This is a genomic window from Bacillus sp. ISL-46 (genome assembly GCF_018613205.1).
Window position 1 is genome coordinate 57,672 of sequence record NZ_JAGGQR010000041.1, and the last position, 57,671, is coordinate 115,342.

At 38.0% G+C, this 57,671-nt stretch carries 53 protein-coding genes and 1 riboswitch (1 of these 54 only partly in view); of the genes, 23 read left to right on the forward strand and 30 right to left on the reverse strand.

The window, feature by feature from the left end:
• Positions 1–792: 792 nt before the first annotated feature.
• Together J7E67_RS19625 and J7E67_RS19630 are read left to right on the forward strand one after the other, a co-directional pair.
• Positions 793–1,521, forward strand: a complete 729-nt coding sequence (locus tag J7E67_RS19625) for a cytochrome P460 family protein (RefSeq protein WP_214714892.1) — start codon at positions 793–795, stop codon at positions 1,519–1,521.
• Positions 1,522–1,579: 58 nt separating this feature from the next.
• Positions 1,580–2,269, forward strand: coding sequence for a DUF4405 domain-containing protein (locus J7E67_RS19630; RefSeq protein WP_214732703.1), 690 nt, complete (start codon positions 1,580–1,582; stop codon positions 2,267–2,269).
• A gap of 121 nt (positions 2,270–2,390) precedes the next feature.
• Here the strand turns inward: J7E67_RS19630 and J7E67_RS19635 are convergent, their stop codons facing one another.
• The gene (locus tag J7E67_RS19635) at positions 2,391–3,293 is read right to left on the reverse strand and encodes an AraC family transcriptional regulator (protein ID WP_214714894.1); all 903 of its coding nucleotides are present in this window, start codon (positions 3,291–3,293) and stop codon (positions 2,391–2,393) included.
• Between the two features lie 391 nt (positions 3,294–3,684).
• On the opposite strand from J7E67_RS19635, the gene J7E67_RS19640 reads away from it, so the two are divergent.
• The 6 genes from J7E67_RS19640 (at position 3,685) to xerS (ending at position 11,103) form a co-directional block, all read left to right on the forward strand.
• On the forward strand, positions 3,685–4,734 hold the full coding sequence (locus J7E67_RS19640) for an AraC family transcriptional regulator (protein ID WP_214732704.1): 1,050 nt from the start codon (positions 3,685–3,687) through the stop codon (positions 4,732–4,734).
• Positions 4,735–4,847: 113 nt separating this feature from the next.
• Positions 4,848–5,699 (forward strand): aldo/keto reductase, encoded by an 852-nt coding sequence (locus J7E67_RS19645; RefSeq protein ID WP_214732705.1) that lies wholly within the window; start codon positions 4,848–4,850, stop codon positions 5,697–5,699.
• 301 nt (positions 5,700–6,000) lie between these two features.
• Complete coding sequence (locus J7E67_RS19650) at positions 6,001–6,366, forward strand: nuclear transport factor 2 family protein (RefSeq protein ID WP_214732706.1); 366 nt, start codon at positions 6,001–6,003, stop codon at positions 6,364–6,366.
• A 57-nt stretch (positions 6,367–6,423) separates the two neighbouring features.
• Positions 6,424–7,794, forward strand: coding sequence for an aldo/keto reductase (locus J7E67_RS19660; protein ID WP_285291935.1), 1,371 nt, complete (start codon positions 6,424–6,426; stop codon positions 7,792–7,794).
• Positions 7,795–8,072: 278 nt separating this feature from the next.
• On the forward strand, positions 8,073–9,290 hold the full coding sequence (locus J7E67_RS19665) for a sugar efflux transporter (RefSeq protein ID WP_214732707.1): 1,218 nt from the start codon (positions 8,073–8,075) through the stop codon (positions 9,288–9,290).
• Between the two features lie 724 nt (positions 9,291–10,014).
• Positions 10,015–11,103: a tyrosine recombinase XerS gene (xerS, locus tag J7E67_RS19670; RefSeq protein ID WP_214714897.1), complete on the forward strand. Its 1,089-nt coding sequence runs from the start codon at positions 10,015–10,017 to the stop codon at positions 11,101–11,103.
• Positions 11,104–11,302: 199 nt separating this feature from the next.
• Here xerS and J7E67_RS19675 read toward each other — a convergent pair whose 3' ends face one another.
• The 7 genes from J7E67_RS19675 to J7E67_RS19705 all read right to left on the reverse strand — a co-directional run bounded on the left by J7E67_RS19675 (position 11,303) and on the right by J7E67_RS19705 (position 21,491).
• Positions 11,303–13,201, reverse strand: coding sequence for an ABC transporter ATP-binding protein (locus J7E67_RS19675; RefSeq protein ID WP_214732708.1), 1,899 nt, complete (start codon positions 13,199–13,201; stop codon positions 11,303–11,305).
• Positions 13,198–14,925: an ABC transporter ATP-binding protein gene (locus J7E67_RS19680; RefSeq protein WP_214714942.1), complete on the reverse strand. Its 1,728-nt coding sequence runs from the start codon at positions 14,923–14,925 to the stop codon at positions 13,198–13,200. The genes J7E67_RS19675 and J7E67_RS19680 overlap by 4 nt, the downstream gene beginning before the upstream one ends.
• A 196-nt stretch (positions 14,926–15,121) precedes the next feature.
• The gene (locus J7E67_RS19685; protein WP_214714899.1) at positions 15,122–15,880 is read right to left on the reverse strand and encodes a hypothetical protein; all 759 of its coding nucleotides are present in this window, start codon (positions 15,878–15,880) and stop codon (positions 15,122–15,124) included.
• A 96-nt stretch (positions 15,881–15,976) separates the two neighbouring features.
• Positions 15,977–18,415 carry a DNA topoisomerase IV subunit A gene (gene parC, locus J7E67_RS19690; RefSeq protein ID WP_214714900.1) on the reverse strand — a complete coding sequence of 813 codons (2,439 nt, stop codon included), beginning with the start codon at positions 18,413–18,415 and terminating at the stop codon, positions 15,977–15,979.
• Complete coding sequence (gene parE, locus J7E67_RS19695) at positions 18,412–20,391, reverse strand: DNA topoisomerase IV subunit B (protein WP_214714901.1); 1,980 nt, start codon at positions 20,389–20,391, stop codon at positions 18,412–18,414. Before parE ends, parC begins: the two co-directional genes overlap by 4 nt.
• Before the next feature lie 288 nt (positions 20,392–20,679).
• Positions 20,680–21,096, reverse strand: coding sequence for a CoA-binding protein (locus J7E67_RS19700; RefSeq protein WP_214714902.1), 417 nt, complete (start codon positions 21,094–21,096; stop codon positions 20,680–20,682).
• A gap of 107 nt (positions 21,097–21,203) precedes the next feature.
• Positions 21,204–21,491, reverse strand: coding sequence for an ATP-binding protein (locus tag J7E67_RS19705; RefSeq protein WP_214714943.1), 288 nt, complete (start codon positions 21,489–21,491; stop codon positions 21,204–21,206).
• Between the two features lie 366 nt (positions 21,492–21,857).
• Between J7E67_RS19705 and plsY the strand changes: the two genes are divergently transcribed.
• The 4 genes from plsY to J7E67_RS19725 all read left to right on the forward strand — a co-directional run bounded on the left by plsY (position 21,858) and on the right by J7E67_RS19725 (position 24,260).
• Positions 21,858–22,457, forward strand: coding sequence for a glycerol-3-phosphate 1-O-acyltransferase PlsY (gene plsY, locus J7E67_RS19710; protein ID WP_214714903.1), 600 nt, complete (start codon positions 21,858–21,860; stop codon positions 22,455–22,457).
• 132 nt (positions 22,458–22,589) lie between these two features.
• A complete protein-coding gene (locus J7E67_RS19715; protein ID WP_214714904.1) occupies positions 22,590–23,741 on the forward strand; it encodes a CapA family protein in 1,152 nt (383 codons plus the stop codon).
• A gap of 47 nt (positions 23,742–23,788) precedes the next feature.
• Complete coding sequence (locus tag J7E67_RS19720; RefSeq protein WP_214714905.1) at positions 23,789–24,028, forward strand: hypothetical protein; 240 nt, start codon at positions 23,789–23,791, stop codon at positions 24,026–24,028.
• A complete protein-coding gene (locus J7E67_RS19725) occupies positions 24,003–24,260 on the forward strand; it encodes a CPBP family glutamic-type intramembrane protease (protein WP_214714906.1) in 258 nt (85 codons plus the stop codon). The genes J7E67_RS19720 and J7E67_RS19725 overlap by 26 nt, the downstream gene beginning before the upstream one ends.
• A 48-nt stretch (positions 24,261–24,308) precedes the next feature.
• Here J7E67_RS19725 and J7E67_RS19730 read toward each other — a convergent pair whose 3' ends face one another.
• The 8 genes from J7E67_RS19730 to mtnA form a co-directional block, all read right to left on the reverse strand.
• A complete protein-coding gene (locus tag J7E67_RS19730; protein ID WP_214714907.1) occupies positions 24,309–24,626 on the reverse strand; it encodes a hypothetical protein in 318 nt (105 codons plus the stop codon).
• Between the two features lie 48 nt (positions 24,627–24,674).
• Positions 24,675–25,106: an acyl-CoA thioesterase gene (locus J7E67_RS19735; RefSeq protein ID WP_214714909.1), complete on the reverse strand. Its 432-nt coding sequence runs from the start codon at positions 25,104–25,106 to the stop codon at positions 24,675–24,677.
• A gap of 27 nt (positions 25,107–25,133) precedes the next feature.
• Positions 25,134–27,455, reverse strand: a complete 2,322-nt coding sequence (locus J7E67_RS19740) for an AAA family ATPase (protein WP_251026873.1) — start codon at positions 27,453–27,455, stop codon at positions 25,134–25,136.
• Positions 27,456–27,557: 102 nt separating this feature from the next.
• Positions 27,558–27,791, reverse strand: a complete 234-nt coding sequence (gene tlp / locus J7E67_RS19745) for a small acid-soluble spore protein Tlp (RefSeq protein WP_373408494.1) — start codon at positions 27,789–27,791, stop codon at positions 27,558–27,560.
• A gap of 126 nt (positions 27,792–27,917) precedes the next feature.
• Positions 27,918–28,061, reverse strand: coding sequence for an acid-soluble spore protein N (locus J7E67_RS19750; RefSeq protein WP_098260605.1), 144 nt, complete (start codon positions 28,059–28,061; stop codon positions 27,918–27,920).
• Positions 28,062–28,128: 67 nt separating this feature from the next.
• Positions 28,129–28,260, reverse strand: a complete 132-nt coding sequence (locus J7E67_RS19755) for an FbpB family small basic protein (protein ID WP_088087694.1) — start codon at positions 28,258–28,260, stop codon at positions 28,129–28,131.
• 145 nt (positions 28,261–28,405) lie between these two features.
• Positions 28,406–28,942 (reverse strand): redoxin domain-containing protein, encoded by a 537-nt coding sequence (locus tag J7E67_RS19760; protein WP_214714914.1) that lies wholly within the window; start codon positions 28,940–28,942, stop codon positions 28,406–28,408.
• A 189-nt stretch (positions 28,943–29,131) separates the two neighbouring features.
• Entirely contained in the window at positions 29,132–30,181 is a 1,050-nt protein-coding gene (gene mtnA, locus J7E67_RS19765; protein ID WP_214714916.1) for an S-methyl-5-thioribose-1-phosphate isomerase, read from the reverse strand.
• A gap of 182 nt (positions 30,182–30,363) precedes the next feature.
• On the opposite strand from mtnA, the gene J7E67_RS19770 reads away from it, so the two are divergent.
• Positions 30,364–31,401, forward strand: coding sequence for an NAD-dependent epimerase/dehydratase family protein (locus J7E67_RS19770; RefSeq protein ID WP_214714918.1), 1,038 nt, complete (start codon positions 30,364–30,366; stop codon positions 31,399–31,401).
• A 167-nt stretch (positions 31,402–31,568) separates the two neighbouring features.
• On the opposite strand, the gene abc-f is transcribed toward J7E67_RS19770, so the two are convergent.
• Together abc-f and acnA are read right to left on the reverse strand one after the other, a co-directional pair.
• Positions 31,569–33,299 carry a ribosomal protection-like ABC-F family protein gene (gene abc-f / locus J7E67_RS19775; protein WP_214714919.1) on the reverse strand — a complete coding sequence of 577 codons (1,731 nt, stop codon included), beginning with the start codon at positions 33,297–33,299 and terminating at the stop codon, positions 31,569–31,571.
• Positions 33,300–33,622: 323 nt separating this feature from the next.
• Positions 33,623–36,328, reverse strand: coding sequence for an aconitate hydratase AcnA (acnA, locus tag J7E67_RS19780; RefSeq protein ID WP_214714920.1), 2,706 nt, complete (start codon positions 36,326–36,328; stop codon positions 33,623–33,625).
• A 330-nt stretch (positions 36,329–36,658) separates the two neighbouring features.
• Between acnA and sspO the strand changes: the two genes are divergently transcribed.
• Complete coding sequence (gene sspO, locus J7E67_RS19785; protein WP_026567316.1) at positions 36,659–36,811, forward strand: small acid-soluble spore protein O; 153 nt, start codon at positions 36,659–36,661, stop codon at positions 36,809–36,811.
• A gap of 36 nt (positions 36,812–36,847) precedes the next feature.
• Here the strand turns inward: sspO and J7E67_RS19790 are convergent, their stop codons facing one another.
• Positions 36,848–37,117, reverse strand: a complete 270-nt coding sequence (locus tag J7E67_RS19790; protein WP_088087700.1) for a hypothetical protein — start codon at positions 37,115–37,117, stop codon at positions 36,848–36,850.
• A gap of 113 nt (positions 37,118–37,230) precedes the next feature.
• Here J7E67_RS19790 and J7E67_RS19795 point away from each other — a divergent pair, with 113 nt between their 5' ends.
• Positions 37,231–37,368, forward strand: a complete 138-nt coding sequence (locus J7E67_RS19795) for a small acid-soluble spore protein P (RefSeq protein ID WP_088087701.1) — start codon at positions 37,231–37,233, stop codon at positions 37,366–37,368.
• 81 nt (positions 37,369–37,449) lie between these two features.
• Here the strand turns inward: J7E67_RS19795 and selA are convergent, their stop codons facing one another.
• A complete protein-coding gene (selA, locus tag J7E67_RS19800; RefSeq protein ID WP_214714921.1) occupies positions 37,450–38,856 on the reverse strand; it encodes an L-seryl-tRNA(Sec) selenium transferase in 1,407 nt (468 codons plus the stop codon).
• Positions 38,857–39,025: 169 nt separating this feature from the next.
• Here selA and J7E67_RS19805 point away from each other — a divergent pair, with 169 nt between their 5' ends.
• Complete coding sequence (locus J7E67_RS19805; protein ID WP_214714922.1) at positions 39,026–39,427, forward strand: Hsp20/alpha crystallin family protein; 402 nt, start codon at positions 39,026–39,028, stop codon at positions 39,425–39,427.
• A gap of 93 nt (positions 39,428–39,520) precedes the next feature.
• On the opposite strand, the gene J7E67_RS32335 is transcribed toward J7E67_RS19805, so the two are convergent.
• Positions 39,521–39,760: an Rdx family protein gene (locus J7E67_RS32335; RefSeq protein WP_374102969.1), complete on the reverse strand. Its 240-nt coding sequence runs from the start codon at positions 39,758–39,760 to the stop codon at positions 39,521–39,523.
• 138 nt (positions 39,761–39,898) lie between these two features.
• Between J7E67_RS32335 and selD the strand changes: the two genes are divergently transcribed.
• Positions 39,899–40,954 (forward strand): selenide, water dikinase SelD, encoded by a 1,056-nt coding sequence (selD, locus tag J7E67_RS19815; protein ID WP_373408496.1) that lies wholly within the window; start codon positions 39,899–39,901, stop codon positions 40,952–40,954.
• Between the two features lie 80 nt (positions 40,955–41,034).
• Here the strand turns inward: selD and J7E67_RS19820 are convergent, their stop codons facing one another.
• Both J7E67_RS19820 and J7E67_RS19825 read right to left on the reverse strand, forming a co-directional pair.
• Entirely contained in the window at positions 41,035–41,979 is a 945-nt protein-coding gene (locus J7E67_RS19820) for an L-threonine 3-dehydrogenase (RefSeq protein ID WP_214714923.1), read from the reverse strand.
• 82 nt (positions 41,980–42,061) lie between these two features.
• Positions 42,062–43,252 carry a glycine C-acetyltransferase gene (locus J7E67_RS19825; RefSeq protein WP_214714924.1) on the reverse strand — a complete coding sequence of 397 codons (1,191 nt, stop codon included), beginning with the start codon at positions 43,250–43,252 and terminating at the stop codon, positions 42,062–42,064.
• 333 nt (positions 43,253–43,585) lie between these two features.
• On the opposite strand from J7E67_RS19825, the gene J7E67_RS19830 reads away from it, so the two are divergent.
• Positions 43,586–43,873, forward strand: a complete 288-nt coding sequence (locus tag J7E67_RS19830) for a hypothetical protein (RefSeq protein ID WP_214714926.1) — start codon at positions 43,586–43,588, stop codon at positions 43,871–43,873.
• 139 nt (positions 43,874–44,012) lie between these two features.
• Here the strand turns inward: J7E67_RS19830 and J7E67_RS19835 are convergent, their stop codons facing one another.
• Positions 44,013–45,011: an NAD(P)H-dependent flavin oxidoreductase gene (locus tag J7E67_RS19835; protein ID WP_214732709.1), complete on the reverse strand. Its 999-nt coding sequence runs from the start codon at positions 45,009–45,011 to the stop codon at positions 44,013–44,015.
• Positions 45,012–45,223: 212 nt separating this feature from the next.
• Positions 45,224–45,325, forward strand: a riboswitch (purine riboswitch).
• 133 nt (positions 45,326–45,458) lie between these two features.
• Here J7E67_RS19835 and J7E67_RS19840 point away from each other — a divergent pair.
• Together J7E67_RS19840 and J7E67_RS19845 are read left to right on the forward strand one after the other, a co-directional pair.
• Positions 45,459–46,055, forward strand: a complete 597-nt coding sequence (locus J7E67_RS19840; protein ID WP_214714930.1) for a xanthine phosphoribosyltransferase — start codon at positions 45,459–45,461, stop codon at positions 46,053–46,055.
• Positions 46,052–47,338, forward strand: a complete 1,287-nt coding sequence (locus tag J7E67_RS19845) for a nucleobase:cation symporter-2 family protein (RefSeq protein ID WP_214732710.1) — start codon at positions 46,052–46,054, stop codon at positions 47,336–47,338. The genes J7E67_RS19840 and J7E67_RS19845 overlap by 4 nt, the downstream gene beginning before the upstream one ends.
• Before the next feature lie 380 nt (positions 47,339–47,718).
• Here the strand turns inward: J7E67_RS19845 and J7E67_RS19850 are convergent, their stop codons facing one another.
• The 3 genes from J7E67_RS19850 to J7E67_RS19860 all read right to left on the reverse strand — a co-directional run bounded on the left by J7E67_RS19850 (position 47,719) and on the right by J7E67_RS19860 (position 51,679).
• Positions 47,719–48,447: a metal-binding protein ZinT gene (locus J7E67_RS19850; RefSeq protein WP_214719203.1), complete on the reverse strand. Its 729-nt coding sequence runs from the start codon at positions 48,445–48,447 to the stop codon at positions 47,719–47,721.
• Between the two features lie 440 nt (positions 48,448–48,887).
• Positions 48,888–50,207: a group II intron reverse transcriptase/maturase gene (ltrA, locus tag J7E67_RS19855; protein WP_214732711.1), complete on the reverse strand. Its 1,320-nt coding sequence runs from the start codon at positions 50,205–50,207 to the stop codon at positions 48,888–48,890.
• Between the two features lie 590 nt (positions 50,208–50,797).
• On the reverse strand, positions 50,798–51,679 hold the full coding sequence (locus J7E67_RS19860; protein ID WP_308161457.1) for a reverse transcriptase domain-containing protein: 882 nt from the start codon (positions 51,677–51,679) through the stop codon (positions 50,798–50,800).
• Positions 51,680–51,733: 54 nt separating this feature from the next.
• Between J7E67_RS19860 and J7E67_RS19865 the strand changes: the two genes are divergently transcribed.
• Both J7E67_RS19865 and xerA read left to right on the forward strand, forming a co-directional pair.
• The gene (locus J7E67_RS19865; RefSeq protein WP_214732712.1) at positions 51,734–53,659 is read left to right on the forward strand and encodes a tyrosine-type recombinase/integrase; all 1,926 of its coding nucleotides are present in this window, start codon (positions 51,734–51,736) and stop codon (positions 53,657–53,659) included.
• Positions 53,652–54,611, forward strand: a complete 960-nt coding sequence (gene xerA, locus J7E67_RS19870) for a site-specific tyrosine recombinase/integron integrase (RefSeq protein WP_214732713.1) — start codon at positions 53,652–53,654, stop codon at positions 54,609–54,611. Before J7E67_RS19865 ends, xerA begins: the two co-directional genes overlap by 8 nt.
• A 73-nt stretch (positions 54,612–54,684) precedes the next feature.
• Here xerA and J7E67_RS19875 read toward each other — a convergent pair whose 3' ends face one another.
• Positions 54,685–55,191 carry a reverse transcriptase domain-containing protein gene (locus J7E67_RS19875; protein ID WP_251026875.1) on the reverse strand — a complete coding sequence of 169 codons (507 nt, stop codon included), beginning with the start codon at positions 55,189–55,191 and terminating at the stop codon, positions 54,685–54,687.
• A gap of 664 nt (positions 55,192–55,855) precedes the next feature.
• Here J7E67_RS19875 and J7E67_RS19880 point away from each other — a divergent pair.
• A complete protein-coding gene (locus J7E67_RS19880; protein WP_214732714.1) occupies positions 55,856–56,863 on the forward strand; it encodes a DUF3231 family protein in 1,008 nt (335 codons plus the stop codon).
• Between the two features lie 286 nt (positions 56,864–57,149).
• Here the strand turns inward: J7E67_RS19880 and J7E67_RS19885 are convergent, their stop codons facing one another.
• Together J7E67_RS19885 and J7E67_RS19890 are read right to left on the reverse strand one after the other, a co-directional pair.
• A complete protein-coding gene (locus J7E67_RS19885) occupies positions 57,150–57,404 on the reverse strand; it encodes a hypothetical protein (RefSeq protein ID WP_214719001.1) in 255 nt (84 codons plus the stop codon).
• A gap of 177 nt (positions 57,405–57,581) precedes the next feature.
• Positions 57,582–57,671 carry the end of a hypothetical protein gene (locus J7E67_RS19890; protein ID WP_214719002.1) on the reverse strand. It continues 243 nt past the right edge of the window, so only the last 90 of its 333 coding nucleotides appear in the window; its start codon lies beyond the right edge, outside the window — the gene reads right to left on this strand; its stop codon occupies positions 57,582–57,584.

Consider the following 57,671-nt stretch of genomic DNA (forward strand, 5'->3'; position numbering starts at 1 on the left):
TAACCAATGTTAGAAGAGTAAAAATCAGCTGATGAATCCTAAAAATAAGAAACAATAAAAAACACCTTTTGGAGAATTATTCCGAAAGGTGTTTTGATTTTTTTAAAGCTTATGAAAAAGAAGTTACTTATTTAAAAAAACTGTAAGACTTCTTTAGGGTACCTTGCAGGCTTAGTTCCTTATTATTGTATAACGACATAAAAGTCCTAAATTCAAAATCCCTTTAAAATTAGTGTAAAGTTCATTTCTTTTAAATCTCCATTTTAAATGTTTATACCCCTGATTAAATCTTCTTTGTCCTATGTCATTCTCTTCTTCATCTTTATTTTGACGCTGTTTTTCATAGGGGAACAATAGATTCCTCGCCAATGATACCCCACTGGTTCCGCATGACATAAAGCAGTTAAGTCATTCCTTTCTAGTTAGTAATTAACACGAAACTATTTGTGATTTGGTTCAAAGTAAACTAGGCGTGTAGCTTTAATTTTTATTGTGGGAGGATTAGGCAACCATTTGAGAGGAATAGGATATCGGTCGTTTTTTCATTTGCTGCATAATAAAAAAGCCACTACTTTTTCTATAACTATTAATCTGTTGAAAAATAAAACCCAAAGTTCTAAACAGAGGAAACTTGATGAAAAGAATATAAGCAGCTAGTTCCCAAAAATAATAGTCATTACCTTTGATAAATCAGTATTTATTACCAAAAAAACAGCATCACATCCCAGAAGCTTATACAATTTTGACTCTAACGAATCAATACAAATACGAAAAATTTAGGAGGAAAGCAAAATGAAAAAACTATTATTTCCGTCCCTTGCATTGGTAATGTCTCTCACTCTTACTGCATGCAACAACACTGATACAAATGGGATTTCCCAACAGGAGCAATCTAGTGACAGTTCCAAACAAGAATCCCCTGGGAATGGCACTGAACTTGTCAAATTCCCTGAAGGCTACGACAACGGAGTGCTCTTCACGACTGTGACCCGTGGAAATACTTACGAAGAACTCTACACTAGCCCGGAAGCTATTGAAGCAGTGCAGAATGGACAGCCGATACCTAGTGGCACTGTAATCACTCTTAAGATCTTTAGGGATGAAGAACTTTACCGATACTTCGTGATGGAAAAGCGCGATCGTTGGGGTGACCAAAACCCTCCAGATATGCGTAACGGGGATTGGCAATACCAGTCATTTTCTCCTGACGGATCAGTGGACGAAGATGCAGACATCGGTCGTTGCTTTTCCTGCCATGCGAACGCAGAAAGAGATGACTACGTGAATAAGTTGGATGAGATGAAAAGTTATGACCTTGAAGATGTTACAGGATCAAAGGAGAGCAGCACAGAATCCCAGATCGCAGGTATCCCTACAAATCACTGGGAGGTAAAAGAGGTAGACAATAATCCGGAGGACCCGCGGGATATTTTGCATGGAAATGGCTTAATGGAAGATGAAGAAAAAGCGGGGATCATCCAGAAGGTATTTTTGATGATTCATTTTAATAAAGAGACATAAGAGCATTTGAATGGAAAACCGACCCAGTTTTTAATTAAATTAGAAAGAGGAGAACTTCTTGAATCGAAATATGTTAATCAGGCTGGCTATTGATCTTGCTATGACAGTTCTGACGTTAGTTGCAATGGCTTACCAGATTACCGGAAATACGATCCATGAACTGGTAGGAGTTTTATTGTTTTTGTTGTTTATTGCCCACAATATTTTAAATCGACGATGGTATAAGACGATTTTTAAGGGAAAGCACAATGTACAACGTAAACTGAGCATTGCGGTCAATTCGCTTTTTCTTGTTTCCATGATTATGGTGATGATAAGTTCTGTTCCAATTTCCCGTGACATCTTTGCCGTTATTCCTATAAACAATGACATGATTCTATTACAGATACATGTTATGTCTTCATATTGGGGATTTATCTTCATGGCTGTTCATATAGGAATGTCATGGGGAAAAATTATCAATGCAGTACGAAAGATGACGGGAATTACCAGCACGAGCCGTATTCACACAATCGCTTTGCGTGTGATAGCGGTGTTGATTGTTGTCTATGGTGTGCAGACTTCCTTCGAGAGAGATATGCTTTCTAGGTTAACCCTATATAATCCATTCGGATGGAGCTATGATGAATCCAACATGGGATTTTTAATAGAACATCTATCCATCATGGGAATATATATCAGTGGGACTCATTATGTTCTGAAATTTGTTCAAAAACAGGATAAAACTAGGGCTTACACAGAGCAATAAAAGAATATGATACAGGTTTAAAAAGGAGTAATATTAAATGAATTATTGGAAAAGGTATAATGAAGGCAAATTTGCAGAATGAAAAGGTGCATTAATCCAGGATCGGATTAATGCACCTTTTTTATACATATGTCGCCTTCAGGCGGTTTATATCTTCTTTTGGTGGTAAACCAAACATGCGGGAATATTCACGGCTGAATTGGGATGGGCTTTCGTAGCCTACCCGGAATGCAACATCTGCTGCATCTGCAGATTCGGATAGTAACAGGCTTCGGGCTTCTTGAAGTCTAAGTTGTTTTTGGAATTGAATTGGGCTCATCGCGGTTATCTCTTTAAAGTGCCGATGAAGTGAAGAAACACTCATATTTGCTATTTCCGCAAGTTCGTCAATCTTAAAAGATTTTTCATAGTTATTCATGATATGTTCAATTACATCACTGATTTGATGGGCAGAACTTCCTTCTATTGCTATTTGTTTCAGCATCCCCCCATGTTCTCCTTGCAGAACCCTATAGATAATTTCTTTTACGATTAGAGGAGCAAGTACCTTAATGTCTTTCGGAGTATCTAGCAAACGAGCTAATCTTGTTACCGCGTCTAGCAAAGATGGCTCTATTTTGCTGACATACATACCTCGTTTAGCATTTTCCTTCTTGTCAACTCCCATTTGGAATTCACGTAACACCTCCAATATTTCATTCGGTGTTATTTCAAGTTTGAGAGCCAGATAAGGAACTTCGGGAGAGGCTTCAGTGACTTGTGCGATTATTGGCAAGTTAACGGATGCAACAAGGTAATCGGCAGGACCATACTGATAACTCTCCTGTGACAGCAATACCTCCTTCATCCCTTGAACTATAATGCACAAGGAAGGCTTGTAAACTCCGTAATGTGGACCAGTATCATTAGAGTAACGTGAGAAAAATAAAGATGGAATATCAGTGTTATAAGTGCCGTCTCGTCCTGTATAGTGCTCTATGATTTTTGTGAGCTCCACTCTTTGTTTATATAATTGTTCAAACATAAAACCCCTCCTTGTTATTTTTTCTTGTTAGTTCTATTCTAATGCAAATTCTCCGGTTGCGGAACAGCTGTGAGAGTATTAGGCAATCATTTGATAAGAATGTGATACCATTCGCTTTTTCAAATGTTACATAATTAGATAGAACATAATAAATAACAAACAGAAAGTCATGAACTGAAACGGAAAAGCGGATAGTTTCGAGCACCCTATGAACGAATGACCTTCCATTAGCCTGCAATCATAAAATGGCGCAATATACAAACATTATGTCGTTCTTTGCTAATTACAATACGACGTTGGATAGGTAGAATAATAACTGTATCATCCACAACGAAAGGTACAAATCACAACCAAAGCTTAGTGTGTAAGTATCAGAAAGAGGCGATGATGTATGACGGCACATTCCTTAGATCGCATAAAAATCCCCGTGGCAACTTGGGCAGGCTTTCATCAATTAGGTATTTCTGCTCAGGACGTGGTTCGCAAAGCACAGTTGCCGCTCACCATTCTTACCGAATCGGTTGAAGTGACTACAGCCCAGTATTTCGCGATTTGGAGTGCTGTCTCCGAATTAATGAGTGACGCTGCTGTTGGAATAATTAAGTTCATTGCGGAGTTAAATCCAGCGCAGCTGCCACCGAGCGTCTTAGCACCATATCATGCTCGTGACTACCGGGATGCTCTAAGTCGAATTGCCAGGTACAAACAACTTTGTTTTCCCGAACGCCTTCATATCACCGAGGATGGAGAACTCTGTACCATCGAACTAGAATTTCTTTATACTGAGCAGCCTGAACCACCGATTTTGGTTTATCTGACATTTGCATCTCTGCTGCAGCTAGGAAGGATAGGCTCAGGTCATCGTTTTCCTGCTAAGTCAGTTGAATTTTCGCACCCGAACCCGCTGGGGGACGTGAGGGCTCTTGAAGATTACTTCGGAATTGGCGTCAAATTTGGAGCAACAAACAACCGTTTGATACTGCATCGAAGCGATTTAGACCGCCACTTTGTCACGTACAATGCGGAGCTACTAGACATACTAGTTCCTGCGCTAGAAAAATCTCTGGACGATAAGCAACGCAGCAAATCAACGACCGAGATCGTCAAGTGGATTATAAAACGCAGTCTAGACGGGGGGCGCCCCGATGTACAGATAATCGCAGGAGAGTTGGGGATGAGCGAACGTACTTTACAACGCCGACTCACTGATGAAGGCACAAGCTTCAAGCATCTGTTGTCGGAAGCCCGACGTGAGAAGGCACGGAAGTATCTTGCAGACCCATCGCTCGATATTAAAGAAGTGGCATTCCTACTTGGATATGAAGACAAGATCTCGTTTTACCGAGCATTTCGACTTTGGGAAGGTGATACACCTTCAAATTGGCGTGCTGAACAATTAGGCATAAGAGAAGGCAGTCAAGATATGCCGCTCATTCACTAAAGATAGTTCAGCAAAAAGAATTAATTTCTAAGCATGAAGGAAATTTAGTTTATCTAAGTCTGTAAAGAAATATAAAAGTCAACTAAATTTTTATAAAACAGGAGGAATTTTTTATGCAAAAAGTTATTTTAAACAATGGTGTTGAAATGCCGATACTCGGTTTTGGTGTTTTTCAAATTCAAGATGAAAAAGAATGTGAACAAGCTGTTTATGACGCTATTATGGCAGGTTATCGTCTGATTGATACCGCTGCCTCTTATTTAAATGAAGAAGCGGTCGGCAGAGCTATTAAGCGGAGCGGTGTGCCTAGAGAGGAATTGTTTATTACTACGAAATTATGGGTTCAAGATACAGGCTATGAACGCACAAAGAAAGCATTTGAAATATCGCTGGAAAGACTGCAACTGGATTATTTGGATTTGTACTTAATTCATCAGCCATTTGGCGATGTTTACGGTTCATGGCGTGCGATGGAGGAATTGTACCGCGAGGGTAAGATTAGAGCAATTGGAGTTAGCAACTTCTATCCGGACCGCCTGACTGATTTCATTATTCATAATGAAGTGGTTCCTGCTGTAAACCAGGTTGAAACGCATCCTTTCAACCAACAAATAGAAAGTGCTAAATTGATGAAAGAGAACAATGTTCAAATCGAGTCCTGGGGACCATTTGCTGAAGGAAAAAATAACATGTTCCAGAACGAAATTTTAGTATCAATAGCCGAAAAGCATAATAAATCCGTTGCCCAAGTGGTTTTACGTTGGTTAACACAAAGAGGAGTCGTTGCGATTCCAAAGTCTGTTCGTAAGGAAAGAATCATCGAAAACTTCAATATCTTTGATTTTGAATTAAGTCAAGAGGATATGGAAAGAATTTCTACCTTAGATACGAAACAAAGCTTGTTCTTTTCACATCAAGACCCTGAAATGGTGAAATGGATCGGGACCCGTAAACTTGATATTTAATGTTCTAACAGAATGAAATGCAAGAAACGCGAGAGAAGGGATTTTAAAATGTCAAATTCATTTATAATATTTTCTACGCACCCAGAAATAACCCCGGAAAGAGCAATGGCGGTATTTTCTGATGTGGCAAAAAATGGAAATATGTAGTGAATAAACACTGAGGAGATGTGTCCCTTCTCCACCTGCCGGAAATCGGGATCAAGGGCAATACACACTTTCTAAGATCGGCGATCTGATGTCCAAATGGTTAAAAGAAAAAGGATTGTATTAAAAAATAATAGTAAAAAGGTATGATACAAATATGGAACAAGCAATTATAGATCTTTCAAAGAATAAATGGTACTGGATGATGGAGAAACAACTAGACGATTTAAGTAATCTCTTTCACGAAAAAGCCGTTTTCGTGCACATGGGGGCTACATTTTCTAAAAACGAGGAAATTGACGTAATTAATAACGGTTCTATAATTTATAAGAATGTAGATATTCAAGAAACATCTGTTCGGCTAATTGGCACAACTGCCATTCTTCTAAATAAAGTACGCCTGGTAGCTGTTGTTGGGGGAAATGAAGTGACGAATCCATTTGTGGTTACAGAGGTATATGTGCTACAGGAGGATCAATGGAAACTGGCATCAATGTCTTTCACAAGGCTGTTAGCACCATAAAGTAATATTGGTAGTAATATCAGTAATTCATATACCATACAACGTCTGCTCCGAAAGCTGTCCGAACTGATAAAGAAGATTGCAGTAGAGAAAGATGCAACGCCTGCTCAAATCGCACTAGCATGGGTGCTTGCCCAGAAGCCTTGGATTATTCCGATTCCCGGTACAAGGAAACTGGAACGTTTGGAAGAAAATCTTGGCGCAGCGGAAGTTGAGCTGACTCCTGAAGAACTACATGATTTGAACAAGGTTGATAAAATGTCTAATTTCGAAGAACTTACAACAACACAGAAAATGAACGGACATGTTGCACCAAAAGCTAAGAAAAGAATTATAAAGAAAATAATGATGTATTTATTGGTTTTATTAGTGGTATTAGGAGTTGTCATTTCATTGTTTATAAATATAAATCCAGTATTCGGCGGTAACCCAAGTAACGAACAAAAAGAGGTATATAATACCTTTGATAATTATGTTAAAGGGAAATTTGTCTATCAGTCACCAACAAAATCTAACATCTCCTCCACGTTTGAGGACACTAATTCAGGTGGTAAAGAACGCAATCCTGCTGGTCAAATTCCTGTTTCTGAGATTGATTGGAACAAAATTAATAGTAATGAAGATAGTTTAACTTGGTTTGGGCATTCTGCTTTTTTACTTAGTATCGATAATAAAAAGATACTCGTTGATCCCATGCTAGGTCCCATAGCTTCACCTGTTTCTTTTGTAGGACCTAAACGCTACAGTGAAGATATGTTGGATATTATTGAAGAAATGCCTCCTATTGATGCAGTCTTTATTACGCATGATCATTACGACCACTTAGATTATCAATCTATAAAAAAGCTAAAGAGCAAGGTCGGTCATTTCTTCGTTCCTTACGGTGTAGGTAATCATTTGATTCGATGGGGTGTTGCAAAAGAAAAAATTACAGAACTTAATTGGTGGGATGAAACTGAGTTCCAAGGTTTAACCATTGCATTGACCCCATCCAAACATTTCTCAGGAAGAGGACCTTTTAATCGAGATTCGACCCTTTGGGGTGGCTGGGTCATTCTAGGAAAACAAACACGTTTCTATACCAGTGGAGATGGCGGCTATGATACACATTTTAAGGAAATTGGCGATAAATACGGACCTTTTAATATCGCTTTAATAGAAGGCGGTCAATATGATAGACGCTGGTCATGGGCTCATATGTTTCCGGAAGAATCCGTACAGGCTAATATAGATGTAAAAGGCAAGCATATGATGTTAATGCATTGGGGTGCCTTTACACTTGCGAATCATGGTTGGACAGACCCAATAGAACGAGCATTAAAAGCGGCAAAGAAAAATGATGTGAATCTCATCGCTCCACAAATTGGTGAAACTGTTCAATTGGATGGAAGGTTGTCTGTTCCTGTTTCATCATGGTGGAAAAAGTAATTTTTAAGATTCAATGAGGGGATACAAATGAAAAAGACGTTATATTTAATGAGACATGGACAAACATTATTTAATAAAAGAAGGAAAGTTAAATTGTTGCATATTGAAATTTGAATATGAGAACAAAGAATTTAAATTAATTGAAATTATAAACCATAATTTTAATTGTTAATAGTAGATGAATTTGTAGTAGTTTTTTGTTTCCATTTCTAAAAAATGACGAACTACAAGATTCCTATATTGCAGAAAAGTAGGCTAGAAGGCTAGGAGGATTACATGTGTTTGCAAGGTTAAAAAACTTGTTTGCGATTAAAGGTTATCGTTTATACGTCATTTGTATGCTGCTTGTCGGTATCGGCATTTCCATTACTCAGCCCTACTTATCCTTGTATTTTACTGAAGATTTTGGAATGACTGCAGGAGCTTTTGGCGTTTTTATGGCGATAAGTTCCTTAAGCGGAGTCGTGGTAAACTCACTTATTGCGAAACATTCCGATAGCGGTTTAGACCGAAAATGGTTGATTATTTTAGCCATGCTTTCCTCTGCGCTAGGATATGCTTCGTATTTAGTGTTTCACAACTTCTATATCCTGCTGATTGTCGTCACTCTGTTTAATGGCTTAGGAGCTGCTGCCATGCCGCAAATCTATGCCTCTGCACAGGAATCGGCGAATGAAAGCAACTCCGATGACAAGACGTTTGCGATGTCTACATTGCGTTCTCTTGTATCACTTGGTTTCCTAATTGGACCATTAGGTGGTACTTTCATTTTGGGTGCACTCGGCTATAAGGGGCTTTTTTTAGGGACATCCGCCGTCTATCTTATCATTGCATCTCTTGTAATCCTGTTTCTACGAAAAAGAAAAACAGTTCAAAATGGTAAGAATAGAACCAGTGCTGTCTCCCCATCTGTAAAAAACAAGCAGATCATTCAGCCACTTATCGCCTTTATCTTTCTATTTGCGGTCAATGCCATTAACGGTATCAATACGCCACTTTTTATTGTGAATGAGCTTCATGGGACGCATACGGAAGTCGGATTGGTGGTTAGTATTTCAGCTGGTTTGGAAATTCCAATTATGATTGTTCTCGGTGCCCTGAGCAAAAAAATATCGAATCATTCCCTGATGATAATCGGGTGCTTTGTTTCGGTTATCTATTATATTATCTTAAGTGTATCGACAGCTTCCTGGCAGTTGGTCGTAGCGCAGCTTCTGCAGGCAACATCAGTTGCGATACTTATGGGTAATGGATTGAGCTATTTCACAAATTTGCTGCCTCATTCACCGGGACTATCAACAACCATTTATTCCAATGGCTCGACCATTGGAAGACTAATAGGGAATCTGGGCGGAGGTGTCATTGCCCAGTTTGCAGGGTATCGAAATGTATACTTTGTTTGTCTGTTTTTTGTGATTTTCTCGTTCTTTATGTTATGGAAGACAAGAACCCATAAGGAAAAGGGAGTCCCTATAGAACACATTCCATCCGCATAGTCATGTACGATGTAGTATTTTCTTATTCCTATTAACGAAACATTAAATATATTGATTGGATCACTTAATAAATAATATTAATTAACACAAATTTTTGGTTCTCTCAAGTCAAAGAATTTGTTTTTTATATTGAATTTATTAAGGGATACTTCTAGATACTTTTTGGGACTTTCTAAAATAAAAGAAAACGGCATCGCAAATGCTGCCGTTTTCTTTTTTATGAAAATTACTTTTTTATAAACCAGTTGCCTTTCAAAGGTGGCTTTTTTTAATTACCGGTGCAAGTTTGTTATAAAAGGAATATTAAAAAAATTATTGAAATTGTCATATCATCTAAAAAAAAGGGGCGTGTAAATGAAATTAGGACTAAAACGCCACGAAGTAAGTTGAGAACCACATAACGTTAAGTAGCAAAAAAGAAAAGGGTAGGGGAAATACTAAAAAGGTATGGTACCATATGGGATACTTTCTTTTCACTAGTTTTTTATTTAAGTAAATTGTATAACTAATTTTATATTGTAAATCACACGAAATGAACTGTTGCTTGTAATGGGAGAACTTTGATTTTGCCATTTTAAGAAGAGAAGTGTGTTTAACGTGCTTGTCGTTGTACAAACAATTAGAGTTAGAATTATTTTAATGCTTTAGCGTAATAATAATTACGTAAAATATAAATTTGACGTAATTAACTCGATTAAGTAAAATATAGAAGTGAGGTGATTTTATGGTAAATCAGGATAAACTAACAAATTATAAAAAATTGCAAACCATACTTAACGAATTACCGTGGTATGTTGATGAATACATAAACCACAAACTCAGAAAACTTTCGACGGCTTCCTTATATAATTACTGTCATGATTATAAAATCTTCTTCAACTGGATGATCAGCGAGCAATTAGTGTCTGGCAATGTCAAAGATATTCCTTTGGAACGTCTGGAGCAAATGACAGTTTTAGAGGTTGAAAGTTTTTTAAACTATCTCCATTATCAATTAAATAATAAAGAACTCACCGTAAATCGGAAATTATCTGCATTAAAATCACTATTTAATTACATGCAAAACATTGCTGAAACACCAGATTTAAAACCATACATTAATCGTAATGTCATGGCGAAAATTGAATTTAATGAAGTAAAAGACAGCATGGAAACAAAAGCAAATAAAATGGAAGGTAAAATTCTTCTTGGCGATGAATATGAGAAGTTTCGCCTCTTTGTTGCTAATGATTATGGCGAAATGAACAAAGATAACAAAAAAATCTCTAACTTTTATCAATTAAATAAAGAACGTGATACGGCGATTGTGTCATTAATCCTTGGTTCTGGACTTCGCCTTTCGGAGTTAGTTGGAATTGAATTAGACGATATCGATTTTAGTAAGTATTGTGTACGAGTCATTCGAAAAGGTAATAAAGAACAATTTGTCTTCTTTAGTCAGGTTGCAATGGCTGATCTGGAAGAATATCTGTCGATTAGATCTGCTAAGTACCAGGTTGATAAGACCAATAAGGCGTTGTTTATTTCTGCACCCATTGGACCAAAAGGAAAATCACGAAGATTAACGGGAAGATCTGTTGAAAAATTAATTGAAAAATATGCCACCGCATTTGGTAAACCATCATTATCCGTACATAAGCTGCGGCATTCGTTTGCGACCAGATACCATGCTGAAATCAATGATGTACCAAAATTAAGACGTCAATTAGGTCATTCATCGATCCAAACCACAATGATTTACACACATATTAAGAATGATGATCTTAAAATTGCTGTTGATAAAATGGATATGCCAAAAGAACAACTGGATTAATAATGACTGTCTGTAAAAAAGGCAGTTGATTTTTTTATTTTATCAGTTTACATAATATTATTATGTAATAAATAAATGAAATAATCTCAATTCCAAAGTATACTTAAGAAAATGAGACGGAATAAATTTTTTAATATTTTTCACTTTGCAAAATTAAAAATGCGTTCAGAAAGCTCATATGCTCTCCAAACGCATTTTTTTATCCCACATTTTTCATTGAATTGCTTCCAGTAAACTGACTATTATACAAATCTGCATAAAAGCCGCCTTTTTCAAGTAATTCGACGTGATTTCCTTTTTCAATCACACTGCCATTATTCATCACAAGGATTAAATCTGCATCACGAATCGTCGACAATCTGTGTGCTATAACAAAGCTTGTGCGCCCTTTCATTAAATGGTTCATCGCCTTTTGAATTTGTACCTCTGTCCGGGTATCTACACTACTTGTTGCTTCATCAAGTATTAGAATCGCTGGATTCGCGAGTATCGCTCTGGCAATGGTTAATAGTTGCTTTTGGCCTTGAGAAATATTGGATGCTTCCTCGTTCAATATCGTATCATAACCGTCTGGAAGAGTTCGGATAAAATGGTCCGCATTGGCTGCTCGCGCCGCTGCCATCACTTCCTCTTTTGTTGCCCCTTCCCTTCCGTATGCAATATTATCAAAAATAGTACTGTTAAACAGCCAGGTATCCTGAAGCACCATACCGAATAAACTCCTTAAGTGCTCCCTTTTTAAATCTCTCGTGTCAATGCCATCAATCAAAATTCGACCGGAATTAATCTCGTAGAAACGCATTAACAAATTAATAAGTGTTGTCTTCCCTGCCCCTGTTGGTCCGACGATCGCAACCGTCTGGCCAGATTTCACATCAATTTGCATATCTTCGATTAAGATTTCATTTTCCTCGTAGCCAAAAGTAACATGTTCAAATGTTACTTCACCCCTCGGAGTAGAAATCACTTTTGTAGCAACCGCTTCTGGGACCTCTTCAGCTTCATCCAATATTTCAAACACACGTTCCGCACTTGCGATAGTTGATTGAATCACGTTGGCAATCGATGCTGTTTGTGCAATTGGTTGGGAAAATTGCCGCGCATATTGGATAAAGGCTTGAATATCACCAATTTCAATCGCTTTTTTAGTGACTAAGATTCCACCAACGACGGATACAAGGACATAGCCAATATTATTGATAAATGACATAAGCGGCATAATCATTCCAGAAACAAACTGTGCCTTCCAGGCTGATTGGTAGAGTGTTTCATTAATTCCTTCAAATTTGTCAATCGATTTCTGCTCATGGCCAAATACTTTGACTACCTTATGACCTGTATACATTTCTTCTACATGACCATTTAGCTCGCCTAGTGATTTTTGCTGGCCTTTAAAATACAGTTGTGAATTTTTGGCGATTTTTGCAATCGCTACACCGCTTAGCGGCAGTGTCACAATCACGATCAATGTCATCAAAGGACTGATTGATAGCATCATGACGATTACTCCAATAATTGTAACTACTGAGGTAATCAACTGGGTTAAGCTTTGCTGTAAAGTTGTGCTGATATTATCAACATCATTGACCGCACGGCTGAGAATTTCCCCATGGGTACGTGAATCAAAGTAATTTAACGGCAGCCTGTTTAGCTTTTCTTCCACTTCTTTACGGAGATTATAAACTGTCTTTTGTGCGACACCAGCCATGATATATTGTTGTAAATAGGCAAAAATCGCACTCAATATATAAAGACCTATTAGTAAAATAATAATTTGACCGATATACTCAAAATCGATTTTAGCCCCAGGAACTCCTCTGAGTTTCATCATCAAACCTTCAAATAATTTTGTGGTTGCCTTCCCCATGATTTTAGGGCTGACAATTGCAAAAATCGTACTGATAATAGCAGTAATTAATACGGAAAGCAGCTGTATTTTATAAGGCTTCAAATAGCTGATTAATCTGTTTAGCGTTCCCTTAAAATTCTTTGCCTTTTGGACAGGCATTCCCATACCCATCGGGCCAAATCCACCGCCGGGGCCAAGACCAGGTTTGCGCGGCCCAGACTCTTGTTCTGGTTTTTGATGCTTACTCATGCGATTTCCTCCTCTGACAGCTGTGACATCACAATCTCTCGATAAACCGCACTCGACTCCATCAAATCTTTATGCGTGCCGATTCCGGTTATCTCTCCATTATCTAGGACAATAATCTGGTCTGCGTCGATAATTGTACTCACTCGTTGTGCTACGATTAATACCGTTGAATTGCCAGTTTCCCCTTTTAGTGCAGCGCGCAGCTTGGCATCTGTTTTAAAGTCCAATGCGGAAAAGCTGTCATCAAATATATAAATCTCAGGCTTCCGAACGAGGGCTCGGGCGATGGATAACCGCTGTTTCTGTCCACCAGAAACATTTGTTCCCCCTTGGGAGATTACCGCATCAAAACCTTCTGGCATGTTTGAAATGAATTCTTTCGCCTGGGCTATTTCGGCAGCATGATCGACCTCTTCTGCCGTTGCATTTTCTTTCCCATAACGAATGTTCTCTGTGATTGTCCCGGTAAATAGTACTGATTGCTGTGGGACAAACCCAATCTTTTCCCTAAGCTGTTCTTGTGCCATATCCCTTACATCCATTCCATCAACAAGAACTTTTCCACTATCGACATCATAAAAACGCGGAATCAAGTTAATAAGTGTCGACTTTCCTGAGCCTGTTCCCCCAATAATAGCTGTTATTTCACCAGGCTTCATCGAGAAAGAAATATTTGAAATTGCAGGCATTTCTGCTCCAGGATAACTGAAGGTAACATCCTGAAATTCTACGTGCCCTTTTGTGCTTTCCCCTGATAACGACGAAGATGGATCCTTAATATCGGCTACCGTCTCCAGCACTTCGTTAATTCGGACAGCAGATACCGATGCCCTTGGTATCATCACAAACATCATGGATAACATGATGAAAGAGAACATAATTTGCATAGCATATTGGATAAATGCCATCATATCACCGACCTGCATATGCCCATTGCTAATCCGAAGTCCGCCAAACCAGACAATCGCTACAGTTGAGAGGTTAAGAACAATCATCATAATTGGCATCATTGCAGCCATGATTTTATTTACCTTAATAGCTGTTTGGGTTAAATCCCAGTTGGCTTCATCAAAACGTTTCTTCTCATGCTGCACTCGATTAAATGAGCGAATAACACGAATACCAGTTAAGTTTTCTCGTAAAACGCGATTGAGATTATCCAATTTTACCTGCATTGCTTTAAATAGTGGAATACCTTTTCTTGCGATTATGACGATCGCCAGTACGAGAATTGGCAAAGCGACAGCAAGAACTAACGTTAGCTTGGCATCCTTTGAATAGGCCATAATGATACCGCCAATACACATCATCGGTGCCATCGCCATCATTCGTAACATCATTACTAATACTTGCTGGATTTGAGTAATATCGTTGGTAGTTCTTGTAATCAATGAAGCAGTTCCAAGTTTATCAAACTCGTGCAGTGAAAAGTTTCCTACGTGGGAGAAAATTTTGCTCCGCAATAGCTTTCCAAACCCTGATGCTGCTTTTGCTGAGTAGAAACTCGCAGCAATGGAACAAATCATCCCTCCTGCCGCGACGAGCAGCATGAAACCACCAATTTTCCATATGTAGTTGGTATCACCAGTCACGACACCCTTGTCAACAATATCTGCCATTAACGTTGGCAAATAAAGTTCTGACAATGACTGTAAAAGCACTAGGCCTAAAACCAAATAGATGGGTAATTGAAATGGTTTTAGAAATCTGGTTAATTTGATCAACATCTCTCAACTCCGTTTTCAATAATTCATACGAGTAACTTTATCCTATTTTTATGAACTAAATATGAACAAATATATTTATTAAGTTTATAAAAAAGATCATTTGGCTTGTTAAGCAAACATAAGTATATTCCCGACTGGAAATTCCGTCAAATTTTTACAATAAAAAAAACACAGGGAATCCTGTGTTTAACGATCATTTATTGATTTCTTTATTAACCACCGTGCCGATGAGCTTCCAATGACCTTTTTCTAACAACCAAGTAGATTTAACCAATGCAATAAGGTCCGCATTTGCGATTCCAGTAACCCTCTGCTCCCCCAGTAATCCCACTTTATTGCCCTCTAATTGAATCGGTTGGAGACTGCTAAAAGGGTTTACGGTTAATTCTGTAGGCTCATTTAATTTTCCTTTATAATAAAGACCGAGCTTTTTATAATATTTTTGACGGTCATTTAAATCAAACCGATAGGATTTTCCCGTTTTGGCAAGTTTGATTTCTGCTTTATACCCATTTAAAAAATGACTATCCATTTCAAGCGGCTCAGGCAGGGCTAAATTCGTATGGACAAAATCCTTCATAGAATAAGAGTAGTTATGGACAATCCCCTCATTTTCTCCGGTTAACACACTTGCAAATAAATCCTTCACCCCATCATGGTTTAAGTCCACTAGCAGGAGTGACGCCTTAGCACCACTTTCCAAAGGGAAGGAAAAGGTCTTTCCATTGGAGGCGGCAATTTCAATATAGATTTTCTCTAAAAATGTATCTCCTTTCTGATAAGGAACACCCTTTAAAAGGATTTCTTCCTCCTTTTCGTCTCCTGTAATATCTTCTTGCTCTTTTGTTATGGTGACCGTTTTTGTAGTTTCTTCAATTGCATAAACCCCAGTAATCGCAGTAAGTGACATGAGAAAAAACGAAGCAATCACCAGAAGCATCTCTTTTTTCATCCATGAACCCTCCCAACTCTGTTATTAGTTAGTATGTCCAGTTTTGGAAAAAAGATGAAAAAGGGACTCTCTTATTTTTAGAGAGCCCACAAAAAATTATTCATTTGGTTTTTCAAGTGCTGCTACTTTCCAAACAGTGGTTACCTTGCCGTTATCATCCTCATCAAGTATAAACGAGCCATTCGAATAACGGTCACTGAAGTGAATATCTACTGTAAGAAGTGTTTCGATATGTCCTTTTTCCGTTTGGAGATAAATAATATCCTGCTCATTAGCAATAACAAATCCGGTGATTCGGTGTGGATTTGATTTAAGCTCTCTTAAAATGACAACCCCGCGCTTGGCTCGAGTTGCTTTTTCAAACTCTTTCATTTTCATCCTCTTCACAGCTCCACGCTGCGTCGCAATAACGATCGTTTCATTACTATCTGGATTAATAATTTTACCGCCAATGACAAAATCGTCTTCTTTTAAATTAATCCCTTTAACTCCGGCAGCACGTGCACCGACAATACTGATTTCTTCTTCGTGAAACCATAAGGAGTAACCTAAGTGGGTGATTAAGAATAATTCTTTCGTACCATCTGTTATATGAACATCAGTTACTTGATCATCATCCTTAAGGTTGATGCCAACAAGCGGTTTGGAATATCGCTGTGCTTTATATTGTTTAAGCTCTGTTTTCTTGACCATGCCATTTTTCGTGACAAAGACAAGGAATAGATTTGCCTCAAAGTCTTTAACCTGAATCGCTTGGATAATCTCTTCATCACGTTCAATTGGAATAATATTCGCGACATGCTGGCCAAGGTCTTTCCAACGGATATCCGGAAGCTCATGAACAGGGCAGAATAAATAATTCCCTTTATTCGTGAAGAGGAGAAGGACATCCTTTGTATTCATTTCAAGCTGTGCTAACAAACGGTCTGAATCTTTCATCGCTAAATCCTGACCATTGGAAGCTGCATATGAACGTGGGCTCGTCCGTTTTACATACCCTTGTTTTGTGATCGTTACAATCACGTCTTCACTAGGGACGGTAACTTCAAGATTGATTTTCAATTCTTCGATTTCAGCTTCAATCTTAGAACGACGCGCATCTGCAAAACGTTTCTTCACATCTTTTAATTCTTTTTTAATGACAGAGAAAAGAGTTTTCTCACTTGCTAAAATACTAGTAAGCTCGTCAATTTTCTTCGCTAATTCTTCCGCTTCCTGCCTCAGTGCAGTGATATCGGTGTTTGTTAAGCGATAAAGCTGTAAGGAAACGATCGCTTCGGCTTGCATCTCTGTGAAACCATACTTTGCCATCAAATTATCTTTCGCATCGCGTTTATCCTTGGATGCACGGATGGTGGCAATTACTTCATCAAGGATGGATAAAGCTTTCATTAATCCTTCGACGATATGCTGACGTTCTTTCGCTTTATTAAGATCATATTGCGACCTTCTTGTAACAACTTCTTTTTGGTGTTCGATATAGGCATCCAGCATTTCTCTTAGTCCCATTAATTTTGGACGTTTTTTATAGATGGCAACCATATTAAAATTGTAGGTTACTTGAAGATCACTATTTTTGTATAAATAGTTCAAGACACCTTCTGCATCGGCATCTTTTTTTAAATCAATGACTATTCTTAAGCCAGTTCGGTCCGTTTCATCACGGATTTCTGAAATTCCTTCTACTTTTCGATCGAGACGGAATTCATCCATTTTTTTAACAAGATTGGCCTTATTGACTTCATATGGTATTTCGGTAATGACGATTTGCTGCTTACCGCCACGGACCTCTTCTATTTCTGCTTTACTCCGTACGATAATTTTCCCTTTACCAGTTTCATAGGCTTTTCTAATCCCATCAATCCCTTGAATGATACCGCCTGTAGGGAAATCTGGCCCTTTGATGATGGTCATCAATTCGTCTACAGATACATCCGGTTGATCCATTCTCTTGATTACCCCGTCAATGATTTCTCCAAGGTGATGCGGGGGAATATCCGTAGCGTAACCTGCTGAAATTCCTGTCGAACCATTGACAAGAAGGTTCGGGAACATCGCTGGCAAGACCGTTGGTTCTTTCGATGTATCATCAAAGTTTGGAATAAATTCAACAGTATTTTTTTCGATGTCACGCATTAATTCAGCAGCAATCGCTGAAAGCCTTGCTTCAGTATAACGCATAGCTGCCGGCGGATCACCATCAACGCTACCGTTGTTTCCGTGCATTTGCACGAGAACGTTTCTAACCTTCCAGTCCTGACTCATCCGCACCATTGCCTCATAAACAGAGGTATCACCGTGAGGGTGGTAGTTACCGATGACATTACCAACGGTTTTTGCTGATTTTCGAAAGCCTTTATCGTACGTATTTCCTTCCACATGCATCGCAAAAAGAATTCTTCGCTGTACAGGCTTTAGGCCGTCTCGTGCATCCGGAAGGGCACGTTCTTGAATGATGTACTTACTATATCTGCCAAAACGATCACCAATTACATCTTCTAGAGGCAAGTCACGGAATTTTTCATTTGTACTCATCCTTCAGAACCCTCCTCGGAGACCGTAATATTTTCATTTTCTAAAATGGTGTCATCTTCTTCTAAACCAAATGCTACATTACTTTCGATCCACTTACGGCGCGGTTCAACCTTGTCGCCCATAAGGGTTGTAACGCGGCGTTCTGCTCGTGCAACATCATCTATTTTTACACGAATCAATGTCCGTGTTTCTGGATCCATTGTTGTATCCCATAGTTGGTCGGCATTCATTTCGCCAAGTCCTTTATATCGTTGAATAATATAGCCTCTGCCAACTTTTTTCAGGGCACCCTGGAGCTCATCATCACTCCAAGCATATTCGATAATTTCCTTTTTGCCTGTCCCTTTACTCACTTTATAAAGCGGCGGGAGGGCAATAAACACTTTGCCTGCTTCTAGCAGCGGCTTCATATATCGATAAAAGAAGGTAAGTAATAAGACCTGAATGTGTGCTCCATCGGTATCAGCATCCGTCATAATGACAATTTTGTCATAGTTGATATCTTCTACATTAAAATCCGTACCGACCCCACCGCCAATTGCATGGATGATCGTATTGATTTCTTCATTTTTAAAAATGTCAGAGAGTTTTGCTTTTTCCGTATTGATTACTTTACCTCTAAGTGGAAGTACGGCTTGAAATCGGCGGTCACGCCCTTGTTTTGCGGAACCTCCCGCAGAATCACCCTCCACCAGGTATAGTTCATTTCTTTGCGGATTACGTGATTGGGCAGGTGTTAGTTTACCAGACAAAACGGCATCCGACCGTTTCCGTTTTTTACCGCTCCTTGCATCCTCACGCGCTTTTCTAGCAGCTTCTCGTGCTTGATAGGCTTTAATCGATTTTTTGATAAGAAGGGAGCTAATATCAGGGTTCTCTTCAAGAAAATAGGAGAGATGTTCAGAAACAACAGCATCGACTGCTGACCTAGCCTCACTAGTTCCTAATTTCCCCTTTGTTTGTCCTTCGAACTGAAGTAGTTCTTCCGGGATTCGAACGGAGATTATTGCCGATAAACCTTCGCGGATATCTGCACCATCAAGGTTTTTGTCTTTATCTTTTAAGAATGAAACCTTGCGGGCATAATCGTTAAATACCCTTGTCATTGCTGTTTTTGCCCCTGCTTCATGGGTACCGCCATCTCTTGTGCGGACATTATTTACAAAGGAGAGGACATTTTCGGAATAGCCATCATTAAATTGAAACGCAAAATCCACTTCTATTCCATGCTGAGATCCTTCTAAGCTGATAACCGGATGAAGGACATCCTTTTCTTCGTTTAAATAAGCAACGAAGGCTTCAATTCCATTCTCATAATGAAAGACTTCATGGAAATCATTACGATCATCGATAATATCGATTTTCAATCCTTTTAGCAAGAAGGCTGACTCTCGTAACCTCTCACATAATGTTTCGAAATTGTAAGTAGTCGTCGAAAAAATGGTCGAATCTGGCTTAAAATGAATCGTTGTTCCCGTTTGATTGGTTTTGCCGATTTTTTCGAGAGTGGTTGCTGGCTTTCCGCCATTTTCAAAGCGCTGTTCATATACGAAACCGTCCCTTTTAATCGTGACAGTTAACCATTCAGATAATGCATTAACTACCGATGCACCTACACCATGCAAACCGCCGCTTGTTTTATATCCGCCTTGGCCGAACTTTCCGCCGGCATGAAGCACTGTTAAAATAACCTCTGGTGTCGGTTTCCCCATTTTGTGCATACCCGTAGGCATGCCGCGCCCTCGGTCATTAACACTAATTGAATTATCTTTGTGTATTTTTACAATGATTTGATCACCAAATCCTCCAAGTGCTTCATCGACAGAATTGTCGACAATCTCATAAACGAGGTGATGAAGACCGCGTGAATCGGTGCTGCCAATATACATTCCTGGACGCTTTCGAACCGCCTCTAGACCTTCTAGTACCTGTATGGCATCATCATTATAATCAAAAGCTTGCTGATTCCTTGCCACTAAAATACCCCTTTCATTCCCTACAAAAAGAAGTATCCTTCTAATTGCTTCATGAACTAATTGATTAGTCATCTTTTTATTATCTTTTTATATTTTAAAATAGAACCAATGTTTGCCGCTTCTTATTTTATCATAAATCTTGCGGCGTCTATGCTATATTGTAGCGATTTATTTTAATTTGGCAAATACGTAATTTGAAACAACATATTTTAGTAATAATATTATCTAGTGTTTTTTGGGGGATTGAAAGAAAAAAACTGCTAATAATTAGCAGTTTTATGGTAAACATTATGCTTTTGTTAACGCATGTTCGACTTTAATGCAGCGGTTCATAATAACCGTATAGCCCTTGTTTTTTAAAAACTCATACGCCTCATCATTTTCTAGTCCAAGCTGCGCCCAATATACTTCGGCATCGATCTCATTAAATTCTTTGGCTACATCGAACAATTGTTCTGACCTACGGAAAACATTAACAATGTCTACATGTCCTTCAATATCTTTCAGAGAGGCAACTGCCTTGACACCAAGAACCTGATCGACAGTAGGATTCACTGGAATAATGTCATAACCCGCTTTTTGCATAGCAGCAGAAACTTGATAGGATGTTCTTTCAGGATTATCACTCAAACCAACAACAGCGATTCTTTTTGCCTTTTTTAAAATTGTCCCAATTTCATTACGACTTGGATTTTCAATGCTCATATGTCTCACTCCCTTTTCTCATTATTTTACCTATATTTTCAAAAAATACATAATAAAAAGTTCTTAACAGAAAAACCCTTGGTAGAAGAGGCTGCATAAAATATTCTTTAACTGGATAAAAGTTTCGGTTTGACCGCGGCTGCTACCTTTGGAACGGTAAGGCAGAATCGAGCTCCATCACCAGTATCTTCTGCCAAGACACTTCCGTCCATGTTCTCCAATATTTTCTTGGCCATATAAAGTCCTAAACCGGTGCCATGATGTCTTGTAGTAAAATAAGGTTCGAAGATTTTCTCAAGCAGTGAGGGTTCAATTCCACCAGCATTATCGATAAATTCAGCCGATATTTCTTTATCCGTTTCATCTATTTTGATAAGTATTTTTCGATTATTTATTACGTTTTGAACAAATGCATCCCTTTAACATCTTGGTATTGATCATTTAGGTATTGCTGAAGATTTGTTGCCATTGATTTTTCACCTCTCTTATAATTTCAGGATGATTGGATATGTGAAAACCGACCAATTCACTTGTATCGTCGGCCGGTTTTTATATGTTTTATATGATTTTATCTAAATTATATTGTCTCTATACTTTGCTTTCAATGGATTAACAAAGGGTTTGAAAATTCTCCTTTTTTTCGTAATAAAATTGACTCTATTTGTACTTACTTTGGACAGAAAAGGAAAAGCGTGGTGTTTTTTCTATATTACATGGTAAAATAGAAGAACTGGATCTTTTTGTTGAAGGAGAATTTGTTAATGGTTCAAATTATTTTAGTTTTGGTTCTTGCGTATTTACTAGGTTCAATCCCCTCTGGTTTAATTATCGGAAAAGTATTTTATAAAACAGATATTCGCCAGCATGGGAGCGGAAATTTAGGCGGAACAAATACGTTTCGGACACTCGGTGTTAAAGCGGGAATGGCGGTGACACTTGCTGATATTCTGAAAGGTACATTAGCAGCATCCCTGCCCTATCTTTTTCATGTCGATGTGAATCCATTACTGGCTGGGGTATTGGCTGTTATCGGTCATACCTATCCGATTTTTGCCGGGTTTCGTGGCGGAAAAGCCGTTGCTACTTCAGGTGGTGTCGTATTGTTCTACGCACCGTATATGTTTATCACAGTCCTTGTTATCTTTTTTATCAGCTTATACCTATCAAAATATGTTTCCTTATCTTCGATGATCGCAGGAATTACAGCTGTTCTGTTTGCCATTATTACTGGTATTATTCGTGAATGGGACATCCCATTGCTCATCGTAGTATTTCTACTAGCATCATTTGTGATATACCGGCACCGAGCCAATATTAAAAGAATTATTAATAAAACGGAACCGAAAATTAAATGGTTATAATGAAAAGGAACCTATAGCGGTTCCTTTTTAATTTATTAAATAGTTTTAAAATTATAGAAATATATAATATAGTATAACTAACAGTCTAAAAAAGGGATTACATAAAAAACAAGCGCCTATTAAGGAGTAATTATGAAGCGGAATGCTATTATACCTTCAGTTTTAATTATTGTTGCATGTGTCGGATTAGCTTCTTATCTCTTAATTCAACAAAGTCAACATTCAGATGAAGACGAAAAAGTGTATCCTTCAAAAGAGCATAAGCCTCGTTCTTTACTAATGATTAATTACGAGATAACAGAAAAAGTAACACTTGGTGCCATAGGGGATATTTTGATTCACGACAAAGTTTATAAAGATGCCTTTAATGGAGCTTCCTATCATTTTGAACCTATGTTTGAAAATGTGAAACCACTATTAGAAAAGCCAGACGTTTTAACGGCCAATCAAGAAAGTATGTTGGCGGGACAAGCACTGGGTCTTTCCGGTTATCCAAGATTCAATAGCCCATACGAGCTAGCAGATGCACTCGTCCATACTGGGGTCGATATCGTATCAACAGCCAATAATCACACGTTAGATAAAGGCGAAAAAGGGATTAAGTCGGAAGCCGCTTATTTAGAAAGTATTGGCCTGCCACATGTGGGAAGCTTCATTGATGAAAAGGACCGTCAAAATTTGAGGATACTAAATAAAAATGGGATTAAGCTTGCTTTTCTCTCCTATACCTACGGAACGAACGGAATCCCCATACCAGACGGAAAAGATTTTCTCGTCAACCTGATTAATCGCGAATCGATGAAAGAAGAAATTCATCGCGCCAAAAAACAATCAGACGTAGTGGTCATGAGCATCCATTGGGGTAATGAGTACAAGCGAATGCCGACAAAAGAACAAAAAGACCTTGCAAAATTTCTTGCTAATGAAGGAGTCGACATCATCTTTGGCTCTCATCCCCATGTCCTGCAGCCAATGGAATGGATAAAAACAGCAGAAGGCAAACGAACGTTTGTTATTTATTCATTAGGGAATTTTATTTCCGCCCAACATGGTGACTATAAAGATATAGGCGGTTTAACCACCATTGATATTACAAAACATGTATCAGAAAAAGGAACCACCATTGATTTTTCTAACCCGGCTTTTTACCCAACCTATGTCGCAAGTAAAAAGAATCATAATTTCCGTGTGGTTCCATTAGAGAAAGCAGGATCATTTGGTCTTCGAAATGCTAATGCAAAATTTAAAGAAATTCAAACACATATGCAACAATGGCTCCGGTAAAGCGGGGCCTTTTTACTCATAAAAGAAAGGTAGGAGGAACAAAGCGGATGGAAGGTATTAATCGACAAGGTATCTTGTTAAGTCTGTTATTTTTAACCATGACCTATTTTTTTGCAAGAGGTTACTACACTCCTTTTTTTGTTTTTCTGATTACTTTATTATTATTAGTTGCTTTTTTTAAGGAAGAGAAACGCTTATTTGCCTGGATGGTCATATCATTTTTTCTAGGTAATCTATTGCTAGTGTATACTAGAAGAGGTTTTGTGGCGCGGAATACTTCTTTATAAACTGATTACGATAACCAATCAACGATTAGGTTTGATCGTCACCAGCATTGCTTTTGGCTTACATACGACCATGTTTGGATTTTCAATCTTAATATCAATTCTTTATATTTTTCTAGGATTAATATTTGGATTATTTACGTTATCATCTAAAAGTATCATTCCAGCTTTCATTGTTCATACCTTGATCACGATCCTATTAATAGTATCCGGATGGGGTATGATTCCCGTTTAAATTTGCCGAAATTCCTAATCTAAAAAGAAATCCGCACTCTTAGAGTGGTTACTCTTCAAGTGGACGGATTTCTTTTTGCCATATATGTTCAAACAAACCTTCTTTTTGTAAAATTTCTCTTTGTCGCTCACCTATTAAATCAAAATGAGAATAACCATCCTTCCGATGATGGATCCATTCTTTCCTTAACCCATGTTTTTGGCCCCAAACTGCTAATTTTACAAGGTCATTGCAGCCCACCTTAGTGACTGTATTTGAACCTGGAAAGCGATCATCAAGCCAATAATGGGTTAAAAACGCAATTTCTCCGTTGTCAATTTTTCTTTTCCATTCGCTTATTTGCTGTTTTTTAATTCCAAAGGCCAATCAAGACACCTCAATGTATAAATTAATTCGCCGATAAAAGTAAGAATTTTAGTCCTTTTTCTTAATTTCCTCATATTTTAAATACCATTCAGGAAATGCCTTTTTGAATGAAGTCGGTCTAAAATTATCTTTTTTAACAATAATATGGGTTGTTTTTCCTTCTGCACATATTTCATCATCGCCATTTACAATCGTATATCCATAAACAGTTTTGATGCCATTATTTAATTCTACCCATGTTTTTACAAACCCTTTATCACCATAGCGTAACGGCTTTTTGTAGGTCACTTGAACGTCATAAACAGGAGCAAAATAGCCTGACTCCTCCATGGCAAGATAATTGTATCCAATATCTTCAATTAATCCTGTTCTGCCAAGTTCAAAAAACTTTAGATAATTAGCATGGTAAATAACACCCATCATATCTGAATCAGCATAATAGAGCTGAATTTCTCTAGTCGAAATAAATAAATTTTCCACGGGTCACGACCCTTTCGTGATCATATTTTACATTTTATTGATTGCCTTTATTACATCTGCTACTTCAAGCAGCAGGGACTTTTCAAAAAGATCTTCATCTTCTGCAACATCCATTAATCTTGAGGCCTGTGCTTGAATCATTTCATCCACCATGTTTGTTGCAAAACGGCCATTCCCTTTGAAGGATTCTTCATCCATCTTTTGTTGTAACAGCACTTTTGCTTCCCCTGTTAGGTGGTATTGAAAACTATTAGCATAGACCGCCATGATTTCAAGCAGTTCCTCTGGTGAATAATCAGGAAATAAAAAGAACTTTTTAAAGCGGGAGCGAAGACCAGGATTGCTTTCTAGGAGCAAGTCCATTTCATGTGGGTAACCTGCCAAGACAACGACTAGGTTTTCATTATGCTTGGTCATTTCATCAACAAGTGTATCTATGACCTCTTTACCAAAATCACCTGTTGTCGAACTGAAAAGGGAATAGGCTTCGTCAATAAATAAGACACCACCGAGCGCTTCCCTAATTTTTTTCTTTGTTTTCCCTGCCGTTTGACCCACATATCCGGCTACAAAATCTGCCCTGCTTGCTACGATAAGATGACCTCGTTTTAAAATGCCACATTCCTTTAAAAGCTCCGCATAAATCTTAGCTACGGTTGTTTTCCCTGTACCAGGGTTTCCTGTGAAAACAGCATGAAGCTGAATAGGTACGGGCGGCAACCCTTTTTTCATCCGGTACTGCTGCATTTTTACAAATGAGATAAGTGATCTCATCTCCACCTTTAAGGCTTCTAAACCGATTAGACGGTCCAATTTTTCATAAGGAGACTCTACACTTTCCTCTTTGTCTAAAAGAAAGTCCTCTTTATTCAGTAACATATAATCTAAGATGTTATCATCATTTACTTCCTTGTCAGAGCCCTTTTTAAAAATCGCATCTAAGACAATATTGCGGACTGTTCTTGCATTTCCAAAGGAATCATCAACCCGTTCACGATCGAGACGATGATTGATTTCGATTTTTGCTTCTTCGCTAAGGAAGTAATCATTATCTGATGCCACATGTTCTGCAATGCTTATTAACTCTTCATTCGAATAATTTGGCAAATGAATGAGATTGGACTGAGGAAAACGGCTTCGTAAACCCGGATTAGCATCTAGAAATGAACGCATTTCCTCAGGATAGCCTGCCATAATGACCGCGAATTTCCCGCCATATTCATTTCCTGTCATAAGCGAAACCAGTGTATCAATCGCCGCTTGACCATAATCGTTGCCTGTTTGCCCCTCACGTTTTAGACTATAGGCCTCATCAATAAATAACACCCCGCCAATAGAGCGCTCGACAACCGTTCGGACGTTTTCTTCTGTTTGGCCGACAAATGAACCAACAAGCTGCGAACGATCCGTCTCAATTACTTCCTCACGAGGCAAGACACCTAACTCATGATAAATTTTCGCAAGTAAGCGGGCAAGTGTTGTTTTTCCCGTACCCGGATTTCCGGTTAAGATCATGTTCAAGCTCAGTTCATCCTTAATTTGAAAACCGAGCTCCTTCCGCTGTTTTTGGTACTTCAGAAACCGGTAGAAATCATTGACCCGATTTTTAACAAACTCCATCCCAATCATTTCATTCAGTTGATCCAAGGCGTTGATTCGATCAGGAAGACTCTCAGTTTCTTCTTCAATAAATTCCCTTTGCCAGGTAGCTTTAATTTCCTCTAAATTAGATAAGTGCAATTTCAAGTCATCATAATAGGTGGAAGTATGGAAAACACCTGTAATCGATTGATCGTACTCCTCAGCTGCCTTTAATAAGTTTCCTGTTTCGTCTATAGCAGAAGACAACAACTCGGAAAGAAGCTGATGTTTTTGGAATAAATCCTTATTTTCTAATGTTGAGGAAAGCTCTCTTTTCAATTCTAAAACCTGGTGAATCTCATCGGCATCCGTTAAAAAGTTTTGACACACTTCTATGTATTGTTCCGCTGTTTTCTTTTTGGCTGTTCGATTATCTGTTTCTCTCATTGCAGGAAAGGTAAGCTGCGAAAGTAACCCCTCCATCTTTTTCCAATCAGATTGAATCATATATTCTTTTGCGGCTTGATTTTCAGGGTATAGTTTAAGCGCTCTTTCAAGCCATACCGCTGCCATTTTATCCTTTTTATTTCGACCAATCCGTGACAAAGCGGCAAGTGTTAATAACTTTGATAGGATAACGGGATTGGATTCGTACGTAAGAGCGGAAATTAATGCACTTTCATTTGAAATGGACCCGTTTTCGTTCAATTCAATTTCCCATTGCTTTAATTTATCATGTATTGTAAGTTGATTTACTAGTTGTCTCAAGGTTATCACTTCTTCTTTAAAATTTCCTTTCTATCTTACCATAACAGTCGCTCCATACCTAAACAAAAAGACCTGTCCATAATGAACAGGTCTCCCACTTTTTTAGCTTTCTTGATTATGTGCCTCATCCTTAATTTCTGAACGGAAGGAGTCGATGCTTTCACGTCGGCGTTCATTCTTTGCTTCAATTTCCTGACGTTGTGTCTCACTGTCTGTTAATGCTAAAGATTCTTCAGCTGCTTCGATATTATTTTCCGTATTTTGAATCATGGCTTGAAGCTTTTCAACGTTATCGCTGCGATCATCTGGATTCGGTTTGTTATTATAGGCCATCATAATTCCTCCTATGGTGTAATTGGTACAGATATAGTTTGTTACTGAGTACGAAAAATAAACAAGGAAATTTTTTTGGTAACAAAAAAGACCCAGAGGCTTTCGCCTATTGAGTCTTATAATCTATACCTATTCACCTTTTGTTTGAATTACTTGGGCATGCTGCCCTGATGTATCATTCATTTTCTTCCCCTTATTCCCATTAAACCCTCGGGGTTGTGTGCCAGTATGGCTAGGTACAAAATGTTTGCTATCTTTTTTCGGATTACCCATGTCATGATCCCTCCTTACTTTCATTTTCTCCATAAGGTTGGAAAACATAATTGGTAATCTTTTTTAGTTATTCTGCTTTACCGAGACGTTTTTCTTCCAAGCGCTGTTCGATTTTTTCAATTGCAGCACGATCTTTTAAAAGTTGTGATTTATTTTCAGATACAAGCTCTGCAAACGAGCGTTTTCTAGGTTTTCTCATTGGTATATCACCGTCCTTATTTCCTATTGTAACAGTTATTATGCCCGGAAACGGTTGCAATTATTACAACTTTTTGAAAATTATATCGTTTTTTAAATATTTATTATAAAAGAAAAAAACGCTGGAGTAATCCAACGTCTTTTGTTTATTTTAGTTTATTTGTAAAATCTTTCATATCTTCAAGTTTCATTCCACCGACATATTTATTCTGGATAATCCCTTTACTATCAATAAAATATGTAGTTGGAATGGAAAGTACTTGATAATTTTCATTTACTTTATCATCGGCATCAAGAGGGATTGGAAAAGTAATTTTATTTTCATCAACAAATCCTTGGACATCTAATTGTGGATCAATGTTAACCGCTAAAATTACGATATCCTTTTCCATTTGCTTGGAAAATTGCTCCATAGCTGGCATTTCTGCTTTACAAGGCGGACACCAAGTTGCCCAAAAGTTAAGCATAACTTTTTTTCCTTTTAAATTGGAGAGTTTCACTGTCTCACCTGTTAATGTTTTAAGTTCAAAATCAGGTGCCTTTGCTCCAATAGCGAGTCCTTCTTTACTAGCTGTTGTTTGACTTGTAGTTTCGGGAGTTTCTGTTTTTTTATCCATTGCCTGAACAATCGCTACAGTAAGTAATGTAACTAATATTACGGCAGCAATTACTTTTTTAATCATCCCCGAATCCTCCTTTACTTCATACTCTGCTACTTCGATTTTACACTATAAACTTAGGTGAAACAAAACTTGGATATGCCGAAACTGTGACAATTCACAAAGATTACATGTTTTTATAGATGTTTTTTCAATTCAGCTAAAATATTTTTCGTGACTATTTTAACGATTAGGTTAACTGCTTTCTTTTCTTTAGGATATAAAATGTCTGTGAAGCTCTTCCTGATAATTTCCTTTTATTATACCCTTTTCGGTTATTATTGCTGTAACCAAGTCATTAGGAGTGACATCAAATGCGGGGTTAAATACTTTCACACCTTCAGGGGCTGTCCTTTTTCCAAATCCTTCAGTTATTTCGGAGGCATCTCTCTCCTCGATTGGGATATCAGCACCTGTCTTAGTTTCTAAATCAATGGTAGAGATCGGTGCCGCTACGTAAAACGGAATATTATGGGCCTTCGCTAATAATGCCACACCGTATGTACCAATCTTGTTGGCGACATCACCATTTGCCGCTACGCGATCACAACCGACGATAACAGCGTCAACCCAGCCTTTTTGCATGACCATTGCTGCCATATTGTCTGTGATTAGGGTGACATCAATGCCAGCTTGCATAAGCTCCCAAGCTGTCAAACGAGCACCTTGTAAAAGCGGTCTTGTTTCATCTGCAAACACCTTTATATCCCAGCCTTTTTCTTTTGCTAAATAAAGCGGAGAAAGGGCTGTTCCATATCTTGCTGTTGCGATGCCGCCCGCATTGCAGTGTGTGAGAACTCCCATCCCATCCTTTAAAAGGTTTAATGCATTCTCCCCGATCGTACGGCAAACTTCTTCATCTTCATTGCGAATAGTATGTGCTTCATTTTCTAGTGCTTCTTTGATTTGATGGATCGGTAATTCTTTTTCTTTTAAGGCTCTGTCATTCATTCGTTTTAGTGCCCAAAATAGGTTAACTGCGGTAGGTCGTGAAGTGGCCAAATAATCGGATTGCTTTTTAAAATGAGCATAAAAATCTTCAAAGGAATTTTCAGATGCATCTTTTATACCAAGCACTAAACCATATGCTGCCGCGATTCCAATCGCTGGGGCACCGCGGACTTTTAATTGTTTTATTGCATCCCAGGCGTCTTCAATTTTAGTCGTTTCAAGAAATTCTGTTATATTTGGAATTTTGGTTTGATCAAGTATTTTAAGGACTCCGTTTTCATAAGAAACGGATTGTAAGTATGTGTTTTCCATGGAGAAACATCCCTTCTGCTTAAATAACATCTATTATATTAAATTTCAACTTCTACCTATGTAATTTTAACAATATCCATGACATATGCAATACTTTCATTTTTGTAAAATGGAATTCTTAAATATTAACTAAATTGCGCGAAAATTTGTTAAAATAAAAACAAGACTGGAGGGGGATTCTTTTGAAGATTCTTGTTTTAGGTGGAAGTCGCTTTTTAGGGAGGACATTTGTGGAAGAGGCTTTGAGGCGAAATCATGAAGTGACGATTTTTAATCGCGGAATTCAAAATCCAGGAATAAAAGACGTTGAAATCCTTACTGGGAATCGGTTTGGTAATTTGAAAGCGCTTCAAAACCGTCACTGGGATGCTGTTTTGGATACAAGCGGATTTATTCCATATACGGTCCAAAATACAACCAATTTATTGAAGGATCGCGTAAAACATTATACATTCATCTCGAGTATATCCGTTTACCAAGACTGGGTTCCAGAAAATTTAGATGAAAGCTACTCTGTTTTAGAAATGTCATTTGAGGAAGCTAATAAACTTTCAATGGATTCAGACGAGCCGGTTTATGAATATTATGGACATTTTAAAGCGTTATGTGAGCAGATTGCTGAAAAAAATTTGCCTGGACGAGTGTTAAACGTACGGGCGGGTCAGTTAATTGGGCCGAATGATTATACCGACCGTGTTCCCTATTGGATTAACAGAATCGCAAAAGGCGGCAAGGTTATGGTGCCCGGGAGCCCTCATCGACGTGTGCAGGTTATTGACAATAAAGACCTTTCGAATTGGATCCTCGATATGGAAGAGCAGGATTCCACAGGAACCTTTAATGCAACAGGGCCTGATTATTCTCTAACGATGAAAGAGTTTATCGACGCATGTATCAAAGTGACTGATTCAAATCCAGAAGTGGTTTGGGCAGATGAGAAATTCCTTTTGGATCAAAAAGTGGCCCCTTGGACAGAGATGCCTCTCTGGGTACCAGAGAATTATCCTTTATCACCTGAGACTAAAGAGCCTTGGAAAGGTGCTTTCTCCATCAACGTTGATAAAGCGATTCAGAGTGGACTTTCTTATAGAAAGCTTGAGGAAAGTATCGCTGATATTTATGAGTGGGAGAAAACTCGCCATTTGACGGAATATGAGTGGAAATCGGGGATGCGAGCGGAAAAAGAGAAAGAACTGCTTACCCTATTAGATGAAAAATAATCAGCTTGTGGATTCGCAAATAAAAACACCATACCCGCAAATAAAAGTCAGTTTCTCGCAAATAAACAGGCTATTTCCGCAAATAAATCCGATTTTTTCACAAATAAACCATCAATTATCAAGGAAAAACAACAAAAGAGAGCAGATATTCCTGCTCTCTTCCGTTGTTAATTGCTTAAATCCCGTTTTTGCTTAAGAAGTTCTTTAAATTCTTGGTCTAATACAAGATATTTAGGATCTTTTTGATCGATTAATGATAATTCTCCCAAAATCACCGCGATCTTGTTTTCAATGATTAATAATACTTCTTCTTGATTATCCTCTTTCTTTACTTTTTTATTAAAATATTCCTCTGGTGTCATTTCTACCCGTTTAATTTGCTGGTTTTCAAATACTAGCAGCCGGTCGCATAATTTATTTAAGAAATAATAATCATGGGAAACCGTTATTATCGTCCCTTTAAACTCTGCTAATGTCTTTTCCAGCTGCTCCCTGCTCGGCAAATCCAAATGATTCGTCGGTTCGTCTAGGATAAGAACATCGTATTCTTTCATTAACATATCGACTAGCTTTACTCTTGTTCGTTCGCCCAAACTCAAAGTCCTAATTGGTTTAGTAACGAACGCGTCTTGTAAGCCCAAATTGGCGAGTAAGGTCCGTGCTTTTAACACATCTTCCCTATCTGTGAAACCTAAAGCCTCCATCACCGATTTATCGTCTGGTAAATCATCAACATCCTGACTTAAATAAGCAACGTTTATCGAGTCACTCTTCCATAGATTACCATCTGTATACGTCTCTTGATCTAGGATCATCTTAATTAATGTCGTTTTCCCGCAGCCATTTTCCCCTAAGAGTCCCATTCGCTCTCCATGATTAATGTAGAAGTTAGAGCTATGAAAGAGTGTTCGATCCTCGTACGATTTATTTAGACGTTTGGCCTCGACAATCCGTTTGCCTCTCTTCCCTTGAGTGTCAAACTGGAACCTTACTTGGACTTCATCTAACGGCTTATCAATTTTATTTTTTCCAAGCTCATTTTGCAGACGTTTCATTTTTGATTTCACTTGATTGTCTGTTTTTTTAGCCTTAGCCCGATGGTATTCCTTAATACCATTTTGTCTTTTACTGGGTCCTGATCCCTTTTTGGTTGAATCACGATGGGCTTTTTCAGACCATGACTTTAATTGTTCCATTTGTGATTCAACCATTTCTATTTGCCGTTGCTGGGCGCTATATTGATGTCGCTGATTCTCCGCCCGATGTTGTTTTTCAACACGATAGTCACTATAGTTACCATTGTAAAAGTGGAGTTTGCCATGTTCAATTTCGAAAATACGATGCACTGTTTCATCTAAAAAATGACGGTCATGAGAGATAATTAAGACAGGTCCTTGAAATTTTTCTAGTTCGGTTACCAGCCATTCAATCCCATGAAAATCCAAGTGATTTGTCGGTTCATCCAAAATTAAGAAGTCAGGTTTTGATGCCCAAACCGTCGAGAGTGCCAGTTTTAATTTTTCCCCTCCGCTTAAATGATTTAATCGGTCTTCCTCCCAGTCATAGACCTTTTGAAGACCTAACTCACTAGCATGCTGGAATAATTCTTTCGTTGTGCTTCCTGATAATGACTGATGAAAATCACTTATCTCATAATCAATCGACTGCGATAGATAGCCTATTGTTAACTCGCTTGATTTTTCGATGATCCCTTTATCGGGTGTTATTTTTCCAAAAAGGATATTGGCTAGTGTTGTCTTTCCTGTACCATTGTATCCGACAAGGCCAATCCTTTCCCCGTTCTTTATATCAAATTGGATATTTTCGAATACCTTTCTTAAATGAAAACTTTTTTCTAAGCCGATTACTTTAATGACTGTTTTTTGATTTGAATGCATAAAAAAACTCCCTTCAATTGAACCTGAAGAGAGTTTATGTCTTAGAAATGATCACAATTTGCCGTTAATATGAATCAACAAATAAACCTTTTAAAGGTTTTATTGGCATATACGATCAGGACATAAAAAAGGACAGACGAATCCTATTCTTCAGGTTCAACATTTTTCGTTATTCGAATCATGTCTGAAAAATAAGATTATAACTTCATGCCTCTTTACCATTCCTTTTCGTTTGTTAGTATTATTTTATTGGAGGATCATTAGATTTGTCAATCATTTCTTCCGAAAAAACACCATACCAGCTGGCATGGTGTTTTTCAATATTAAGCTTGTAATTTTTCACGTAGAACCATTGGAAGAATTCCGCCGTGGCGGTAGTAATCAATTTCAACTTCAGAGTCAAAACGAACAAGAACTTCAAATTCTTTCTTGTTACCAGCTTCGTCCGTTGCAGTTACTTTTAGAAGGTCACGTGGTCTTACATTTTCGTCTACTTGAACATCAATGGTTTCTTTACCTGTCAGGCCAAGTGTTTCAGCGCTTTCGCCATCTTTAAATTGAAGTGGAAGCACACCCATTAACACAAGGTTTGAACGGTGAATACGTTCAAAGCTTTCAGCAAGAACTGTTTTAATACCTAAAAGGTTTGTACCTTTAGCAGCCCAGTCACGTGAAGAACCCATTCCGTAATCTTTACCAGCAAGAACGATTAATCCAGTACCGTTTTCTTTGTACTTCATGCAAGCATCGTAAATAGATGTCACTTCGCCAGTTGGCCAGTAAGTAGTTACCCCACCTTCTGTTCCTGGTGCGATTTGGTTACGAATACGAATGTTTGCGAACGTTCCACGCATCATTACTTCGTGGTTACCACGACGGGATCCGTAAGAGTTAAAGTCGCGGATTGCAACGCCTTTTTCTAGCAGATATTTACCAGCTGGAGTATTTTTACCAATTGCTCCTGCAGGTGAAATGTGGTCAGTTGTAACTGAATCACCAAATTTACCAACAACACGTAGTCCTGCTAATGGCTCGACGATACCTGGTTCTGGTGATAAGCCTTCAAAGAACGGCGGATTTGCGATGTAAGTAGAATCCTCATCAAAAGTATATAAAGGCTCATTGCTTGTTTTGATATCATTCCAACGCTCGTTGTCACCGAACACGTTTGCATATTCCCGGCGGAATAGTTCAGGAGTTACTGTACGTTTAACAACATCATTAACTTCAGCAGTTGATGGCCAGATATCCTTGAAGAATACATCATTTCCATCTTTATCTTTACCGATTGCTTCGTTTGCAAAATCAATATTTACAGTACCAGCAAGAGCGTAAGCAACAACTAATGGTGGTGAAGCAAGGTAGTTTGCTTTAACAAGCGGGTGAATACGTCCTTCGAAGTTTCGGTTACCGGAAAGAACAGATGTAACTAAAAGATCGTTTTCAGCGATTGTTTTTTCGATTTCTTCCTTTAATGGGCCGGAGTTACCGATACATGTTGTACATCCGTAACCAACGAGGTTGAAGCCGATTTGCTCTAGGTAAGGAAGTAACCCCGAATCACGAAGATATCCAGTTACAACTTTAGATCCTGGTGCTAAGGAAGTTTTTACGAATTTAGGAACTTCCATTCCTAATTCAACTGCTTTCTTCGCAACAAGTCCAGCACCCACTAGAACGTATGGGTTAGATGTATTGGTACAGCTTGTGATTGAAGCAATTGCGACGGCACCAGTTTTAATAGTAGTTTCGTCACCGTTTAGGAAATTAACAGTTGCAGACTTGTCAAGCTCATCTGCTTGTAAGCCGAAGCCTTGGTTTCCTTGTGGAGCAGAAACAGCTTTCACAAATTCCTCTTTCATTTTAGAAAGTGGAATCAAATCTTGAGGACGCTTTGGACCAGATAGATTTGCTTCAATGACAGAAAGATCGATTTCAACTACATCTGTATAAACTGGCTCGATCGCTGGATCAAAGAACAAACCGTTTGCTTTACAGTATTGTTCTACTACATTGATATGCTCTTCTTCACGGCCTGTTAAGCGCATGTATGCAAGTGATTCATCATCAATTGGGAAGAATCCGCAAGTAGCACCGTATTCAGGAGCCATGTTTGCAATTGTTGCACGGTCTGCAAGTGGCAGTACTGATACTCCTGGTCCGAAGAACTCAACGAATTTCCCTACAACCCCATGGCTGCGAAGAACTTGAGTTACTTTTAAAGCAAGGTCAGTTGCTGTAGCACCGTTTGGAAGCTCACCTGTTAATTTAACACCTACTACTTCTGGTACAGGGAAGTATGAAGGCTGACCTAGCATTCCTGCTTCAGCTTCAATACCGCCAACGCCCCATCCAAGAACACCTAGACCATTGATCATTGTTGTATGGGAGTCCGTACCAACCAAAGTATCTGGATAAGCTTCTAATTCACCATCTGTTTCTGCAACGTGGACAACATCAGCCAAGTATTCAAGGTTTACTTGGTGTACGATACCTGTTGCAGGTGGAACGGCGCGATAGTTATTAAATGATTTTTGCGCCCAACTTAAGAATTGGTAGCGCTCAGCATTACGTTCGAATTCATAATCCATGTTAATTTTTAAGGAATCAGCTGCTCCATATGCATCAACCTGTACGGAGTGGTCGATTACAAGATCAACCGTTTTTTCAGGGTTGATTTTGTCAGGATCTCCGCCAAGGTCTGCCATTGCTTTTCTTAAAGAAGCAAGGTCAACAACTGCTGGAACACCTGTAAAGTCTTGAAGGATAACACGAGCAGGCTTAAATGGTACGTCCACTTCTTTTAGCTCATTTGTGCCCCATTTTGCTAAGTTTTCAACATGCTCTTTTGAAATTGCTCGGCCATCTAATTGGCGTAATACAGATTCAAGTAGTACTTTTACAGAGTAAGGCAATTTAGAAATTTTTCCAATTCCTGCCTCTTCCAGTGCACTTAAGCGGTAATAGTTGTAACGTTTACCATTCACTTCAAAGGAAGTGCGTGCGTTAAATACATCATTTTTTACCATGTAAAAAACCCCCTAATTCGTCATTAATAAATCGAAAATTAACGAAAAGTTGAAAAGTTTGAATTTTCCCATCCTGCTTAACTTTTCTCACAATTCTTATCTTAATACAAGCGATTACATAAGTAAATAACAAGAAAGTTATTGCGATTGATAAGTTTCACTTATGTTTTTTATGTATTTTGTTCTGAAAATTCAAAAAACACTATTTGTGCTAATGTGATTTAAGACATGGGAAAACCGCCTTTTTCATTATTTATTATCTCAAAAAACTTTTTCAATGTCATGTTTTTTGCTATGGAGGAAATAGTAAAAGTGTAGGAGGTGATTAGAATGGTGAAACGAAAGTCTAATCATGTAATTCCAGGGATGAATGCAGCCAAGGGGCAAGGTAAAGGTGCAGGTTTTAATGAGGAAATGGCGAGCGAACCAGAATTAACTGCAAAAGAAAGAATGAATAACAAAAAACGAAAGAAAAATCAATAATAACAAAAAGCAGGCGGGCTCCTCCGCCTGCTTTTCTTATTCTGTCTGGTTTACTTCTGTCACCATGCTTTGCAGATCCTGCTGGAAACGCTCTAGCTGCGATCGTTGATGTTCCGATGCCACTTCTAGTGCATTTTCAATTTGTTGGTAGGCTTCATTGACTTCGTCTTTTAGATGCTTTAGTTGATGACCATAACTTGCACTATCACTTACAATTGTCTCGAATAGTCCTTGTGCATTCTCATACCCCTGCTGTGCTGCTTGAAACGCTTGTTGTTTATCTTTATTGTATGGGAATTTATCCATCTTTCTTTATTCACTCCTTCATTTTGTTTACCGTTAAATTGCACAGAACAACAAAAAATATACGGTATAAAAGGACTTTATCACTGCATCCTAACATATAGGAGGGATGAAATATGAACAAAAACGATGGCAAAGACATGCGAAAAAATGCACCAAAACAATCGGGGCAGCCTGAACCATTAAGCGGTTCTCACAAAGTCAAGAATCGCAACCATACTAGAGCCAAACATAATACACATCACGATATGTAGAAACTTATAAGATAGGCGCAAGTCAAAAAATGCCCAGCACTTTGTTAAAGTGCTGGGGCATCAGTCGATTACTAAGCTTGTCTATACTTTAATTAATGCCCGAAGCAGGTCCTCTTCTTCTTCTGGAGTCACTGTTCGTAAATCAATGATAAATTCATCTTTTTGAATCCTTCCAACAATTGCTGGTTTCACTTCGGATCGAAGCTTTCTTCCCAGCTGTTCTGCCGTCAATTCACAATGTTTTAAGGACACGACCATGGTTGGAAGCTCAACATCCGGCATCGTACCCCCACCCACTTGGCTTCTTCCTTCTGTAATTTTTGTAACATATTTTCCAGTATTTTGTAATAAATTTGTAATAAACGACTGCGATCGTACGTCTAATTCTTCAGAGGAAACTAATAAATCACGAACGGTTGGAATATTTACTAAGCCATTTTCTCCACGAGCATAATCGATTAATGTCCCCTCAAGCGCAGCCAACGTCATCTTATCAACACGGACAACGCGTGCCAACTGGTGTTTTTTTAAGCAATCAATGATTTCTTTTTTTCCAGCAATTATACCGGCCTGTGGACCGCCAAGAAGCTTGTCACCACTAAAGGTTACAACATCTGCCCCTAATTCAATGACCTCTTTTACTACCGGTTCTTCACCAATTCCGTGCTTTCTAAAGTCATATAGAGCACCACTTCCGAGATCTTCATAAAAAATGACACTATCTAATCGTTTCGTAAGCCCAACAAGATCTTCGGTATCAACAGATTTGGTAAATCCGATGACCTTAAAGTTGCTAGTATGTACCTTCATGACGATCGCAGTTTCTGAACTGACAGCTTTTTCGTAATCATAAAGATGTGTTTTATTAGTGGTGCCAACTTCTACAAGTTTTGCCCCACTTTCTTCCATTATAGATGAGATTCGAAAAGAGCCACCGATTTCAACAAGCTGTCCCCTTGAAACAATGACTTCTTTGTTAGCAGCTAGAGCTCTTAAAACCAGATAGACAGCAGAAGCATTATTATTAACCACCATAGCAGCCTCTGCACCGGTGATATCTTTAATTAATGCTTCAACATGACTATGTCTTGAACCTCTTTCACCTTCCGTTAGCTTATATTCAAGATTTGAATAGTTCCTTGCAGTGTCAATCACATGGTTTATTGCATTTTCGCTTAATCTAGCCCTTCCTAGGTTTGTATGTAAAATAGTTCCTGTCGCATTTATGACCTTTTCTAAGGTATAAGAATACTGTTTCTGTATTTTTGTTTCGAGAATAAAAAATAGGTCTTCAATAAAATGGTTGGTCCCTGGCCTACCACCTGGCCAATTATCATTTAGGATTGCATCCCTAATATTGTCAATGACCTCTTTAAGCTGTTTGGTCAGATGCGCATGATCAAGCTGACTTTCTAGAAGGAGAGTTAAAAACCTCTCATGATTTTGAAGTTCATGGACCGGTGGTAATGAGCGTAGCCATTCTTTCAACATAAAAACTCCTTTATCACATGTTCTTTTTCTCTGACATTTGACTAGTCCAGGCCTGTATTAATGAGTGGAATTCACAAACGGGCGCTTTAACTTTCCCAATTATATCACATCAGTTTCACGTTTTAAGTCACATTGAATAAAATGAAACGAGCAAGGGGGATTAGATATGTCAAAAAAGAAACAACTTAAAAATCAAACCTTTGATTTTGACTTAGTGGAGAAATGGCTGGAAAACTATTTTCTAGATCCACTAACTTCCTATTATGATGAAACACAATTTCCAATCGATCTTTATGAAACAGAAAAGGAATGGATTGTTGAGGCCATTTTAAGCGAATTCGAGGCTTCGGAAATAAAGGTTTATATAGAAGGAAATAAATTAATGATTTCTGCATCCAAATACCCCCCTTACATGAATAAACAAAAAAGAGTCCGTTCCATTAATTTTCCGTTTCTAGTCATTAATCAAAACGTATTTGCTACATTTACAAATGGAATTCTAGAGGTAATTATTTCAAAAATAGATAGAGGAGTAGGAAAAAATAGATTCATTCCTGCCTTAAGATAAACTTGTGGCATCATTTTTTATGCTGCAGTTGACATAATAATTTTATCTTTAAAAAAATAACCCTCATTTCCAAACGGATTTGAGGGTTATTTTTTATTTATTAGAAATGATCTCTATCATTTCATCGGTATCAGGGAAAACACCTGTTTCGAGCTTCGAATAGATCTTCTCCCCATTCACGGTCACTTCGAAAGCACCGCCTGAACTAGGAATCAGTTCTAACTTTTGAATATCTCTAAAAAAATGATTAAATAGCTCTTCCGCGAAACTCGCGGCTTTTGGTGCGTAATTTCATTGCATGCAAAATTCAACAATAACATGATAGTTCTTCATAAAAATACCCTCCAAAAAAGTGTTTCCTACATCAGGATAGTGTTAATATTTTAACCTATTCCTTTTCCTTCAGCAATTTTTTTGTCTATTCGTGCGGTTTTTTTTTGAAAGAGTTATACTATATAAATGGAGGTGGACATGTTGAGTGAACAAGATAAAATTCGCCTAACTTCTTTGTCAACAAAAGCGGGTTGAGGCTGTAAAATTGGTCCTGAGGACCTGGCGCAAGTGTTGCGTCAATTACCGAAACAAGAACCTGTTCCTGAATTATTAGTGGGACTTGATACTTCTGATGATGCTGGAGTTTACCAAATAACCGACTCCATCGCTTTGATACAGACAGTTGACTACTTTACCCCAATCGTCGACGATCCATATATGTTTGGTCAGATCACGGCTGCAAATGCATTAAGCGATGTTTATGCCATGGGCGGTGAACCTAAAACAGTTATGAATATTGTCGGCTTTCCGATTAAAAAGTTGGGTGCCGAAATGCTAGCTGATATTCTTCGTGGTGCGGCAGATAAAGTAAAAGAAGCCGGTGCGATTACCGTTGGCGGCCATTCAATTGATGATCAGGAACCTAAATTTGGACTTTCCGTTACAGGAATAGTCCATCCCGATAAAGTTTGGAAAAATGTCGGCGCCAAGCCTGGTGATGTTCTCGTGTTAACTAAGCCGATTGGTGTGGGTATTATCACAACCGGTATAAAAAGAAGTGTCGTAACTCCTCTGCAGGAACAGATTGTGACAGAGACAATGGCTACGCTAAATAAGGTGGCAGCTGAAGTTTTAACAGAATTTCATCCTCACGCTGTAACTGATGTAACTGGATTCGGATTACTTGGACATGGCAGTGAAATGGCACGTGGTAGTAATGTTAGTTTTGAATTCTCACTCTCACAAGTCCCTGTTTTAGAAGGTGCTCTTGAATTAGCGAAAAATGGTGTGGTGCCTGGTGGTTCTAAGTCGAATCATAAATGGATAGCTGATGATGTTGTTTATGAGGATATTCTTCAGGAGGAGCAGCTGGTCCTATGTGATGCGATTACATCTGGGGGTCTGTTTGTTTCACTTAGTGAACAGGAAGCGGCTCAATATGTCGACAAGCTACATTCTAATGGTCTAGCATATGCTGCGATTATTGGTAGAGTTACCGAGAAAAAAGACAAATATATCTATGTAACAAGATAACAGCGAAGCCTTAGTTGATTCGCTGTTTCTTTTATGCAAAAAAAGCCCTGAACCATTTTGGTCCAGGATTATTATAATTATTATTTTTTCTGACGTAGCTTCTCTACCATATCCTTGGTCATTTTATCCAAATCAAACGCGTATTTAAAGCCCCATTCCTCTTTTGCCGCACTAGCATCAATTGAATTTGGCCAACTTTCCGCAATTTTTTGACGATCTGGATCAACATTATAAGAAATTTCAAATCCAGGTACATACTTAGCGATAGAAGCCGCAATTTCTTCAGGATCAAAGCTCATCGCTGTCACGTTGAAAGCATTACGGTGGATTAATTTTGATGAATCTGCCTCCATTAGGTCAACAATTGCATTTAGGGCATCGGGCATATACATCATGTCCATATAGGTACCTTTATCAATGTATGAAGTATATTGGCCATTCTTGATCGCTTCATAATAGATTTCAACGGCATAATCCGTGGTCCCTCCGCCAGGAAGTGCAACATAGGAAATTAACCCTGGAAAACGCAAGCCGCGGGTATCGACACCAAACTTTTGGAAATAGTAATCAGACAATAATTCCCCTGCCACTTTATTGACACCGTACATCGTCGTTGGACGCATTATCGTATCTTGTGGGGTGCTGTCCTTAGGTGTGGATGGACCAAAAGCACCAATCGAACTTGGTGTGAAAAATTGTGCCTTTAACTCTTTTGCAGTTTCCAAACCATTCATTAGCCCGCCCATATTTAAATTCCAGGCAAACACAGGCTTGGCTTCTGCTGTAGCTGATAAAAGAGCGGCTAAATGCATAACAGTATCAACGTTGTATTTTTTAGCCACTTCCACCATTTGGTTTAAATTCGTTACATCGACGGTCTCAAAAGGACCACTTTGAGCGGCTTCGCTGTCATTCTTTTTAATATCTGTAGCAATGACATTATCCGCACCATAGATGTCTCTTAGCTTTAAAGTTAATTCTGATCCAATCTGCCCTAAAGCACCTGTGATTAAAATACGCTTCATCGTCGTTTCTCCGTCCTCTTCACTCTTACTAAAAATAGTGATTTACTTTATTTTTACGTTACTTAATCAGTTAGGGTGAAACCTAAATAACGCCCATTTCCTTGCCGACTTTTTCATAAATAGCAATCGCTTGATCGAGCATTTCTTTTGTATGTGCAGCTGTTGGCATGTTACGCACTCGTCCAGTCCCTTGTGGAACGGTTGGGAACACAATCGCCTTGGCATAAACCCCTTCATCATTCAAACGTTTACTGAATTGTTGAGTAAGTTCTTCGTCCCCGATAATACAAGGAGTGATCGGAGTTTCGCTGTTGCCGATATTAAAACCTAACTCGTTCAAGCCTTTTTTTAGATAATTTCCATTTTCCCAGAGCTTTTTGTTCAGTTCCGTGCTCTCCATTAAGATTTCAATTGACTTCTTACTTGCTGCCACATCGGAAGGAGTTAATGAGGTAGAAAATAGGAATGGACGGCTGCGAACTTTTAACCAGTCAATGAGATTTTTCTTACCAGCGACATAACCGCCAACTACGCCAATTGCTTTAGATAATGTACCGATTTGAAAATCAATTTTATCAGAAAGACCAAAATGCTTAACGGTCCCTGCCCCATCTCCAAGCACACCTGATCCATGAGCATCGTCTACATATGTAATCAGATCAAATTCCTCAGCAATCTTGACAATTTCAGGCAGTAAAGCAATATCTCCGTCCATCGAGAACACGCCGTCTGTAATCACCATAATTTTATTGTAAAGGCCTGACTCTTTTGCTGCTTTTGCTTTTGCACGTAAATCTTCCATATCGGAGTGGTTCACACGGATAATTTTTGCTTTGGAAAGCCGGCAGCCGTCGATTATCGACGCATGGTTTAATTCATCCGAAAGTATCGCATCATTTTTATCCATTACTGCTGAAATAGCCGCCATGTTACAATTAAATCCAGATTGGTAAGCAATCGCTGCTTCTGTATGTTTGAATTCAGCTAATTTTTCTTCCAGTTCAACATGGAGTTTAAGTGTTCCGTTAATGGTTCGAACGGCCCCTGCCCCAACTCCGTATTGTTCAATCGCCTCAGTAGCGGCTTTTTTCAAACGTTCATCCGTGGCTAAGCCTAAATAGTTGTTGGAAGATAGATTGACTAGTTCTCTGCCATTAATTGTTATAACTGGTCCATTTGGGCTTTCGAGCGGATCGATGACATTGTACAAACCTTTTCCCTTTAAATTATCAAGATTTTCATTTAAAAATTGCTCCAAAATAGTACTGGACATATTCAATTCCCCCTTTATTCATTTGAACGTGCTTTGTCGTTTACGGAAAAACAATCGTCCGTTTCAGGCGGACATCCACACCTTTGTTAAACACTGGTATTAAAGGATTCCTATACTATACTTTATCATAAATTTTTATTGTTGTGCATATCTAGTGGACAAATAAACAAAAATATTTTTATATTCTTTTAGTGTACCCAGTCAAAAATAATGTTATTTCTTAAGATAACCAAACTGCTATCAATGAATTATTTTATAATGGCATGGTTTTAAGTTATAATTGTTTTTAATCGTACTGAGTCATTCCGACGCTACATAGAAAGGATGTCAACCTTGTCATTTTTGTTTTCAACCTTATACACACTAGTTATTGGGGCGGTATTTATTTTTCTATTTATAATTGCTTACGATTTTCTTTACGGTGAAAAACCAGAAAAGCAAACGAAGAAAATACATAAATATTTTCAAAAAGAAACCATTAAAAAAATTGATAGACTGGAACATCAGCCTCGAAAATTTACCATGTACCAAGTCACAATGAATAGTGGTATTAAGAAGATTAAGATGAAACCAGGTTATAAAGTAGTCAATATGGTATCAAAGGAGAAAAACAAAAAGTAAGCAAAATTCGGGGATAAGTTCTTTTACTCCAAAAGAAAAACCGGACAATGCCCGGTTTTTTTCATCTATTTAATTTTCCTCGTCAAGGACATTTGTTTGCTTCACTGTGAGAGTCCCTTTTCGCAATCGTATGCTTTTCTTATTTTACGGAAACCGAACTCAATTTCCCTACATTTCGATTGATATTTTGTAATGCTTCCTTGTATTCTTTTTCTAAACTACTAATTATTTCAGAAGCCGATTCTATTTTATTTATTGCCCCGACGCCATGTCCTGCTGACCAAATATCCTTCCATGCTTTCGCATTCGTCTCCCTTTGCATATTATCAAAGTTTACATTGTCTTTTTTGACAAGTTTTTCTGGGTCCAAACCTGCCTTTTTAATACTAGGTACCAGCATATTGCACATGATGCCGGAGAAAGCATCCGTTAAAATGATATCCTCTTGTGTGGCTTCAACCAGCATTTCCCTGTATTCATCATTGGCCATACTTTCTGTCGCAACAATAAAGCGGGTTCCCATATAGGCAAGGTCAGCGCCTGCTGCCTGAGCAGCTAAAATTCCCTTCCCTGTTGAAATGGAACCAGCAAGGACAATGATACCATCCCAGAAATTACGGACCATATCCACGAAGGCAAAGCTGTTAATTTGACCCGCGTGACCGCCCGCCCCGCTTGCTACCAAAATAAGTCCATCGACACCAGATTCAGCTGCTTTTTGAGCAAACTTCAAATCACTCACATCAGAGAATACGAGCCCGCCATATTCATGCACAATATCGACGACTAGTTTCGGACTTCCTAAGGAGGTAATCACCAATTGCGGCTGGTGCTTTTTAATCAATGCAAGTTCTTCCTGCAGGCGGCTGTAAGAGCTATGTACCACCATATTCATCGCCCAAGGAGCAATTTTTCGGTTAGGATCGAGTGCACGAGCCTTTTCTAGCTCTTCATTTAATTTCCCCATCCACTGATCAAGAACCTCAATTGGTCTTGCATTTGGAGCAGGAAAAGAACCAATCACGCCATTCAAGCAACAATTTTTCACGAGTTCAGTGCTTGAAACCAAAAACATCGGGGCCGAAATGACCGGTAGTTTCAACTGGTTCCACCATGATTCAGGAATCGATTTTTTCATTTTGCTCACCCTTTATTTTAGAATTTTCTGAATAAATTATACACTATAATAGTACCTGAAAATGAATGGTTATTCAATCTTTGATATAGCCTTTTATTTACGCCAATTAAAACGATTACCATACACGAACGATTTTTAATTTTAAAAAACAAAATGTTCGTTTTTTGCGAAAAAATGATTGATTTACTCTTTTCTTGTGTTTTATAATGTGAATAAATTAATATGGTTTCACTCATATAATCGCGGGGATATGGCCCGCAAGTTTCTACCCGATTGCCGTTAACAATCAGACTATGAGTGGGTAATGGGAAAGTCGCGATTCTTTTTAAAGAGCGCTAATTCCTTTTCCTTTCGGACACAAAGCCCAAAGGTCATTGCCTCACTCATTTTTTGATGTGATGTAATGACCTTTGGGCTTTTATTATTTTAAAAGGGAGTCAAAAAAACATGAGATTACTAGAGGAGAAAATCCGCACTAACGGTAAGGTTCTATCGGAAAATGTTCTAAAGGTAGATTCATTTTTAAACCACCAAATAGACCCGCAATTAATGCTTGAAATAGGAAAAGAGTTTGCAAGGATTTTTGCAGGTGATGGTATTACAAAGATCGTAACCATTGAATCTTCAGGAATTGCTCCTGCAGTTATGGCTGGTTTATATATGAATGTTCCTGTAATCTTCGCAAGAAAAAGAAAATCTTTGACGCTTGTCGATGATTTATTAACAGCTTCAGTCCATTCATTTACTAAAAATGAAACAAACGAAATTTCCATTTCAAAGAAATATGTAAATGAAAATGATAGAGTCCTAATCATTGATGACTTCCTTGCAAATGGGGAAGCTGCACTTGGTTTAGTAGATATTGTTCAAAAAAGCCATGCAACAGTTGTTGGAATTGGCATTGTCATCGAGAAGTCCTTTCAACATGGTCCACAAAAATTAAAGGACCTTGGTTTAAGGGTTGAATCCTTAGCACGGATTGCCTCGCTTTCAAACGGAAAAGTGTCATTTATAAATGAGAACGTGGAGGAATTAATTAAATGAAACAACATCCTTTTAAAATAGCCTCGTTAGGAATTCAGCATGTATTAGCCATGTACGCCGGAGCGGTAATCGTCCCACTTATCGTCGGAGGAGCACTTAAATTTACCGGAGAACAATTAACCTACTTGGTATCGATCGATATCTTAATGTGCGGAATTGCGACAATTTTACAAGTTTGGCAGAATCGCTTTTTCGGAATTGGTTTACCGATTGTACTTGGCTGTACGTTTACTGCAGTCGGACCAATGATTGCCATTGGAGGACAGTATGGTATTTCCGCTATTTATGGATCGATTCTTATCTCAGGACTTATCGTCATTATTATTTCTCAATTCTTTGGAAAATTAATTAAGTTCTTCCCACCTGTTGTGACTGGCTCAGTTGTAACCATTATTGGGATTACACTTATCCCGGTGGCAATGAATAACATCGCAGGTGGTCAAGGAAGCCCTGATTTTGGAAGCCTATCAAATATCAGTTTAGCTTTCGGAACGTTGCTTTTTATCATCTTGCTTTATCGATTTACGAAAGGTTTTATTCGCTCGATCTCTATTCTACTTGGATTAATTGGTGGTACTCTTGCTGCTTCTATTATGGGGAAAGTCAATTTCTCAGCGGTAGCTGATGCATCATGGTTCCATATGGTGAAGCCATTTTATTTTGGTACACCTACTTTTGAATGGACCCCGATTCTTACTATGACTCTCGTAGCAATTGTGAGCATGGTAGAATCAACAGGTGTATATTTCGCTCTAAGTGATATCACAGGAAAAAAATTAAATGAAAAGGATTTATCAAGAGGATATCGTGCTGAAGGTCTCGCGAGTATAATCGGTGCTTTATTTAATGCTTTTCCATACACAACCTACTCGCAAAACGTGGGACTTGTTCAGCTTTCAGGTGTTAAAAGCAAAAACGTCATTTATACAATGGGCGGGATACTAGTATTTTTAGGGTTTATTCCTAAAATCGGGGCATTCACTACCGTTATTCCAACACCTGTTCTTGGTGGCGCAATGGTGGCAATGTTTGGAATGGTCATTGCTTACGGAATAAAAATGCTAGGAAATGTAGATTTTGCATCACAAGAAAATCTTCTGATCATTGCTTGTTCTGTCGGTATGGGAATGGGCGTAACTGCCGTACCAGATATGTTTTCCCACCTGCCAGAAGGCGTTAAAATCCTCACCAGCAGCGGGATCGTAACAGGAAGCCTTACTGCAATATTTCTAAACATTGTTTTCAATGTTTCAAAGTCAACAACGGAAATTAAGCAAGTTTAGCAAGTAAATAAGCATCAATGTGATGCTTAAATAACATCATATATCCAACATATTAATACCAAAAATACGTTGATACGTTGCCTACATTTTCTTAATAAAAAGTGTATTGAGGTGACGTAAATGAAAAGAAAAAGACTTACAAGTAGATCAGTAAATGAAGAAGAATCAAACAAAGTCAATTTTACTTTTGAACAGGCTTACGCATATTTTCTTTCCTCTAAGAAAGTTAAACCCCCTAATTATGAGGCTTAGCCTAGACCACTAAGCCCCCAATTTTGCCTTTGATCTTTTGATCAAGGGTCTTTTTTGGCATAAAAAAGAGTGACCGCTAAGCCACTCTAAGTAATTCTAATCTTGAATAGTTACTAAAATATCAAAAATTAATGTGCATTCATTTCTTCTGCGATTTCTTCTCCACTTAAATTAGAAAAATAATATGTCGGCCAATTGTCTAATTCATTTAAAAGAGTGACTTGATCTTCATCTCCAAAATAAATATGATAATGTTCAGCTTTTATTGGATAAATACTGTGATCACTAAATTGAACATGTTTTGGGACACCATCTGATACTCCAACTAAATCAAATAAATAACGAACGCCTCTATTTCCGGATTCATAAGTCAAAATTTCGTATCCATGATACTTATATTCGCCTGTTTTTACTTCTCCATTTTTATAAAATGTTATCGTATTATCTTTTATAACGATTCGTTCAATGTCTGTTTCATACCCAACTTTATAATATTCTTTGTACTCTGCAAAAGTTTTATCTTTCTTTGTTTCTACTTTTTTCTCTAAGACCTCATCTAAAGTTCCATCTAATAAGTATGGATAGACTGATTGCCAATCTCCTTCCCAATCTGATAATTCTCTATCTTCAACTTCGTCATCTTCAAATATCCCTGAATATATTTCTTTTTGCTTTTCATCATCGTGACTATGGTTATGATTGGTACTTTCTGTAGATTCAGAATTGTAATCAGAAGAAGCAGGTTCAGAATCAGAGGAAGCATTTTCGACAGGTGTTTCTACTTTTTCTTGACAGCCTGTTAGGATTATCCCTAATAAGAAAAACACAAGTATTGATTTGATAAGTTCCTTTTGCATAAATAAAATATCTCCCTTTCCTTTTTAATATTCAATGCAAATCGTAACAATTCCTATTTACACCTTTATGAATATACTATGTTTTAAATTTTCTGTCAATATAAAACGTAATGATTATGATTTGTATCTTAAAGTAACGGGATGTTTTAACTTAAGAAATGGTCGTTGCGGTAATCTTTTTCATCTTCAACTCTCGGGTCCTTTAATGGAAAAATAAACAAACAAAAAAAAGAGTGACCATTTCAGCCACTTATCAAGTGTAAACATCTGTTTTTGCAGACTTTGGTTGTTCTTATTGAAGTAGTCGAGTAGAAGAGAACCTCTCTACCTTTCGGTAGATTGTGTTCTCCCTCCGGGTAGAAAGGTCGCCCAATTGGCGACTCAAACCCCCACAGAACCCGGCGTGCGGATTTCCCGCACCGGGCTCTTCAGAAATTGCTTCACAGTTTCGCGTACATCTTTAATTCCGAAAATGGAATTGAAAGTTTAGGACGCTCTAGAGGAAAAATCGACTTAATCTTATTGAACTTTTCCCACGTTATATAGCTCTTTTGGCTTCTACTACTTAACATTCTTCTCCAATAACGTTCCGTAATTTTATAGATTTTTGTTATTGACCGAAGATTGCCAGCCATACCATAGTAATTGTAATGACCTCTAAGAATTTGATTTATCTTCTCAACTTGGTCTTTTATAGACCAATGTCTGATAGTACGAAGTACTTCTTGGATTTTATTTACACTTCGCTTAAATCTGGTCTTCTCGGTTTTCCTACCTACCATGAAATTACCCTTACGGTTTTTTGTACAATAATGTGTAAAACCTAGGAAATAGATCGTTTCTAATTTCTTTCCTTTTTGCAGGGCATGTTTACTGGCAAACCGTCCAAACTCTACTAACCTAGTCTTATTAGGTTCAAGCTCTAATGAGAATTTCCTTAATCTTTTCACAAGGACTTTCCCAAACCTTATTGCATCTGAACGATATTGAAAACACACTACAAAATCATCGATATATCTTATTAGATATGACTCACCTTTGAGCCTTGGTTTTATTGCTTTCTCAAACCACAAATCCAATACATAGTGAAGATAAATGTTGCTTAACAGTACACTAATTGAACCACCTTGCGGTGTTCCTATTTTACTGACGTGAATATCCTTACCTTCCATTACACCTGCTTTTAACCATCTTTTAATCAGACTAATAATTCTAGGATCACCAATCCTATGTTGCACGAATTTTATTATCCAATCATGGTCTAAGGTTCCAAAGAAGTTCTTCAGGTCAGCTTCCAGTACCCAGCTAACTTTCTTCCCTGAAATAGTCTCATTAAGGTTAGCTAAGGCATTATGTGCTCCCCTATTTGGCCTACCCCCGTATGAAAAATTTAGAAAGTCTTGTTCATAAATTGATGAAAGTACCGTTGCTGTACTTCTTTGTAAAGCTCTATCTGCCACCGAAGGTACTCCGATTGGTCGTTTTTCGACTTTCCCAGGTTTAGGTATCCAGACCCTTCTTACTGCTGGAGGTTTATAGCTATGTCTGTGGATTGAATTCATCATTTCTCCAACCCAATTTTCAAACTCAATTATAGCCATATCCCTTGTGGTACCATCAATGCCAGGTGAAGTGTTCTTCGGCATATGGTTTAAACTAGTCCAAATCAACTCTTTTGTAATGTGGTGTGCTAATGATGTAAATTGTAGTTTTGCATCTTGTTGAGCTTTTACTGCTATTCTCTCTAATCTTGTTGTCATGATTGGTTTCTCCTTACTTTGAATTAAGGACCGAAATCTTCCGTTGAATGAAGCTCATGTTTCCTTAGATTGATTCAATTTCCGCTAACCGCTTCCCCATGTAATAGGCTCTCCCTATCTCAGAGTACTATCAGTTAGTAAGACTTCCAATAAACCATCGAATTCTCCTTGCTTTGTAGGCTTGTTGAATTCTTATCTACATCCTGTAGAAGTTCATTGGATCTCCCTTGTTCCCAAGGAATCCATTGATGACATGCCGTAGGTACGAATCCCGGGAGTAATGAGAATGACCTTGCCTTTGGCGGTTATTTCTTTATTGCCTTCCCCATTGAGAGAAAAGGTCGGCTACTCCACATCACGTTCAATTTCGGGACTAATTATCCTCTTCACTTTATTCCGGCCTGCCATCTTCCTGTCTACGCTTCGCAGTGAACGTTACCGTGCACCACGCAAGACTCGGTACAAGACTGCTGGCTAAGCATTATCTAGACGACTATTTCAAGTCGCGTGTATTCCTTGAGCTTTCAAGGCGCAACCCTCACAGAACCGTGCTTGCACTATTAATGCACACGGCTCCTCCTAGTTATCATTCACATAATGTAGCTTATCTCTTTTCTTAAATCATATATATTCACTTTAATTCTTGGAGATGGAAGTGGATATTTATTAAGAAATAGATTGAATTTATCCCATGTAAAGGATTTCCTCTGGCTTCTTCTATTAAGCCATTTAAACAATAACTTTTCGATTTTGTCTTTGAAGTTGTTAACATTTTGGGTATTATCAGTGATGCAATAATAGTTGTAATAACCTATTAGTGAGCGTTTAAATCTATCCATAATCATATGAATATCTTTACTTCTATTACTCTTCAGCAATTCTTTCGTTTCTTTTAGTTTACCTTGTACTTTCTTCCTGCTTGATTTTCGTTTTACTCGAAATTTCCCTAGTTTACTTTTCCCACAATAGTGTGTAAACCCAAGGAAATCAAAAGTAGCTGGTTTACTTCTCCCCTGTTGATTTGCATTTTGCTCCGCAAACCGCCCGAAGGGAATAATTTTGGTTTTATCCTCTGCTATTTCTAAGTTAAATTTCTTTAATCTTAACTTTAAAGAATGGAAGAATTGCTGGGCTTCACTTTTATATTGAAAACAACAAACAAAATCATCTGCATATCTCACTATGTATGCTTGTCCCTTGCACTGTTTCCTTACCCTTTTCTCAAACCATAGGTCAAGGACATAATGGAGGTATACATTGGCTAATATCGGAGATATTACTCCACCTTGCGGTGTGCCATTGTCTGTCTTGTATTTCTTACCTTCCTCCATGTATCCACCTTTAAGAAACCTACCAATTATTCTTAGTAGGTTAGGGTCAGCGATTCGCAGTTTTAAGAACTCCATCATCCATATGTGGTCAACGTTGTCGAAGAATCCTTTTTTAGCGATATAAGATAGATACATGATCATTAAGCATAGACAAGATCTTTCGATCTTGTAAACTATTCTAGAGGAGATAAGATTATGGAATCTATTATTGAAGAATATCGCGAATATCAGACTTTCGTTAGAGGATATACACCGAAAGGTGTTTTATGTACCTGGAGAGAATTAAAGAAACTAATTAAATATCTTGAGGGTCGTTCCCTAGATTTCCAATCTGTTACACTAGTTAATCTTGAAAACTATTGTATTGAACGGACTGATGGAAAATCTCTTGGCTACCGAAACCTTATTGTTAGCCAGATTCGTTCCTTTTTTAAATACTTAATCCAACAGGAATATTGCACTAACAACCCCAGTGAATACTTATCTTACACAAACTTGGATGCTTACCAGTCTCTTCCTGAGGTAGCTTCCTTTGATGAAATACAGGAATGCCTGAAAGAGTTAAGAAGACAGGTCGATTCCTCTTTAGGTAGACGTCAGTTTGATCCTATACGAAAGAGAAATTTAGCTTTATTCTCCCTGATGTATGCCACAGGCATACGAGCTGGCGAAGTGGCTAATCTTCAACTTCGTGATGTCCTTTGGGAGGATCAGGTGCTTTGTATTCGGGCTGGTAAAGGACGGAAGGATCGACGAGTGCCCCTTGTTTCTGAAGTACTAGAATTACTCGAGATTTATCTTTCTACACGTAAGGACCTTAATATAGATGATCCACTGTTCCTCACATGGAGAAAAGAACCAATGACCAATAATCTCATTGGGGTCACCTTCAAGTCATACTCTGAAATGTGGAGTAAACCATTACGTCCTCATCAATTACGTCATACTTGTGCTACTCACCTATTCAAGGAAGGGGGAAATATTGTACATATTAAAGATTGGCTTGGTCATAAAAGAACGACAACTACACTTCATTATGCAAGAATTGAAAATCCTGAAATTGCTGCTACATTAGAATCTCATCCTATTAATGAAGTAAAAATCCAAGAAAGTCCAAAGATTTATTCAGAAACCAATGCACGTAAAAAACCAATGACTTCACTGCGACGGAAATACACTAAAACATCTCCTATCGATGAACCCCTAACTGGAAAACTTCAGGAACAAATCGAGGAGTTTATTCGAACAGCTATTGGTATGAAAAAATATAGTAAAGGTACGATTAAAGAATTTCGTTTTAGTCTAACTAGATTTGCCTTAGGCTGTCCTAATTGTATAGAGAATGGGATAGAAGCACTACATGGTCGTGATATTTTTCGTTGGTTGAGCTCACGTAGACAGGCTGGAATCTCTCAATGTACGATAGATAAAAATCTATCCCACCTTCGGTCTTTTATTACTTATTCCATTCAACGCGGCTGGAGGTCGGACAATCCAATGGAGGCGTTGAAAATGGTCCCAAAACAACCAAAAGAACAATCTTACTTAACGGAAGATGAAATGATTAGTTTATTATCTGCACCAGATCGAACTACACGAGAAGGATTTACTGACTATATGACGCTACTGGTTTTATACTCTACCGGTCTTCGTGTGGGAGAACTGAGTAACCTAAACATTGAAGATATAGACTTGAAAAAGGGATGGGTACATATTCGTGAAGGTAAAGGTCGTGACAGACAGGTTGCCATTCCAAAAGCTGCTTTGAATGATTTCAAACAATATATCGGGTTATACCGTAAGGAAAAATCCGGACCTTTCTTATTAAATTTAGAGGGTTCACGCATAAAACCTTGGACAGTTACTAGACGTATTAGACATTATGCAGAAATCGCCAAAATTCAAAAACCAGTTAGTCCACATACAATCCGCCATACCTTTACAACCCACCTCATTCAACGTGGAGGGCGAATTGAAGTAATCGCAAAAGCATTAGGCCATAAGACATTAGCTGAAACAAATCCTTATGCTCACGCGGATTTCGAAGATCTAAGAAAAGCAGTAAGCTTATTACGTAAAAATATACCACCATTGTCAGGAGCGAAAAAAGATAATGAATGATTCATTAATTCAAGAGTTTTTAGAATATACACAGATGGTTCGTGGTTGTCGTCCAAAGACAGCTGAAGCTTACGCTATTGATCTAAGAGTATTTAAAGCTTATTGCACTGATCACTACTCAAATGTGGATAATCCTTCTAAAGCTAAGTTGGTTGTGGATTATATTCGCTACCTTCGCGTGGTACGAAATAATTCTTCAGCTGCGGTTCAAAGAAAGTTAGCCACTCTTTCAGCGTATATTGACTTTCTTATCCTGATGGAGATCCTGGACTCAAAACAAGATGAACGTGAAAAGTGGCCTAAGTTATTAGATATACCAAAGCACCTTCCGGTGGTCCTAGAAACCAAAGAAATGCAGGATATCCTTTCTCAACCAGATACTACAACGACTTTAGGGCGTCGTGATCAAGTAATTCTTACATTAATTTACTCTACCGGGTTACGTGTCAGTGAAATCTGTACTCTCAAAGTAAGGGATATTAGCTTTAAAGAAAATCGGATCCTTATAACTGGTAAAGGAGGACGCGAACGTTATGTGCCTTTAGATGCCATTGTTGAGGAATCTTTAAAAGAGTACATAGAGGTTAGAAAAGGTGAGATCCCAGAATTGTTTGTTAGTAAGAAAGGTGGTGCTCTTACTCCAAGAGCCATTCAATATATGGTTAAAAAATATGCTAAAGAAGCTAGTATAGATAAAGAAGTGACTCCGCATAAACTGCGTCATACTTGTGCTACGCATCTTCTTCAAGAAGGGGCTCATTTGGTGTCCATTCAAAAGTTACTCGGACATAAAAGTTTAAATACAACCCAAATCTATTTACATATTACGATCACAGACTTAAAAGAACTTTCAAAACAGCACCCTATGCGAAAAATGCGTACGATCATTGGGCTGAAGGGTGACCCTGTAAGCTCCTTTCAGACACCTTACGGTACTCGGACTGGAACTTAAAAAAATAGTAATACTGCGAATGAGTTAGTATTTAGGAGTATTATAGTTCTTTTTTCGTCTAAACGGCCAAATATCATTCTAAATTAATGTCGCTAAAACCCTTAATATCTACATCTACTACATAATTTACTGACCTCTTTTCAATATAATAGTTCAGTATTTTTAAAGCATCGTGGCAGTTGCGATTTGGGCGGAATCCACAGGAACAGTCTAGAAAGTCATTTTCATAAATGGTATTTAGTATCTTTGTAATGCCTTTTTGAACAATTTTATCTTCATGTTCCGGTATTCCCAGTGGTCTTTTCTTATTTGAATTGAGCTTTGGAATATACATTCTCCTTACTGGAACAGGACGATAGCCTTTGCTTTTAAGCCTACTTAATAAATCCTCTATGTTTTCTTCTAAACTTTCACCGTATTGCTCTTTAGTAGTACCGTTAATCCCAGTTGCCTTCTTATTGGGTAGTTCAAGATGACATTGAACTAATGCTTCCTTATTTAATAGATGTGCAAGAGATGTAAATTCCATTTTAGGATCAGATTTTGCTAATTCTGCTATCCTTAGTAGTTTTGTTTCCATTTATAATACCTACCTCTGTGTGTAGTAAATGTGTCCCTAATAAGGGTAATAACTGGTAGCTAGCCTTTCCTCCATCGGCATTACCCAACTTCATTGGTACTACGCTGCTATCCGACTCCCTACATCGGCATTTGGTTTCCTTGCTTATTATCGCTTGTTGACCATACTCTTCTAAAAAAAGAAAAGACCGGTAGGGTCTCCCGAGTTGCCGTATCATATCAATGTATAACGTGCCAAGGTCTCTGACTCCAGAGAGGTTTTACCCTTCTTGCCTTTAACGAAAGATAAAATGTAGCTTTCTGCTGTGCGTAACGCATCAGCCCTCTCGGTTTACTAACATTATGGAGCTCAATCCCTTCAACCATTTGGCTTTCGGCCCGCTACCTAACTGTCTACGCTTAAAGACTAAAGTTACCTTTAGCCCTCCAAGACTCGCTACGAGCGAATGGCTAGTTCTTACTCGACGGGAATCCCACCCGCTATATGATACGACCTAAGCTCGGCCGCACACGCACCCGTTACTTGAATAAGATTTTTATTTTATAATTAATCAGATTCTCTGATTTTATAAAGACTTAATCGGTTAATATAATTATCTTGGAATTTGAATATACTACCAGTTACTAGTGGATATTATAATTATCGATTTATGGGAGGGTATAAAATGGAGGGAGAACATAATCCAAGATTGACATCTTCTGAAATTTCAATTATGTGGAGTAGCTATGTGAACAACAGTTTTTCTAAATGTATTATGGAATATTTTTTGGCTAATGTGGATGAACCAGATATAAAATCAATTTTAGAATTTGCACTTAATATATCACAAAAAATGTTAAATATGAGCAAGGAAATACTAAAAAAAGATAATCAACCAATTCCAGTTGGTTTTTCTGACGAAGATGTAAGTCCAAGTTCTCCACGTCTATTTTCAGATGCTTTTTACTTATATTATATTAAAAATATGTCAAAAGTTGGTTTATCTATATATGGTGTGGCTTTGGCAACTTCCGCACATTCTGATGTCCGTGATTTCCTAAGTCAAGCAATACAAGCCTCAATAGAACTATATAATAAAACAGCCAACGTTTTATTATCAAAGGGATTATTTGTAAGACCACCTTATGTTTCAACTCCTGATAGTGTTGATTTCATTGATAAAAAGAAGTATTTAGGTGGTTTTTTAAATTTAAATAATAGACCTCTAAATGTAATCGAAATTACTCATATTGCAGCAAATATTGAGGCAAATGCAGTTGGTAGAGCTCTTTTAGAAGGTTTTGCCCAAGTAGCGAAGTCTGAAAAGGTTAGTGATTATTGTAATAGAGGTAAAGAAATATCTAAAAAACATATTCAACTGTTTTCATCCATGTTAACTGAGGATGACATTCCAGCACCAGCAGCATGGGACCTTGAAGTCACAGATTCAACTTTCACACCTTTTTCTGATAAATTAATCATGTTTCATATTACATTGTTAATTGCATCAAGTATTTCGAACTATGCAACTTCTTCAGCAGCAAGTTTAAGAAAGGATATTGCAGCATCTTATGTTCGTTTAACAGCAGAAAATGCTCAATACGCTAAAGATGGTGTAAACTTAATGATTGAAAACGAATGGTTGGAACAACCTCCGCAAGCCCCAAACCATAAAGGTTTGGCAAAGGATTAGAGTGTTTAAGGGGTGTGATACAACTTTATAACTATGAAAGAAAGTAGGATTTATCGATGTGGATAAAGATGCGATCGGAACATTATTAGGTCATTAGCTCTACCAGTTATTGGGCGACATTAAATCATAAATTTTAGCACTTCTTGTAAATATCCAATCTAACTTTAGCAAAGTGTTAATAAATAATTCCATTAATTAGTATAGTTTCTAGTTGAACTAACCTGCCCTTTAGTTTAACTAGAAAAAAGAGCCGCAGATACGACTCTTTGTTTAACTCAAGCACCCATTAGTGTAAGTGAGTAAATGCATAAACACTAAAACAAAAACAAATAAAGGCAAATATAAATAACAATGTTTTGGTAACCTGATATGGCAACAGTCTGAATAAGATGACAACGAATAAAGCGATGATGGCACCGATGATTGAATCAGCTCCAGAACCATCTAAACCATCGTTTTCGTGTCTTTTTTTATTATAGGCGAATCCACCATATAACGCTACAAAACCAATCAAAACAGACATTGCACCCAATAAATCCATTATCTCACCCTATTAATAACGATACCTTATTTAATAGCTTAATTATACCTAACATAATGTTTTTTGTAACTTGGGGAATTTCACCTTTTTTCAACTAAACTGCCCGTTAGCTCAACAAGAAAAGAAAGACCGCCTCAGCGGTCCCATTTTAAACTCTTGTCCCCGTTAAGGTTCTTCTCAATGGATAATGTCTAAATCATCTTCGCTTTCAGCTTCTTCGTATGTATAAAAAATCGCAGAAATGTCCTCCCTCAATGCTTCATCAAA

Bases quoted from the DNA above. Each gene is read 5' to 3' on its own strand.
- J7E67_RS19645 (WP_214732705.1), top strand. From the start codon at position 4,848: ATGCAAAAAGTTATTTTAAACAATGGTGTTGAAATGCCGATACTCGGT.
- J7E67_RS19650 (WP_214732706.1), top strand. From the start codon at position 6,001: ATGGAACAAGCAATTATAGATCTTTCAAAGAATAAATGGTACTGGATG.
- J7E67_RS19840 (WP_214714930.1), top strand. From the start codon at position 45,459: ATGAGATTACTAGAGGAGAAAATCCGCACTAACGGTAAGGTTCTATCG.
- J7E67_RS19625 (WP_214714892.1), top strand. From the start codon at position 793: ATGAAAAAACTATTATTTCCGTCCCTTGCATTGGTAATGTCTCTCACT.
- J7E67_RS19640 (WP_214732704.1), top strand. From the start codon at position 3,685: ATGACGGCACATTCCTTAGATCGCATAAAAATCCCCGTGGCAACTTGG.
- J7E67_RS19755 (WP_088087694.1), bottom strand. From the start codon at position 28,260: ATGAGAAAACCTAGAAAACGCTCGTTTGCAGAGCTTGTATCTGAAAAT.
- acnA (WP_214714920.1), bottom strand. From the start codon at position 36,328: ATGGTAAAAAATGATGTATTTAACGCACGCACTTCCTTTGAAGTGAAT.
- J7E67_RS19685 (WP_214714899.1), bottom strand. From the start codon at position 15,880: ATGAAAAAAGAGATGCTTCTGGTGATTGCTTCGTTTTTTCTCATGTCA.
- J7E67_RS19715 (WP_214714904.1), top strand. From the start codon at position 22,590: ATGAAGCGGAATGCTATTATACCTTCAGTTTTAATTATTGTTGCATGT.
- J7E67_RS19790 (WP_088087700.1), bottom strand. From the start codon at position 37,117: ATGGATAAATTCCCATACAATAAAGATAAACAACAAGCGTTTCAAGCA.
- J7E67_RS19675 (WP_214732708.1), bottom strand. From the start codon at position 13,201: ATGAGTAAGCATCAAAAACCAGAACAAGAGTCTGGGCCGCGCAAACCT.
- abc-f (WP_214714919.1), bottom strand. From the start codon at position 33,299: ATGCATTCAAATCAAAAAACAGTCATTAAAGTAATCGGCTTAGAAAAA.
- J7E67_RS19825 (WP_214714924.1), bottom strand. From the start codon at position 43,252: ATGTCCAGTACTATTTTGGAGCAATTTTTAAATGAAAATCTTGATAAT.
- mtnA (WP_214714916.1), bottom strand. From the start codon at position 30,181: ATGGAAAACACATACTTACAATCCGTTTCTTATGAAAACGGAGTCCTT.
- sspO (WP_026567316.1), top strand. From the start codon at position 36,659: ATGGTGAAACGAAAGTCTAATCATGTAATTCCAGGGATGAATGCAGCC.
- J7E67_RS19750 (WP_098260605.1), bottom strand. From the start codon at position 28,061: ATGGGTAATCCGAAAAAAGATAGCAAACATTTTGTACCTAGCCATACT.
- J7E67_RS19635 (WP_214714894.1), bottom strand. From the start codon at position 3,293: ATGTTTGAACAATTATATAAACAAAGAGTGGAGCTCACAAAAATCATA.
- tlp (WP_373408494.1), bottom strand. From the start codon at position 27,791: ATGATGGCCTATAATAACAAACCGAATCCAGATGATCGCAGCGATAAC.
- J7E67_RS19760 (WP_214714914.1), bottom strand. From the start codon at position 28,942: ATGATTAAAAAAGTAATTGCTGCCGTAATATTAGTTACATTACTTACT.
- J7E67_RS19860 (WP_308161457.1), bottom strand. From the start codon at position 51,679: ATGATCATGTATCTATCTTATATCGCTAAAAAAGGATTCTTCGACAAC.
- ltrA (WP_214732711.1), bottom strand. From the start codon at position 50,207: ATGACAACAAGATTAGAGAGAATAGCAGTAAAAGCTCAACAAGATGCA.
- J7E67_RS19795 (WP_088087701.1), top strand. From the start codon at position 37,231: ATGAACAAAAACGATGGCAAAGACATGCGAAAAAATGCACCAAAACAA.
- J7E67_RS19820 (WP_214714923.1), bottom strand. From the start codon at position 41,979: ATGAAGCGTATTTTAATCACAGGTGCTTTAGGGCAGATTGGATCAGAA.
- J7E67_RS19865 (WP_214732712.1), top strand. From the start codon at position 51,734: ATGGAATCTATTATTGAAGAATATCGCGAATATCAGACTTTCGTTAGA.
- J7E67_RS19880 (WP_214732714.1), top strand. From the start codon at position 55,856: ATGGAGGGAGAACATAATCCAAGATTGACATCTTCTGAAATTTCAATT.
- J7E67_RS19845 (WP_214732710.1), top strand. From the start codon at position 46,052: ATGAAACAACATCCTTTTAAAATAGCCTCGTTAGGAATTCAGCATGTA.
- xerS (WP_214714897.1), top strand. From the start codon at position 10,015: ATGGTAAATCAGGATAAACTAACAAATTATAAAAAATTGCAAACCATA.
- J7E67_RS19805 (WP_214714922.1), top strand. From the start codon at position 39,026: ATGTCAAAAAAGAAACAACTTAAAAATCAAACCTTTGATTTTGACTTA.
- J7E67_RS19835 (WP_214732709.1), bottom strand. From the start codon at position 45,011: ATGAAAAAATCGATTCCTGAATCATGGTGGAACCAGTTGAAACTACCG.
- J7E67_RS19700 (WP_214714902.1), bottom strand. From the start codon at position 21,096: ATGAGCATTGAAAATCCAAGTCGTAATGAAATTGGGACAATTTTAAAA.
- J7E67_RS19720 (WP_214714905.1), top strand. From the start codon at position 23,789: ATGGAAGGTATTAATCGACAAGGTATCTTGTTAAGTCTGTTATTTTTA.
- J7E67_RS19885 (WP_214719001.1), bottom strand. From the start codon at position 57,404: ATGGATTTATTGGGTGCAATGTCTGTTTTGATTGGTTTTGTAGCGTTA.
- plsY (WP_214714903.1), top strand. From the start codon at position 21,858: ATGGTTCAAATTATTTTAGTTTTGGTTCTTGCGTATTTACTAGGTTCA.
- J7E67_RS19850 (WP_214719203.1), bottom strand. From the start codon at position 48,447: ATGCAAAAGGAACTTATCAAATCAATACTTGTGTTTTTCTTATTAGGG.
- J7E67_RS19875 (WP_251026875.1), bottom strand. From the start codon at position 55,191: ATGGAAACAAAACTACTAAGGATAGCAGAATTAGCAAAATCTGATCCT.
- parC (WP_214714900.1), bottom strand. From the start codon at position 18,415: ATGAGTACAAATGAAAAATTCCGTGACTTGCCTCTAGAAGATGTAATT.
- xerA (WP_214732713.1), top strand. From the start codon at position 53,652: ATGAATGATTCATTAATTCAAGAGTTTTTAGAATATACACAGATGGTT.